We start from the raw sequence: 56,055 nt of genomic DNA on the forward strand, positions 1-56,055 counted from the left end.
GGATTATATTTATCACTATTTCTGATGCTATTTCCCTCTACAAAATATTTTTCGCATGGATTTGCAATTGTACGCGCCTGCATAGGGCCATATTTTTCAAGAATTTTTACATTCTTTACTTTTACGGTGTATCCATCCGGATTTACAATAATAAGAAAATCAAACTTGCAATTATTTTTCATTAGCCCAGAGCCGCTATCACAATCACCTTTCCAATCGTTACAGCTTCCCTTATAGACATTATCCATAAAAGATGACACTTTCAAATTAGGTTCTCTTTCTAACACAGCAACAATATCAGGATTAACAGCGGAAAATGTTTTTTCCCAAACTAATTGGCCGTTTTCAACTTTAAAATTACTTTGAGCTGTTCCTGCAAAGCTGGTTAGCAACACGAGTATAAATATCTTTTTCATGACTTTTGGTATTAGGGTTAATCATTTACACTATAAAATTACGTATTCATAAAGACAATTGTTTTCTCAAAAATCTACTTTAAATTATATTTAGCACTCATTCTTAATTGTTAGTTAAAGAGGGTTTCCTGTATTTTATAATCTCATTAAGAATACTTTATAAGATTATTGACGCTACGCAACAACTATGTTAAGTACTTTTATATCATTCTAACCCATTATAAAATTTAATATGGAAGCTAAAGCCACACTAACTGATAAAATGAACTTTTCTAAGTATGACCCATCAGGGACTGATCCTAACAGGTATGCATCTGTATCTAATAAAACAGAGGCTGATAATTATCTTCATAACAATAAAAAAAGCATCATACCGGGTCTCAGGGTAAATGTGAGCACTACCGAGAGAGTACTTATGGTTGCAGCCGGCGCCTACCTGCTTTACCGCGCACTAAAAAAGAACGACAATAAAAAGATGATGGAAGGCATTACAGGCGGTACGATGCTTTTTCGTGGTGTAACAGGATATTGCCCGGCTTACGATGCCATAGAGCGCTCTAAGATGCTTAAAGGCTCTAATGTAGTTATTACAACCGCTATGACGGTAGATAAACCTGTAAGTGAAGTTTATGATGCATGGAGAAATCTTGAAAACCTGCCGCTTTTTATGGGCCATCTGCACAGTGTAACCGAAATAGATCAGTATAAATCGCAATGGAAAGCAAAAGTACCGGGCGGACTGGGTACCATAAGCTGGGATGCCGAGATTTTAATGGATGAGCCTAACAAGTTGTTAAGCTGGCATTCATTACCAAGTGCCACTATACATAATTCAGGAAAAGTGAAATTTGTAGACAGGGGTACTGCTACAGATATTGAAGTGACCATTTCATACCATGCCCCGCTTGGTAAAGCAGGAGAGGCGGCAGCCAAATTATTTAATCCGGTTTTTGAAGGATTAGTAACTAAAGATATACAAAGTTTTAAAGAGTTTATAGAAGCGGGTACTGCGCCCGCACATTAATATAAAGGCTGCCGCTCGGGCAGCCTTTTATTTTTGTATTGTAGTTTGAATGGGTGCCAATTTATCTTTTGCTGTAACACCCTTACAAATAAAAAATTGCTTAATTTTGCACCTCTTAAACGGAGATATAAAATATGTTAGACAGGCTACAGTATATAAAGCAGCGTTTTGATGAAATTTCAGATTTAATTATCCAGCCGGATATTATATCCGACCAGAAACGCTATGTACAGCTAAACAAAGAATATAAAGATCTTAAGGCATTGGTAGAGAAGCGTGATGAATATGTAAAGCTTACCAATGACATTAAGGAAGCGAAGGAAATCATTTCGGATGGCAGTGATGCGGAAATGACTGAAATGGCCAAGATGCAGCTTGATGAAGCAAACGGCCGCCTTCCGCAGCTTGAAGAAGAGATAAAGTTCATGCTGATACCAAAAGACCCTGAAGACGCTAAAAACGTAATGGTGGAGATTCGTGCCGGTACAGGTGGCGACGAAGCCAGTATATTTGCGGGCGACCTTTTCAGGATGTACACCAAATACTGCGAAAGCAAGGGCTGGAGAACCAGCGTTGTAGATGTTAACGAAGGTACATCAGGCGGGTTTAAAGAAGTTATATTTGAGGTTACAGGTGAAGATGTTTACGGAACCCTGAAGTTTGAGGCGGGCGTACACCGCGTGCAGCGTGTACCACAAACCGAAACACAGGGGCGTATCCACACCTCGGCGGCTACGGTTATGGTGCTTCCGGAAGCAGAAGAATTTGATGTACAGATAGACATGAACGATGTGCGTATCGACTTGTTTTGTTCGTCAGGGCCGGGCGGGCAGTCGGTTAATACAACCAAATCAGCCGTTCGTATGACCCACATCCCAACAGGGCTTGTAGCACAGTGCCAGGACGAAAAGTCGCAGCACAAGAACAAAGACAAAGCACTACAGGTACTGCGTTCCCGTTTATATGAAATGGAGCTTGCCAAGAAACAGGAAGAAGATGCCGCCAAGCGTAACAGCCAGGTAAGCAGCGGAGACCGTTCGGCGAAGATACGTACCTACAACTACCCGCAGGGCCGCGTTACCGACCACCGTATTGGCCTTACCCTGTATGACCTTGACGGTATCATGAACGGCAGCATCCAAAAGATAATAGACGAACTACAGTTGGTTAACAATACCGAGAAGCTTAAAGAAAGTGAAGTTTTCTAAGAATATAAATTAAAAAATCCCGCCGATTGGCGGGATTTTTAATAATTGATAAACTCGTCGTTAAGCATTTTATCAACGTATACCCATTTATCGCCTTTTTTCTTCATGATAATGAGCACATCTTTGATACGGCCTGAAAGTATAACGTTACCACTTACCACCATTGAAAATATTGCATATCGGTTATTATCATAGTACATCACACCTGAAAAAACAAAAATCTTTTTGGGATTTCTAATGATTTCTTCTACCTCTTTTATATGTAGTTTTGTATTTTGATAGAATTCTTTTTGATATGCATTCGTAATCATCCTGTGGGGAATTTTAAAATCCGAAGTTACCCATTTACCATGTGTACTGTCTTTAGCAAACCTTTTAGTAAGGGCCTCCCAAGCCTCTTTTTTGTAATACTCCGACTCCAAAAAATTTACAGCATATTTCTCAAAGATCGGATCAGGCATAGTACCAGTTTCCATAGTACGTATAGCACGGGCATATGATAATCTATTTTCATGGATGTAGATAATAGAGTCTTTAGGAATCAACGTTTCAACATAATCTACTATTGGCTGGTTGTTATGTTGTATGTCAGGTTTGATATCAATGCTTTTGCATGATATTGTCGAAGTGAATATAAAGATGTATAAGACAAAATTTTTCATACAATTATTCAGTACAAGGTACACCCGCAGGGCTTTCAGTTTCAACAGTGTAATTTAGTATTTCTGCAGCATACCGATTGCTTATTCTTGTACGATCTTGTTGGGTTAGTTGATTTGTTGTCTGAAATATAGGCGCAGCACTTAAACTTCCCCAAGCTAAATCTTTATATAACTGATCAGGCTCTACATTTTCGGGCACTGGGATTCCAGTATTAAATTCTTGTAATGCCCGGGATAATATGTCAACATACTTATCAGCCATAATTTGATGATGGATATTTTGAGGTTGAGGACCGAAATTTTTCGCTACACTTAATTCAAATAATAAAGGAAAATCATTTAATGCATCAGGATTGGAATTGTTTGCATCGTCTAATAAACTAAAAAAGTACGCGTGTAGCATCTCGTGTAAAATGAGTGTGGCAAAACCAAGTTTATTTGTAGTAGGTGTGTATTCAGGATGTATCATAATTGTATAATGGTATTGTGATGGTGCTCCGGGGGTTCTGATAGTTCTTGCTGGAGATCCATTTTGCGTGTCGTATGCTTCAGTAGTTATATTTGTATGGTAAATCGATAACTCGTCATCAAGTTTACCAATTATTGAAGCCATAGTTGACTCACTTAATGATTTTAAGTCATTTAATACACTTTTTGGGCAAGGGGCTAATCCATCATCATTTATTAAGTTTACAATGACATAATTAGTTATGTTTATAGGGGTTAACACTCCAATTTCTTCACTTTCACCGCAAGGATTACTCGTGTCATTACTCGCGGGGACACTAAGATGATAGTTAAAATCGCGCGGACTGCGATGTATTATCTGTCCATCATCGTCACCACCGCCGTCACTGCCACCGCCGTTATTATTATTCGTAGGCGCCTTATAGGAACTGCTCATGTGTGCAATGGTAAATAATTGCCTTAAGAAAAATTCACTATGCGGATTTCCACCATCTTGATTTTCGCCGCTTCCCCCGCCTGAACTTGTACCTACACCACCAGTAAAGGGAATTCCGCCGCCGGGAGAATCATTACACGGAAAATCATCATCAGCATTTAAAACGTTTACATGTAATAAGCCATCAAAGTTTGAAAAATCAGTTTCACCAAAACTATATTTAGAAGAAAAGTCGTGTGTCATTTCATATTCGAATAGCATCAGTTTTTTAAATCCTCTCCACTCAGTAATAACAACATTAAAAAAAGTGGTTTCAGAATCGCGTGAATGGTTTACATGATAGGTGTAATTGATTTTTCCGTTTCTTTTATTTTCCACCACCATTACTTCAGCTTCGTCAAGTGTAAAGTCATCTCCTGACTTCAACATCATACCTTGATTCTTGAGTTTTGCTTTTCCAATCTGTTCATGGTACATGGCAATAGCCGCTTCGGCATCTTTACCTCTTAAGATTTTAGATGTTCGTAGTTGACCCTCCTTTTTGTTAGTTGGATTTGATAAGTTGTCATCATTTTGACAGCTTGACAACAGAATTAGAAGAGCTGTAATTGTAACAGCAATTTTTGGATGGATTTTATTCATATTGTAATTTTAAGTTGATGCCAGCAATATACGATTATTTCTTTTAAATTATATTAATAATTAATTATGTGTTTGTTACTGATATTAAAAGAGCATTTAGTTATAAATAGATTACTGTTTTTTACCTTTGCACCAAACAACTACTGCATGACAACACAACAACTACATGAACAAATAATACAAAAGCAATCCTTCCTGTGTGTGGGGCTTGATGTTGACCTCGACAAGATTCCGTCACATCTCCTGCAAACCGAAGACCCAATATTTGAGTTCAACAAAGCAATTATAGATGCCACACATGATTTAGCTGTAGGCTACAAACCCAACACGGCGTTCTATGAGGCGCACGGGCTTAAGGGCTGGCATTCGCTGGAAAAGACCATTACCTACCTTAACAATATGCACCCGGAGGTGTTTACCATTGCCGATGCCAAGCGTGGCGATATAGGCAATACCTCGGCTATGTATGCCAAGGCATTCCTGCAGGACATGGCGTTTGATTCGGTTACCGTGGCGCCCTATATGGGTAAGGATAGCGTGGAGCCGTTCCTTGCTGTTAAAGACAAGTTTACTATTTTACTGGCATTAACCTCTAACGAAGGCGCATTCGACTTCCAGACGCAAAAGACAGGCAGCGAAGAGTTGTATAAAACAGTTATAAAAACCTCGCAGACTTGGGAGGGCAGCGAAAACCTGATGTATGTAGTTGGTGCTACTAAAGCAGAATACTTTAAGGAAATCCGTAAAATAGCGCCGGACAACTTCCTGCTTGTTCCGGGAGTAGGGGCGCAGGGTGGCAGCCTTGAAGATGTTTGCCAATATGGATTAAACAAAAACGTAGGCCTCCTGGTAAATTCATCCCGTGGTATTATCTATGCTTCTAAAGGAGAAGATTTTGCCGAAAAAGCAAGAGAAGAAGCCCTGAAAATGCAAGAGCAGATGGCAGCAATATTGGCTAAAAGTTAGGGGTAATTAGTTAATAGTCATAAAAATTTTAAACCTTAAACGTTAAACAATTCCCCACTTTGAAACCTGAACCGAAAACATTCTCCGACCAACTTGGCAATACCATAACACTTGCTACGCCTCCGCAGCGTATTATATCGCTTGTGCCTTCGCAAACAGAGCTGTTATTTGATTTAGGACTGGAAGAAAGGATTGTGGGGATAACAAAATTTTGTGTACACCCGTACCATCTTAAGTCTACCAAGAAAATTATCGGCGGTACAAAAAAAGTACACCTCGAAAAAATAAAGCTGCTGAACCCCGATATCATCATAGCCAATAAAGAAGAAAATACAGAGGAAATTGTAGCTTCTTTACAGGAAATTGCCCCCGTGTGGGTTAGCGATATTGCCACAATAGAAGACAGCCTGCACATGATTACCGAATTTGGTAAATTGTTTGGCGTGCGCACACAGGCCCAACAATGGACAGATAAGATAAACTATGGGCTCGCCGACTTCAACAGGTTCATGGAGGGGAGGGAGCCGCTTAAAGCCGCTTATTTTATCTGGAAAGACCCGTATATGGCAGCAGGGGGCGGTACATTTATAAATGAAATGCTCAGTCTGAATAAGTTCGTGAATATTTATGAAGGCAGGGGGCGATACCCCGAAATCATAATCCAGAAAATGCGCATACAGGGCGACCCTGATGTAGTTTTCCTGTCTTCAGAACCCTATCCGTTTAAAGAGGAAGATGCTTTTGAGGTGGGGCGTTTTACACACCACGCCAAAACCGTTTTTGTTGATGGCGAAATGTTTTCCTGGTATGGCAGCAGGCTTGTAAAAGCTTTCGATTACTTTAAGCAACTGCACACTAGGCTAAGTTAAGGTTTCATATTCCGTAACAGGAAAAGGTACTCTTTAGCCGTGTCAAATTCTTCATAACCGGTGCGGCCTAAAACCCTTCCGTATTTATCCAGCAAAACAATATAAGGGAAAAAGCCGTTACGGTTATAGCGTTCGGTAAGCACTATGTTCATGGCGTTAACATCAACCGGTTCCGGCATACCGCCCTTCTGCGGGAAGTCAGCTTTCAGCAATACCCATTTTTCTTTAGCCTCAGCTTTAAACTCGGCTGTCTGCCATAATTTCTCTTCCAGTTCCTGGCAGCGCGGGCACCAGTCAGAGCCTGTAAATACCAATAGTATCTGTTTTTTTTCTGCCGTTGCCCGTCGCTTGGCGGCATCAAAATCAGTAAGCCATTCCTGAGAATGGCAGGCTGCGCCCAGCATTATGCATAATAAAAATATGCTCTTTTTCACGCCTGTTGTATTTTTCGCAAAATTAGGAAAGTAACCTGTGCCGGCAATTAATTTGGGAGTAATTTAATAGAGTTTAGGCAAACAAAAATGCCGATATTGTACAATACCGGCATTTTTCTAACTAACCCTAACCAAATGTGAGAAAACCATTTATTTTGAAATGCAAATTACTTAATAAATAAACTTTCTATTGTTAAGGCTATGTTATTTATATGTTATTGATAATTAAAGCGATATGCTATTTGTCCTGTAATGCAAAAACCCTTTTAAGCAGTACAGAGGTGCGTTCGTTTATATTATTGCGTATCTCTTTTTCCTCTACCGCTATCATGGTAAACACCCCATCAAGGGCTTTATTGGTTACATAGTCGGTAAGGTCGGGGTTTACTTTATCTACCAATGGCACCGAATTATATTTGGTAATAATGGTGTTCCATATTTTGTTGGCGCCCACTTTATCAAAAGAAGATTTAATAACCGGGTTAAACTTTGCATACAACTGCGTATTTGTGGTGCGCTCCAGATAACTGGTTGCTGCGGTATTGTTGCCCATTAATATATTTTTGGCATCGTTAAAGGTCATCTGCTTAACTGCCGAAACAAATATAGGTGTTGCTTCTTTTACGGCATCTTCGGCTGCACGGTTCATCAGTTTTACGCCTTCATCTGCAAGGCTTCCAAGGCCTATTTTACGAAGTGTAGCATCTACTTTTTGCAGTTCCTGCGGAATCAGTATCTTTACAAGCTGGTTTTTATAAAAGCCATCTGTTTGCGTAAGCTTGGTAACCTGCTGGTCTATACCTTTATCCAGTGCTTCTTTAAGTCCGGCGGCAATATCTGCATTACTAAGTACGCCTGCGTTGGGCAGTTGTGATGCTACCTGTTGCAGCTCGGCACAACCTGACAATAAAAAGGAAACAGCAAGTAAGAGTGCAAAAACCTTCTTCATAAATTAAAACGTTACAATTAATCCTGTAAAGCAAATACTTTTTTCAGTAAATCGGAAGAGCGCGACGATAAATTTGTCCTAATATTTTTCTCCTCTACCGCTATCATGGTAAACACCCCGTCAAGTGCTTTGTTTGTAACATAATCGGTAAGGTTAGGGTTTACTTTGCTAACCAGTGGCAGGCTGTTGTATTTATCAATGATTTTTGCCCACACCGCATTTGCACCTACTTTGTCGAGCGACTGGCTCACAACCGGGCTGAATTTAGAATACAAAGGGCTTGTGGTAGTACGTTGCAGGTATTGCGTAGCCGAATTATCAGTGCCCATCAATATATTTTTGGCATCAGTAAAGCTCATGTTCATAATGGCATTTGTAAATATGGGGGTAGCTTCTTTAACCGCATCTTCGGCTGCACGGTTAAGTACCTTAATACCTTCATCCGCAAGGTTAGCCATTCCCATTTTGCGGAGGGTTTTATCTACCTTTTGCAGTTCTTCAGGCAATAGTATTTTCACCGCCTCATTTTTATAAAACCCGTCAACTGCGGTTAATTTTTGTACTTGGTCATCAACGCCTTTTTTAAGCGCTTCCTTAAGTCCTGAGCCTATTTCTGCATTGCTTAGTGCAGAAGTTCCGGTTGTGGTATTCAGTTTTTCTTTTGCCTTGTTCAATACATTCTTAAACTGGGCATTTGCAGTTGCAGCAAACAATATTGTCAGGGCTAATACTAATGATCTTCTCATAAATTTTTATTTTTCTTAACAGAAACAAAAACTGTTCCAATAAGATTTATCAATGTATGTATAAGTACAAGTGATTAATAAGTTAATTATAGCATTGATGGGTACATTACATTTGCTGTAGAAATAAAGATGATCATAATATTGATTGAAGAATAATTTCATGTGTAAGTAAGGTTGGATTGTTTGGCTCCCGTATTAAAGCGGGGGCTTTTTTTATGCGTTATTTAACGGTTAAGATAAGTAAGCAGTAACATAAATAAACTACCTTAGTAATAGCCAATTACAAACAGGCCGCATGAAAATACTTGAACTTGAACTGCTGAGCGACAATCTTAATCAAACAGAAGCTTTCTACAAAAGGGTGCTGGGGCTGCAGCCTTACCTTAAGCAGGACAATCGCAGGCTGTATTATCAAATAGGTTTTACAAGGCTAATTTTTAGTAAATCAGAAGATGTTAAGCCTGTTTACCACTTTGCTATAGATGTTCCTAACAACGGGTTTACAGAAGCACTATTGGCAGTTAAGCCATTTGTGGACATATTACCGGTTCAGGGTAATGATGTGGCTGATTTTACCAATTGGGATGCCCGCTCTTTTTATTTTTACGATAATAACGGAAATATAATAGAGCTGATAACCCGCTATGCCAACCACAGTTATGATAATGCCGCTTTTAATGCTGCCTCTTATATCTCTATAAGCGAGATTGGGCTGGTAGCACCTAAAGTGACTGCATTTGCCGATATACTGAATCTTAAGTTTGGCATTCCTGATTTTCACCGGCAGCCACGCGGCGAAAAATTTACAGTTTTAGGCGATGATGACGGTTTGTTTATAGTAGCCGAGAGCGGCAGGGAATGGTTTCCGGTACATGATAAGGCTCATACATTCCGTACACGAGTAGTGTTTATGCAAGATGGTGCAGTGCATCATTTTGTTAAATAAGATTTGTTTGTTATGTTTGTTTCTGATGAAAATCTTTAAACTCATAGTAATATTTATAGTTATTGCTGCAGCACTAACTGCCGTGCTGTACTATGTTGCAGGTTTTGGTATAAGCGATGCTTTATTTATAGGTATATTCACCACACTGCTGTCTCAGGCAATACCCGATGTGCTAAAGCTGGCAAAGCAGAAGAGCAGGCAGCAGGATAGCTGATAAACACTTGCCATATATATTTTTATCTGCCGCATCTGCTTTGAAATTTTTAATAATTCCGTAAATTGCGTGCTTAAAATTGAATATTATTCATAATGGAACAAGCACAGCCCTATACTCCTAAAAATAAAGTAAGAATAGTAACAGCCGCATCATTGTTTGACGGGCACGATGCCGCCATAAACATAATGCGCCGTATTATACAGGCAACCGGTGTAGAGGTGATTCACCTTGGTCACGACCGCAGCGTGGAAGAAGTGGTGAATACTGCCATTCAGGAAGATGCCAATGCTATTGCCATGACATCTTACCAGGGCGGGCATAATGAGTACTTCAAGTATATGCATGACCTGCTTAAGGAAAAAGGGGCAGGGCATATAAAAATATTCGGCGGCGGCGGCGGTGTTATCCTGCCGGATGAGATTAAAGAACTTCATGATTACGGAATTACGCGCATATATTCGCCTGACGACGGGCGCGAGCTTGGGCTTCAGGGTATGATAAACGACCTTGTACAACAGGCTGACTACCCAGTTGGTGACAAACTTAACGGAGAAGTTAACCACCTTGAGGAAAAGAACCCAACTGCTATTGCAAGGGTTATTTCGGCTGCCGAGAACTTTCCGGAAGTGGCAAAAGAAACACTTGATACTATCCATAAAAAAAACGAAACCACACATATACCCGTTTTAGGGATAACCGGTACTGGTGGTGCGGGTAAATCATCTTTAGTAGATGAGCTTGTGCGCCGTTTTCTTATCGATTTTCCTGAAAAAACCATCGGGCTTATTTCGGTTGACCCATCAAAACGCAAAACAGGTGGGGCACTGCTTGGCGACCGTATCAGGATGAATGCCATAAATAACCCGAGGGTATATATGCGTTCGCTTGCTACAAGGCAAAGCAACCTTGCCCTTAGTAAGTATGTGGCAGAGGCAATACAGGTGCTTAAAGCGGCTAAATATGACTTAATTATATTAGAAACTTCGGGTATCGGGCAAAGCGATACCGAGATATTAGACCATAGTGATGTATCACTATATGTAATGACACCTGAGTTTGGTGCTGCTACACAGTTAGAAAAAATCGATATGCTTGATTTTGCCGACCTTGTGGCAATCAATAAGTTTGACAAGCGCGGCTCGCTTGATGCACTTCGCGATGTGAAGAAGCAATACCAGCGCAACCACAACTTGTGGGATGCCAACCCGGATGACCTGCCTGTGTTTGGTACTATTGCCTCGCAGTTTAACGACCCGGGCATGAACACGCTTTACAAGCGTATAATGGATAAAGTGGTAGAGAAAACAGGTGCAGACCTGAAATCTACTTTTGAAATTACACGCGAAATGAGCGAAAAGATATTTGTGATACCGCCAAACCGTACCCGTTACCTTAGCGAAATTGCAGAGAACAACCGCAAGTATGACGAGGTGGCTGCCACGCAGCAGGAAGTGGCCCAAAAGCTGTATGGTATTTACAAAACGATAGAAACCGTATCGGGTAAAAAACCGGAAATTAGCAAAGCAGGTATAGAGGAAGTTTCTGTTAGCCTTACCGCTTCTGAAGGGGCAGATGGCAGGCAGGAACTGTTGTCACTTTTACTGAAAGAGTTTGATCGTGTTAAAATGGATCTCGACCCTTATAACTGGGAAGTTATACTTACATGGAATGATAAGGTAAACAAGTACAAGAGTCCGGTGTATTCGTTTAAAGTACGTGATAAAGAAATAAAAATACAAACGCACACCGAGTCGCTATCGCATTCGCAGATACCAAAGGTGGCATTACCAAAATACCAGGCATGGGGCGATATACTGCGTTGGTGCCTTCAGGAAAATGTGCCGGGCGAGTTCCCATACACATCAGGGCTTTACCCTTTTAAAAGGGAAGGCGAAGACCCAACCCGTATGTTTGCCGGAGAAGGCGGCCCTGAGCGTACCAACAGGCGTTTCCACTATGTGAGTTTAGGAATGCCTGCAAAGCGTTTGTCTACCGCTTTTGACAGTGTGACCCTTTATGGTAACGACCCTGATTACAGGCCGGATATTTATGGTAAAATAGGCAACGCAGGTGTATCTATCTGCTGCCTTGACGATGCCAAGAAGCTGTATTCAGGTTTCAACCTGGCCCACCCGATGACCTCGGTAAGTATGACGATTAACGGGCCTGCACCTATGCTGTTAGGCTTCTTTATGAATGCCGCTATAGACCAGCAGTGTGAATTATACATCAAAGAAAACGGCCTTGAAAAAGAGGTTGAAGATAAAATAAATAAAATATATGCTGCTAAAGGCATGGAGCGACCTAAGTATAACGGGCCGCTGCCACAGGGTAACGACGGGCTGGGGCTTATGCTGCTTGGCGTAACCGGAGACCAGGTACTGCCTGCCGATGTATATAACGAAATAAAAGTCCGCACGCTTAGCCAGGTGCGAGGTACCGTTCAGGCGGATATACTTAAAGAAGATCAGGCACAAAATACCTGTATTTTCTCTACAGAGTTTGCCTTGAGGCTCATGGGCGACGTTCAGGAGTACTTCATACAAAAGAATGTAAGGAACTTCTATTCGGTTTCTATATCAGGATACCATATTGCCGAGGCGGGTGCCAACCCTATTACGCAACTTGCCTTTACACTGGCTAACGGCTTTACTTATGTAGAGTATTACCTTAGCCGAGGTATGAATATTAATGACTTTGGGCCAAACCTGTCATTCTTCTTCAGTAATGGCATAGACCCTGAATATGCAGTAATAGGGCGCGTGGCAAGGCGGATATGGGCTAAGGCGCTTAAAAACAAGTATGGCGCTAACGAGCGTGCACAAATGCTTAAGTACCACATACAAACATCAGGGCGCTCGCTGCATGCGCAGGAAATCGACTTTAATGACATACGTACTACACTACAGGCGCTATATGCAATATATGATAACTGTAATTCACTGCATACCAATGCTTATGATGAAGCCATTACTACCCCGACCGAAGAAAGCGTACGTAGGGCAATGGCAATACAGCTAATCATCAATAAAGAGCTTGGGCTTGCCAAGAATGAAAACCCGATACAGGGCTCGTTTATAATAGAAGAGCTTACCGATTTGGTAGAGGAAGCCGTGCTTACTGAATTTGACCGCCTTACAGAGCGTGGGGGCGTGCTGGGCGCTATGGAAACCATGTACCAGCGCAGTAAAATACAGGAAGAAAGCCTGTATTATGAAACGCTGAAACACACAGGTGAATTCCCGATTATAGGTGTAAATACATTCCTGAGCAGTAAAGGTTCGCCAACGGTTATCCCGGCAGAGGTTATACGTGCTACCGAAGAGGAAAAACAGTTCCAGATAAAAACGCTTGAAAACCTTCAAAAAGCATACGCAGATGCCGTTAAAAACCAACTCGCTAACATTCAGGATGCCGCCATACAAAACCAGAATATCTTTGAACAATTGATGGAGGCCACCAAAGTTTGCTCATTAGGGCAGATTACCTCGGCGCTGTTTGAGGTAGGGGGGCAGTACAGGAGGAATATGTAATACTGATTGAAGATTAAAGGATTTAAAGATTGTTCAACTATTACGGATATAACTAACTATGAATACTGAAAAAATTACTGTTACAGCCACCGTTGATGCTGATGCTGCCAAAGCGTGGCAGTGTTACACGCAGCCGGAGCATATTACACAATGGAATTTTGCTTCGGACGACTGGCAATGCCCGTGGGCGGAAAATGATATGAAACCGGGGGGCAAATATATTGCCCGTATGGAAGCCAAAGACGGCAGTATGGGTTTTGATTTTGAAGCGGTTTATGATGAGGTGAATCCGGGTGAGTCGTTTACCTACACCATGCCCGATGGCAGGAGGGTAGATGTAACCTTTACGGAAAACAAGAATGTTACTGATGTAACGGTAGTTTTTGATCCTGAAAATATACACCCCGTAGATTTCCAGAAAGCGGGTTGGCAGGCCATACTCGATAATTATAAAAAGTATACTGAGAATAATTAATCAAAAAGCCTTTCCAAATCAGGAAAGGCTTTTCTTTTAAAATACATACCCTAACAGGTAGTATAGTATTATAAAGGCTATAATGGTGCCAACACACCCCAGGCCAAGTTTGCGGGCGCCCCAGCCGGCAAGTAATGCTTTTAATAAACTTTTCATGGTAGGTTAGTTTTTTATTAAAAGTAGCAACAACCCGCCATAGTGCATACAACATTAACTTTTAATAAACAAAGCCTCCCGTTAAGAAGGCTTTGCTGTAAAATAATCTTGTCCGGTTATAAAAACTTGTAACCTAAGATAAGCCCGAACGACTCATATTCCGAAGCCCAGAACTGATACCGGTTTAAAAGCCCCCTGCTGAAATCGTAGCGTATCTCTGCGCTCAGGTTGCCTGTGGCATAGCCTGCGCCTGCGGCAAAGTGGCTTGTTTTTTCAATGTCCAGTTTGTTGAGGTTGTATTTAATTGCGGCATCGCCCACCACAAAATCAAAAGATATCATTGCATTTACAAATATCTTTGAATCGTTGGTTATGTAAAAGTAGTGGCGCGCACCAACGGGCAATGAAACGGAGTTATACTCGGCACTATAGCTGGTAGCACCATTATTACCGTCAGCCGAATAAGTACTGTAATACGGGTCTATAAACAATGACCATTTGTTATTGTTAAACGGCAGGATATATTCTACCTCGGCACCAATCCTGAATACTACCTTACTGTCAAAATCCATAGCATAATTATTTACAACATTTTCTGTAGTTAACATTGCAAGGCCTGCTCCGGCTTTTACCTTAAGATTTACACTGCCCTTGTTTTGCTTTGCAGTAAGGTTTTTGCTGTTGGCATCGCCGTTATATTCTACAAAAAGATCTACAAGCGGAGTTTTTTTATATTGCAGTCTCTCAAACGTATTGGTGGAAGTTATTTTATCTTTCATCAGGTTATAGAGTTGCTGTTTATAGGTACTGTTTTTCATTATTACACCATTTACAACATATTCTTTGTGCAGTAGTTGTTCGGCGGTTTCATGGTTCCCTGTGCTGAAGAAGTATTTAATCATGTTGCCATCTTCATACTTATACAAAGTTGCATTACCTTCAACCAACACGTTAAGGAAAATAGTTTCCTCTTTCCATTGTGCTTGCGCTTCGCGGTCCAGCTTGTTTACATCGCTTGCAGAGCGTTCCATCTTTGTTGTAAACCTCTTGAATTTGTATGCATTATCTACACTAAATTCTTTCACGGTCTTTATATCGGCAGTAACAGGCTGTTCATTCTCGCTCATCTTAAACTGAAATTCGATAGGCGAATTTTTCCAGGCAATATTCAGTATCAGGCAATCTATACGGTTACCGCTGTTGGTAATATAGTAGCCGGGCTGGTAAGTGTTTTGTGCAGTAGCAATAGCGGCAATGCTGACTGTAAACAGCAGCATGATGAGTTTTTTCATGGTTGGTTTTAATGGTTGGTCGGCTAAAGTAACCATTTTCTTTAAAATAACAGTTCATCCTTTTCATTTAACAGTTCGGTATTGTTTTTTATTAAAGCTGCATTTGCCTCTGCACATTTGCAGTATAAAACTAACCGGCACATGAAAACTCTATTTACAATTCTACTGGTATTAACCGCAGCATTAACGAGTGCGCAAACCGTAATCAGCGGTAGCGTGACAGATGAAAAAGGCAACCCTGTAAATGCAGCTAATATTTACCTGCAGGGCACTTATGATGGTGCCCTTACAGCAGAAGACGGTACTTTTTCGTTTGAAACTACGGTAACAGGAGAACAAATACTGGTTATATCTTTTCTTTCTTATGAAGAAATCCAACAGCCAATAACAGTAGAGCAGTACAAACCACAGGCTTATAAGCTGCGCGAAAATGTAAACACGCTCAATGCCGTGGTAATATCGGCTGGTACTTTTCAGGCCGGAGATAACACGAAAACAACCGTATTAAAACCACTTGATATTGTTACTACGGCAGGTAGTGCAGGCGATATAATTGCAGCGTTGCAAACCTTGCCCGGCACGCAGGCGGTAGGCGAAAGCGGAAGGCTTTTTGTACGTGGCGGCGAGGCCGACGAAACACAAACATTTGTTGATGGTATAAGGGTGGCACAGCCTTATGGCGCGGCGGCTGCAAATATCCCGACACGTGGCAGGTTTTCACCTTTTCTGTTTAAAGGGATGACGTTTTCTACAGGTGGCTATTCGGCAGAGTATGGCGAAGCGCTTTCGAGTGTTTTATTGGTGAATACAATAGATGAACCGGTACAGGAGCAAACCGACATTTCTTTAATGACCGTTGGCCTTGGCCTTGGCAATACCCAAAAATGGGAGAAAAGCTCACTTACCTTTAATACTGCCTACATCAACTTAGAGCCCTACCAATGGCTTGTGCCACAAGATGTAAGCTGGAATAAGCCTTACCAGTCGTTATCGGGTGAAACGGTTTACAGGTACCAGCTTAAAAACGGTTTGTTTAAAGCCTATGCTGCTTTTGACCACGCCGACTTCAGCATTAATCAGGAAAGTATAAATGCAACAGTACCTGTGCGTACAGGAATAGATAACAACAACCTTTATGTTAATACATCCTACAATGGCGTTTTACCAAATATGTGGACGATACACACGGGGCTTTCGTATGGTTACAGCAGTAATAAAATAGGTATAGATGTTAATGATATAAATAATGATGAACACAGCAGCCATATAAAGCTAAAGTTTAAAAAGACAGTAACCAACAGGTTTAAACTCTCGTTTGGCGCCGATTACTTCCTGACTGATTTTGACGAAAAATATATTGAACCTTCAGGTTTCAGCTTTAAAAGCGGTTATATCAATAACATAGCTGCTGCTTATGCCGAAACCGATATTTTCTTTACGAAAAAGTTTGCATTGAAAGCAGGCTTAAGAAGCTCATACTCGCAAATTCCTGATGAGGTATCAGTAGAGCCACGTGCGGCACTTGCTTATAAAACAGGTAAAAATGGGCAGTTTTCTTTGGCGTATGGCGATTTTTACCAAACTCCGCGTCAGGACTACCTAAAGTATGCCCAAAACCTGAATTATGAAAAGACAAAGCATTATATATTGAATTATATGTACAGTCCGGACGGTTATACACTGAGGGCAGAAGCATATTATAAAGATTACGGAAACCTTGTAAAGTTTGATACCAACGCACCACAGTATAATTCGGTATTTAGTAACAGTGGCGACGGGTATGCAAAGGGTATAGACTTGTTTTGGCGCGATAATAAGTCGGTTAAGAATTTAGAGTATTGGGTGTCGTACTCATATATAGACAGCGAGCGTGATTACAGAGATTATGAGTATTCTGTAACGCCATCTTATATTGCCAAGCATAATTTCTCTGTAGTAACAAAATACTGGATCAACAGTCTTCGCTCGCAATTGGGTGTTACCTATATGTATAACTCGGGCAGGCCTTATGATAATCCTAACGAAGAGGCTTTTATGAATGGTAAGACTACTGCCTATCATAACCTTAGCCTAAGTTGGGCATGGCTGTTAAGCCAGCAGAAAATTGTTTACTTTTCTGTTTCAAACCTTACAGGCAACCAGAATATATTTGGCTATGAATATGCTAATAACCCCGGCACTGACGGAACATTCGCAAGGCAGGCCATAACACAGCCCGCTGACAGGTTCTTTTTTGTTGGCTTCTTCTGGACAATAAGTGATAACAAGCAAACCAACCAGTTAGATAACCTGTGACTAATAAAAAAGCCCCCTGTCCAGGGGGCTTTTGACATTTTAATACTGCTTATATTAACTGTTATATTGCTTTAAAGCTTCTTTTAAAATAGTTATAGAGCGTATAAGGTCTTCTTTTTTAAGTACATAAGCAATGCGAATTTCGTCCATGCCAACGTTTGGAGAAGAGTAAAAACCGGCGGCAGGTGCAACCATAACTGTTTCGCCATCAAGATCAAAACTTTCAAGCAGCCATTGTGCAAATTTATCGGCATCATCAACAGGAAGTTTGGCAATACAGTAAAAAGCGCCTTTAGGAGTAGCCACTTTTACACCTTCAATTTCGGTAAGGCCTTTAACCAGCGTGTCGCGCCTGTCTTTATATTCTTTTATCACTTCATCAAAATAGTCCTGGGGGGTGTCAAGAGCCGCTTCACTTGCTATCTGGGCAAGTGTTGGCGGGCTAAGGCGTGCCTGTGCAAATTTCATGGCAGCAGCCATAACAGCCTTGTTTTTAGAAACAATACAGCCTATCCTGGCACCGCACATACTGTAGCGCTTAGAAACAGAGTCTATCATTATGGCGTGTTCTTCTATGCCCGGCACATTCATTACCGAGTAGTGCTGGTCGCCATCATATGTAAATTCGCGGTACACCTCGTCAGCAATCAGGAAAAGGTCATGCTTTTTAACCAGCTCAGCAAGTTGCTGTATTTCCTCTTCGGTATATAAATAACCCGTGGGGTTACCGGGATTGCAAATAAGTATCGCTTTTGTTTTGGCAGTTATCAGCTTTTCAAAATCAGCGATAGGTGGCAGGGCAAAGCCTTCTTCTATGGTAGATATTACCGGAACAACTTTTACACCCGAAGCTACCGAAAAGCCATTGTAATTGGCATAAAAAGGTTCAGGTATAATTATCTCATCGCCTGCATCCATTGTGCTGCCTAAAGCAAACAGTAATGCCTCAGAGCCGCCTGTGGTTATTATAATGTCGGCTTTATTAACCTGCACATTGCTTTTTTGATAGTAGGCTGCCAGTTTTTCCCTGTAGCTGTCAAACCCTGCCGAATGGCTGTACTCCAGTATTTCAGGAATATTATTCTCAACGGCTTCCAGTGCGGCATGGGGCGTTTTAATATCAGGCTGCCCTATGTTAAGGTGATATACTTTTACTCCTTTTTGCTTGGCTGCTTCAGAGAACGGAACCAATTTCCTTATAGGCGATTCAGGCATTTGCTGCCCTTTTAATGATACTTTAGGCATTGAAATAAATATTTACATATGTGTTGGGCAAATTTCTGATATTTTTTACATATTTTATAATTTTTAAAGCCTCAAATTCTGTAAAATATAATGTTTTGTTGTTATAAAAAATGCCCCTGCAAAGTAGGGGCATCATTATATATAAACCTGTACCGTATTACTGGTTAGGTATCGCTTTTTTCTTTTCAAGAATATTTACATTTTCCGGTGCAATAACTTCACCTTTAATTTTTACTGCTACCATACCGTTTTCTACATTTACCGCATTGGTCATTATGGTAATGGTTTTACGTATTGGCCCTGGGTTCATGTTATACTTTATTTCAATTTTATCACTTTTGCCGGGCATTATTGGTTCTGTTGGTTTAGATGGTACCGTACAGCCACAGGTAGATTTTACATCTTTAACGATAAGAGGTTCATTACCTGTATTGGTAAATTCAAACGTCCTGATGCCGCTGTCTTCGCCTTTATATACTGTACCAAAATCTACAGTATCAGACTTAAACTCGATTTTTGGCCCGTTTTGGGCATAGCCTGCCGCACTGATAAGTACTGCGGCTACCAAACCTAAAAATTTTTTCATTTTCTAATTTTTAATGTTCACTGTAAAAATAGCTAAGTTAATTTAAAGGGCAAATAATGCGCCCTGTTTTTTTTAAATTATACTTATATGGTTACTTTTGCATACAATTTTACAAAAATTAAACCAATTTTTGCAATACTTTATACACTAATAAATTATGACTATACCTTCTCAATTTGACGCCAAAGCGGCAGAGCAGAAATGGTACGGTTACTGGATGGAGAATAATTATTTCCATTCGGAACCCGACAGCAGGAAGCCTTATACAATAGTGATACCGCCGCCAAACGTTACGGGGGTACTGCACATGGGGCATATGCTTAACAACACCATTCAGGATGTGTTGATTAGGCGCGCGCGCCTTAAAGGCTTTAATGCCTGCTGGGTACCGGGTACCGACCATGCATCTATTGCTACTGAAGCCAAAGTGGTGGATAAACTGAAAAAAGAAGGTATAAATAAGAACCACCTTACCCGCGAAGAATTTTTAAAGCATGCCTGGGAGTGGACCGACAAATATGGCGGGGTAATACTCGAACAGCTTAAAAAGCTGGGAGCATCATGCGACTGGAACCGCACAAAGTTTACTATGGATGATGATATGACCGCTTCGGTTATAAAATCGTTTGTAGACCTTTATAACAAAGGGCTTATATACCGCGGCTACCGCATGGTTAACTGGGATCCTGAAGCTAAAACTACCCTTAGTGATGAGGAGGTTAACTATGAAGAACGCCAGGGTAAACTGTATCATATAAGGTATCAGGTTGAAGGCAGCGATGAGTATATAACCATTGCCACAACACGCCCTGAAACAATATTAGGCGATACTGCTATTTGTATTAACCCTAATGATGAGCGTTACACCCATTTAAAAGGCAAAAAAGCTATTGTACCGATAGCCAACCGAACCATACCCGTAATTTTTGATGACTACGTAGATATGGATTTTGGTACGGGCTGTTTAAAAGTTACACCGGCACACGATGTTAACGATAAAGAACTTGGCGACAGGCACAACCTTGAAATTATAGACATTTTTAATGAAGATGCCACGCTTAACAGCTTTGGACTTCATTATGAAGGTAAAGACCGTTTTGAGGTTCGTGATGCCATAGCCAATGAGCTTGAAGAAAAAGGCTTTCTTGTTAAGACAGAAGTACATGTAAATAAAGTAGGTACCAGCGAAAGGACAAAGGCGGTAATAGAGCCGAGGCTTAGTGACCAATGGTTCCTTAAAATGGAAGGACTGGCAAAGCCTGCCATAAAAGCAGTACTGGAGAGCGATGAGGTAAAGCTGTACCCAAGCCGTTTCAACAACACTTATCGCCACTGGATGGAAAACATCCGCGACTGGAACATATCGCGCCAGCTATGGTGGGGACAGCAAATACCGGCTTACTACTATGGTGATGGTAAAGAAGATTTTGTAGTTGCCGAAACAAAAGAACAGGCTCTTGAACTTGCAAAAGCTAAAACAGGAAATAAGACACTTACTGCCGATAGCCTTAAGCAAGATCCGGATGCGCTTGATACATGGTTTTCATCATGGTTATGGCCTATGGCTGTTTTTGGCGGTATACTTAATCCTGAAAATGAAGAATTTAAATATTATTACCCTACCAACGACCTTGTTACAGGCCCGGATATATTATTTTTCTGGGTGGCAAGGATGATTGTTGCCGGGTATGAATATACAGGCGAAAAGCCTTTCAGTAATGTATATCTTACCGGCCTTGTTCGCGACAAGCAGCGCAGGAAGATGTCGAAGTCCTTGGGCAATTCGCCTGACCCGCTTGACCTGATAGAAAAGTTTGGTGCCGATGGCGTTCGCGTTGGGCTTTTGCTTAGTGCATCTGCCGGCAACGATATCATGTTTGATGAAGAGCTTTGTAACCAGGGGCGTTCCTTTGCCAATAAAATCTGGAATGCCTTTAGGCTTATAAAAGGTTGGGAGGTAAGTGATGCCATACCGCAACCAGATCATAGCAAAAAAGCTATTGAGTGGTATGAGGCCAAATTACAGAAAACACTTGCAGAGATAGAAGACCATTTTGAAAAATACCGTATATCAGATGCTTTAATGGCTATTTACAAGCTGGTATGGGACGATTTCTGTTCGTGGTTCCTTGAAATGATTAAACCGGGCTACCAACAGCCTATTGACAGGAATACGTACGAAAAGGCAATTGAGATGCTGGAAAGTAACCTGAAGCTGTTGCATCCGTTTATGCCTTTCCTAACAGAAGAGATATGGCAATATATTGCGGAAAGGAGCACCAAAGAAGCATTGATTATTGCTGAATGGCCGGAGCTTAAAAGTTTTGATGAAAAACTCATTAATGAGTTCGAAACAGCTTCAGAAGTTATATCTAACATAAGGTCTGTTAGAAAAGATAAGAACATACCTTTTAAAGACACAATAGAGCTTAAGGTTGTTAATAATGAAAATACCCCTGAAACTTATAACAGCATTATAAGTAAGCTTGGTAACATCAGCAGCCTTGATTATGTTACAGAAGCTGTTGGCGGTGCGCTAACCTTTAGGGTAGGCAGCAACGAGTACTTTATACCTGTTGCCGGTGCCGTAAATGTTGAGGAAGAAATAGCCAAGCTAACAGCGGAACTTGAGTATAACAAAGGTTTCCTTAAATCAGTACAGGCTAAGCTAAGTAATGAAAAGTTTGTTAGTAGTGCACCTGAAAAAGTTGTAGCTATGGAAAGGCAGAAAGAGGCTGATGCCCTTGCCAAAATTGCCACTATAGAGCAAAGCCTGCTAAGCCTTAAATAAGTACTACTAAATCCATATAATAAAGGCTGCCTTATCAGAGGCAGCCTTTATTATATTTTGTAATGAACTCTTATTAATAATAGGTTATCTCCCTTTTCTCTATGAATTGAGGCTTCTCATTAATAAAAATTATTTTCTCTGTCCAGTTGCCTTTTTCATCATATTTAAAAACATATTTTCTGCTGTCAATAGGGTTGCCCGCACCATCGGTTATAATAGTTTCAGAGAGGCTGCCTTTCTCATCATAGTTATAGCTCATTTTTAGAGCAGGCTCGCCGTTTTTAATTACAGCAAAAGTCAGTTTGTTACCCTTATCATCATAGGTATATAGTTCTTCTGTTTCAGACTTATCAAAATTATCATAAGAAGTCTTTGTTAACAGATTCCCTTTTTTATCATAAACTGATTTCTCAGAGTATTCAACCTCACCATCTTTATTGGTTACCTCTTTAAGAGAAAGTTTGTCGCCGTCATATTCATAACGGGTGGTGTATAACACATTTCCGTCCTTATCATATCGCTTTTCTGCTTTCTTGCGGTTTTTATTGTCATACTGATAAGCATTTTTTATCTGTATATATTCTGTACCCAGGTAAAGGTTTTCAACCAGCAGGTTGCCTTTTTTGTCATATTCATAAGTAACCCTGTCTATAGGGTTATCCACCTGATTGTAAGACGTTTTTTCTGCAAGCAGTCCTTTTTCATAGCGCATTACCTTCCGGTCTATCTGGCTGTTATCAGGGTTTCGCCTTGCAATTTGGGTATTAAGTTTTCCTGTTTCATCCCAGGCAAGCTCTGTTTTAATGCCCGGAGCATTATTAACAAACTGAATGATTTCAGTTTTATGCTCGCGTCCGTTATATTTGGTTTGTTCAAAAGGCCCGCCTGCAGAGGTATTTTTTTTCTCTAAAATAAGCATACCCTCTTCATTAAAATGCATCTCTTTATTATGTTCTGCAGGGTTTTCATGCTTTGTTTCGCCGGGTTCCATCTTTACGTTAAGTACTTCGTTAGAGGTGTGCTTTACGGTTTTTACTTCACCTTTAAGTTCGTAAAAGTCCCGGTCGGTAGGTTTGTTTTCGGTTTTTGCTTTTTCCTCATCATTGCAGGATAGCAAAAGCAGTACAAGGGCCGCATATATAAATGAATACTTCATCTTAAATAATAGTTAAGTTACCAAAAGTCCGCAATTTTTTTCAAAAAGGCAACGGTATAAAAAAGAAAATCCGCCTTTTGCGAGGCGGATTGATTTTATTATTTATTACAAGTTGTTATTTGGCAACCGCGGCATCATATTTTTTGCTTACAGCATCCCAGTTTATAACATTATAAAAAGCTTCTATATAATCTGGCCTTTTATTCTGGTAGTTCAGATAGTAAGCATGTTCCCATACATCAAGCGCTAATATTGGTTTGCCTGATACTGCAGCGCCCGGCATAAGCGGATTATCCTGGTTTGGCGTGTTGGCAACCATGAGCTTACCGTCTTTGCCAACAACAAGCCATGCCCAACCCGAACCGAATTGTTTTGAAGCAGCATCAGAGAATTGTGTTTTAAATTCATTAAATGAGCCAAAATCTTTTTTAATAGCTTCTGCAAGAGCGCCTTTTGGCTCGCCGCCACCGTTAGGCCCCATAACTTCCCAAAAAAGAGTATGGTTATAATATCCACCGCCATTGTTCCTTACATCCTTGTTATTCATATCAAGGTTCATAAGTATTTCTTCTATGGTTTTTGTCTCCATATCAGTACCCTTAATGGCTGCATTGAGTTTGTTGGTATAGCCAAGATAATGTTTAGAGTAGTGTACCTCCATAGTTGCAGCATCAATGTTAGGCTCCAGCGCATCATAAGCATAAGGTAGCTTGGCAAGTTTAAATGCGCCCTCATCAGCCTTAACGTCGTCAGGATTCCCTACTTTAGGGGCTTCTTCTTCCTGAGGCTCCGGTACTGCCACAACCTCTTTTAGCTCTTCTCTGTCTTTGCATGACTGCAATGCCGAAAGCACCACAAGTGCAGAAAGGAATACTTTTACTTTTTTCATACTTGGATTTTTATTTGATTACTGAATTTATAGTTTCAATATACAACTTTTTTGCTTCATCCGGCGAAAGATGCCGTACCTGCATCCATGCATTCATTTTAAAACCGTCCCGAAGGTCTGCTGCCTGGTAATATCGCAGCTGTTCAGCATCCTGAGTAGCCTGCTTGTAATAGGCATATATGCGCAGCATAACATCAGGTGGCAATGCTTCTTTTACATTAGAGGCTTTTTCATAAGCCTCCTGAAAAAGGGTATCTAAATCCTTTTCAGGCATAGTGTTATGCTTTTGTTGCAATTATTGTTTTACCGCCAATGGCCTTATCATTTAGCTTTACATTAACTTCAGTGCCAAGCGGCAGGAAAATATCTACCCTCGAACCAAATTTAATAAAACCGGCATCTGTACCCTGTACCACCTGCATGCCTTCTTTTGCATAGTTAACAATGCGCCTTGCCAGTGCACCGGCAATTTGCCTGTATAGTATTTCGCCAAACAGTTTAGTTTCTATAACTATTGTTGTACGCTCGTTTTCTTCACTTGCTTTAGGGTGCCATGCAACCAGGTATTTACCGGGGTGGTACTTGCTGAATTTTATCAGCCCGCTTGCGGCATAACGCGTTACATGCACATTTATAGGCGACATAAATATTGATACCTGCAGCCTTTTTTCCTTAAAATATTCAGGTTCATAAACTTCTTCTATAACCACTACCTTACCATCAACAGGGGCTATAACATAATGGTCTGACACCTGCACTGCGCGTTTTGGGTTCCTGAAGAACTGTAATACCAATACAATAAATATAAGGGCGAAAACCTGAATACCCTTAACTATCCAGTAGTTATCTAAAAATTTATCTGCCAGTATTACTACTGCCAGGCATAATGCCATGGATATAAGGATTATCCTGCCGCCTTCTTTATGAAACATAGTTTATAATTTGATAATACAAAAATAAGAAAGGTATTGCAAATATTATACTATCCAGCCTGTCAAGTATGCCGCCGTGTCCGGGCATAATGCTCCCACTGTCTTTAACACCCGCCAAACGCTTGAATCTGGACTCTACCAAATCGCCTAAAGTACCAAAAATAACTACTATAATACCAGTGGCTATCCAGTGGGGCAGGCCAAATATTTTCAGATAGATACTTAATACTACTGCGCCTGCAATGGTAAAAACCATACCCCCTGCAAAACCTTCTACGGTCTTTTTAGGAGAAATACGCTCAAAGAGCTTGTGCTTCCCGAATGTTTTACCGGTTATATAAGCAAAGGTATCGTTTATCCAGATAAGGATAAAGATACTTATAATAAAATCGGGAACAAAAATAAAGCCTCCCGCACATTTGGTAAGGTAGGGAAGACGCATTATGAGCAGGAAGGGTAAAATGATATAACCAATAAGCTTTACGAGTTTAAGGGTACGTGTAAGTGCGCGTGGCGGCCTTTTATTAAATAACTGGTACAGCAATATGCTGTTTACAATTACAGAAACTACAACAAATATATTTGTTAAATGCACCCTGTAATCTTCGGCATAAATAAAAACTGCCAGTAATACTGCCGCGATAATGTATGGGGTAATGGGTTTGTAATTTATAAGGCGGCAAAATTCGGTAATGGCAATCAGCATAAAAAAAGCAAAAAGCAACACGAAGGTTACCTCAGAAAAAAAAGTAGCGCTAACAAGCACTAAAATATATACGATGCCCGAAAGCGCCCTTACGATGCTTTCTTTCATATTAAAGATCTTCTAAAAGCAGCAGGTAAAGGTTTTTAGGTGCACTGCCATATTGCAGGAAATCTTCTTCTTTTGCTTTTTCGAAATATTTTATAGTGGTAATATTGGTAGGGTATTCTTTGTCGTATTTCTTTTTTATAACCCTAAGCCCGTCACTTTTGTTAGATACAATCTGGCTTGTAGTAGCAAAAATAACAATGTTAGCAGGCAGGTCATTCGGCTTGTTTTGTTTTATCTGGTTAGATGATAACAGTACAGAGCCTTCATCTGCCACAAGGTTTTCGCATCCGGCAAGTAAAAATTTAGGATTTGATGGTTTATCATGCATTAGCCTGTTCTCATCCAGCAGGCTGTAAAGCTTAGGCTCAAAGCAAAGTGCCTCGCACTCAAACCAGTCATTTTCTTCAAGTATATTTAAAAACTGATCATGAACTTCGGGCAGGTTTTCGCAATAAAGGAATTTACCACCGTTTTTCCTGAAATTCTGGGTAAACAGTTCATCGGCAGGCAATTGCTCATCCGGAAGAAAAGGGCTTGTTTCCTGGTTCTTCTCCTCATTGTTTACATCACTTGCGCCACCAAAGATTTTTTTAAAAAGACTCATATAAAATTAATTCCCTTAGTTTATCCAGAAGTAACCCAAAGATAAAAAAATCTTAATTCAATTGTGGAACTGAATTAAGATTTTTATGAAATTTTATGAAGGTGTAACCCTTATGCTTCCGTAATTACCTCTGCCTCATGTGTGTCAAAAGGACGTTTGCCAAATATAACTTCAAGGTCATCTTTAAAAATAACTTCTTTTTCTATCAGTATATCGGCAAGCTTTAGCAGTTTGTCTTTATTCTCATTAAGAATTTTAATTGCCCTTTGGTATTGAGACTCTATGAGTAATGATATTTCTTCGTCTATCATTTTTGCAGTTTCCTCAGAATATGGCTTAGAGAAATTGTATTCCGTCTGCCCTGTAGAATCATAATAGGTTATATTACCAAGCTTATCATTAAGTCCGTAAATGGTAATCATGGCACGTGCCTGTTTGGTTACCTTTTCAAGATCGCTAAGCGCACCTGTAGATATTTTATCAAATATTACCTTTTCTGCGGCGCGGCCGCCCATTGTGGCGCACATTTCGTCCAGCATCTGGTCTGGCCTTACAATAAGGCGCTCTTCCGGCAGGTACCATGCTGCACCCAGGCTTTGCCCGCGTGGTACAATAGTTACCTTTACCAGAGGGTGAGCATGTTCCAGCATCCAGCTTATTGTAGCGTGCCCAGCCTCATGAATGGCAATAGCTTTTTTCTCTTCTTTAGATATTATCTTATTTTTCTTTTCAAGTCCGCCCACAATACGGTCAACGGCATCTAAAAAGTCCTGCTTATCCACAGCTTTTTTATCTTTTCTTGCAGCTATAAGCGCAGCTTCATTACACACGTTAGCAATATCAGCGCCTGAGAAGCCAGGTGTTTGCTTAGCAAGAAAATCAGTATCAAGGTCTTCCGACTTTTTAAGCGGTTTAAGGTGTACTTCGAAGATTTCTTTACGCTCCCTGATGTCCGGCAGGTCTACATATATCTGCCTGTCAAAACGTCCTGCACGCATTAAAGCCTTATCAAGAACGTCGGCGCGGTTAGTTGCAGCAAGCACAATAACATTAGTATTAGTGCCAAAACCGTCCATCTCTGTCAGTAGCTGGTTAAGTGTGTTTTCACGCTCGTCGTTAGAGCCGGAGAAGTTATTTTTGCCACGGGCACGGCCCACGGCATCTATCTCATCAATAAATATAATTGCAGGAGATTTCTCTTTTGCCTGCTTGAACAGGTCGCGCACCCTTGAGGCACCCACACCCACAAACATTTCAACAAAATCTGAACCTGAAAGCGAGAAGAAAGGAACCTTTGCCTCTCCCGCAACTGCCTTTGCAAGCAGGGTTTTACCTGTACCCGGAGGCCCTACAAGCAATGCACCCTTAGGTATCTTACCACCTATGTTAGTATATTTTTCAGGATTTCTCAGGAACTCTACAATTTCCTGTATTTCTTCTTTTGCGCCTTCTAAGCCTGCAACGTCCTTAAAGGTTACCTTAATATCGTTTTTCTCGTCAAACAGTTTAGCTTTAGATTTTCCGATATTAAAAATCTGCCCGCCACCGCCTGCGGCTCCACCGCCTGCCATTCGGCGCATCATAAAAATCCATAATGCAACCAGTACTATAATTGGCAGCAGGGTTAAGAACAGGTCTCCCCACATGCTTTCTGCTTCAGGGTCATAGCTGTTCAGTTTGCCTGCGGCAAGTGCATCGTCAAGTTTTTTCTGGAAAAGTTCGCCATTACCTATTTCTAAAGAATAGTGAGGCCCTGAGTTTTCATTATTAAGCAGGTCTTTTTTAGGTACTTTTTCGTGCTCCGGCTTTGCAAGGGCTTCTTTTTTAAGATAAACTTTTGCAGTAGATTTATTGAAAACAACCTTATCTACCTCGCCGCTGTCCAGGTATTTATAAAAGTTGGAAAGCGAAGTAGATTTCAGGTCCTGCCATGCAGAGCCGCCTGCAACCAACTGAATTGCAAGAAATATTAGCAGTATACCACCATATATAAGCCAGGGGCTTATTTTTGTTTTATTTGGTTTATTATCTTTTGACATTATTAGCTTTTCTCCTTTCTTAAGAAACTTAAATTAGTAGTTAGTGCTTATAGATGTAATCCTTGCATCACCCCAAAGGCTTTCTATGTTGTAGTACTCGCGGATGTGTTTCTGGAAAACATGAACAACAATGTTTACATAATCCATAAGTACCCACTCGCCGTTTTCTGTACCTTCTACATGCCACGGCTTGTCTTTTATAGCTCTCGAAACTGTTTTTTGTATGGAGTGAACAATGGCATTCACCTGAGTATTGGAGTTACCGTTGCATATTACAAAATAATCGCACACGGTATTGTCGATTTCCCTTAAATCCAGAATATCTATATCATTTCCTTTAACTTCTTCAATCCCTTTGATGATATTCGCTAAAAGCTCATCGTTTCCTGTGTTTTTTTTCGCCATTTAAAAATTTATATATATCGCAAAGTTATCATTTTTTGTATTTACTTTTGAACCTTAACACAAGATTAAAAAGATTATACTTTATTTTTTAAATGAATATTATCAAACTCAGTGCCATTAACTCTACCAATGATTACTTAAAAGAGTTATCTGCTACGCAATATGTTGATAATTTTACAATAGTTGCTGCCGGCCATCAAACCCGTGGCAGGGGGCAAATGGGTACCCAATGGGATACTGAGCCAGGTAAAAACCTAACGTTTAGTATATTAATCAAGGATTTGTTGACAGAAGTTGCATCTATTTTTTACCTTAATGCCGCGGTAGCCGTTAGTATTGCAGATGCGCTTGCAGTATTTAAAATACCGCAGATAAGCATTAAATGGCCTAACGACATTTTGGCAGGCAATAAAAAACTGGGGGGCATACTCATAGAAAATAACATACGCAGTAGCGGCGAAATTTTTTCTATTGCCGGTATTGGGCTTAATGTTAACCAACAAAGTTTTCCGGGGCTGCCAAAGGCTACCTCTATGGCTGTTGCGGCAGGGCGGGAGTTTGATATTGATGCTGTAATGCTGTTAATAGCCGAGAAGCTGAAACACAATGTGCAGCGGCTGCTGCACCATGACGAAACCTATATCTGGAACAGCTATTTACAGCAACTATACAAAAAAAATGTACCCATGACCTTCCAAAAAAATGATCAGAAGTTCATGGGTATTATAAAAGGTGTTTCTTTTAACGGTAACCTGCAGGTGCAGCTTGATGATGAAACCATTGCAGAGTATTCGCTAAAAGAAGTGCAACTGTTGTATTAATCCTCCTCTTCAATATCAAGGTCGTCATCATACTCCAGCCCGTCTTCGTTGTCATATTCGTTTATCAGGAAATCGATAACAAGCTCAATGGTATTGCCTTCCTCATCAAGCCCCCAGTAAGCGGGGTAGTAGCCGTCGCCCCAGCCTGATGCAAACATGATAACGTTGTTATCCGATTCTTTATCAGGACGGTGGTCATTCCAGTCGCCAAGCTCACGTGAAAAATTATTTTTACCGGAATATTCCCTGAATTCTTCGGCAAGCACTTCATCATAATAATTGGCTTCAGGATCCCTTTCCTGTAATGCATCCATTTTGGCTATCAACTGCCCGTTAGTTTCCGCATCCAGAAAACAGGCCAAACCGCTTTCAACAGGGAAGCCATAAAATTCTTCATCTCCTAAATCGTTAAGCTCTTCTTCGGTTAAATCATCAGTAAGGGCGAGAATCCATTTTGTAGCCTCTTCGGGCCTGAACTTTATTTTTGCATAAGCTATGCGGTGGTGCAGCCTGTCAATTTCAGACACATATATAAACACAGGGTACTTATCGGGCTCCACAGTACGCGAAAAGGCGATTTGCTCATGAGTAAAGAACGGGTCGGCAGCAATAATCTTGCCTGTTGGCAGGTTAACATCGCCAACGTGTATTTCAACCAGTTCCTGCGCATTCATTTCATCGTCAAGGTCGTACTGGATGTGGTAATCATTAATGTCTTTCATGGCTGGTGTTTTTATGTGATGAATTTACAAAAAGCTTTTATTGCATTACCTGTTTTATAAAATCTTTAACCTGTTATTGCTTTTCCTCTTTAGGCTCAAAGCCCGGTTCAAGGCCACCCGGCAGTTGCAGTTTAGGGCTAAGGGTGGGTATAATTTTCCGCATGGTGTTAATGTCCTGGTCTCCCGGGTCTATAAAAAACCACGACTTTCCGTTATCCATAGATACCGCTATAAGTATAGAGCTGCTGGTAACAGTGCCGCTTTCTACTTTCATTTCAATCATCTGGGGCAGGGTGCACTGCAACTGGCCTTCATATAATAACGCTTCAGATGGCGCACCATAGCTAATATCTGTAAAAGATACTCCTTCCGATTTCAGTTGCTCAAAAGTCCTCTTTATTTCAGATACAAGCCTCTCTTTACTACCTACCATAATTTCGATAGTTGGGTGCGTGTATTGTGCAAAATCTTCATACCGGCCCTCTATAAATGCTTTACCCATTGCATTGGCTTGTGATAGTACCGCAGCATCAAGCTCTGCTTTGGCAGGCTGGGCGTAGCTTAAGCCTGTGAGCAGCACTATCATTATAATCAGGATTTTTTTCATAATAGTTTTTTCGAATTTTTATAAAAGTAAATAAAAAAAGCCTTTTAGGCTAACTAAAAGGCTTTTTATGATATTTGCGTTATGCTTTTACAACTTGTGCATATTGCCTGCAAGGGTTTCTATAAACTTGCTGATAGGCCCTTTAACCATCATGGCCATCATAGCATTGAACTCGCCTTGAAAATCAAGTTGAACTTCACATGAATCATCTGATACGGCAGTTATATTACCTGTAAGGCTAAAGGGCAGCTTATCGCTTGCAGCGCCTAAAACTAGTTTTGTGTAAGGTACTTTTTCTTTTATCCTCAGCTTAATTTCGGGCATGCCTTTAAGAGCGAATATAAACGACTCTTCGCCTGTAATTTCAAATTTTGAAATATTTTCCGGCATCAGCTTTTCAAAATTCTTTACATCCGATAGCGAATCAAATATGTATTGAGCCGATTTTTCAACTTTTACTTTTTGGCTTTGTAACTGCATATTGTTTTGTAGTGTGGTTTATTGATTTATATGAATTATACACCCCAGGTTGAAGGGTCTTTGCGCCATGCTGACAGTGTTTCCTGTTCCTGCTCTGTTATGTATTGCTTGGCAACCGCAAGTTCCAACAGGGTGTCATAATTACCCAGTGTGTTAAGCTGTATGTTCGCTTTTTTAAAGTTTTCGGCTGAGACATCAAAACCATAGGTAAATATAGCAACCATGCCTTTAACGTTTGCACCGGCTGCTTTAAGTGCCTCAACCGCCTGAAGGCTGCTGTTGCCCGTACTGATAAGGTCTTCTACCACCACAACGGTTTGCCCTTTCTGCAAAAAGCCTTCTACCTGGTTTTGGCGGCCGTGTTTTTTAGGCTCAGGGCGCACATATACAAAGGGTAGTCCCATATATTCTGCCACAAGCATGCCAATGCCAATTGCCCCTGTTGCAACACCGGCAATAACATCTGGTTTTCCGTAGAGTTTTTCTATATTGCGGGCAAATTCCTCCCGTATAAAATTCCTTATCGGTGGAAATGAAAGGGTTATGCGGTTGTCGCAGTAAATAGGAGATTTCCATCCTGAAGCCCATGTAAAAGGGCTTTTGGGATTTAATTTAATTGCGTTTATTTGTAAAAGCAATTCAGCAGTTTTTTTGGCTGTGTCGGTATTAAAAATCATACTGCAAATGTATAAAGTTTTTGTAAACGATAAACCGCTTTTTTTAACTAACAGGGTTGAAAAGGAAACCGATTTCCAGATGTTTTTACTGGAAAGCGTAGATATAGAGCAACTGATTATTAAGATGTTTAATAATCAGGTTAATAAGGCATTTTTATATTATCCTGACGAAAAAGCCATCCTGAAAAAAATGAAGGAAAAGATACCTGTTGTTAAGGCAGGCGGCGGACTGGTGTATAATGACAGGGGAGAGGTGCTGTTTATTTTCAGGAACGGTAAATGGGATTTACCAAAAGGCGGAACTGAAAAAGGCGAAGATATGGAGCAGACTGCCATGCGTGAGGTAGAGGAGGAGACCGGCGTTAAAAACCTGAAGATTGTAAAGAAACTTCAAAAGACTTACCACATTTTTAAGCGTAATGGGCAGTATAAACTGAAAGTTACCTATTGGTATGAAATGAAAACGAGCTATACAGGCAAACTACTGGGGCAGGCCGATGAAGGAATAGAAAAGGTAGTATGGCTTAAACCCGATGACATTAAAGAAGTGCTTACCAATTCTTATGAAAATATAAAGCTGCTCTTTGAAAAAGAAAAAGCAATTTTATAAAAAGTACTGTATAAAACAACAAAAGCGGCCTAAGCCGCTTTTGTTGTTTTATACGTTATTGTTATTTCGCATTTACAATAGCAAGGAAATCATCTGCTTTTAAAGCTGCACCGCCAATAAGCCCACCGTCAACATCCGGTTTAGAGAATATTTCGGTAGCATTGTCAGGCTTAACGCTGCCACCATATAATATTGAAGTATTTTCAGCAACATTGCTGCTTATGTTGTCTCTTAATAGCGAACGGATAAAGGCATGCATTTCCTGTGCCTGCTCTGGGCTTGCTGTTTCGCCTGTACCTATAGCCCAAACAGGCTCATACGCCAGTACCACGTTGCCCCATTGTTCTTGTGTAATATGGAAAAGGCCTTCCCTTAGCTGTGTTTCCACTACATTAAAGTGGTTACCTGACTGCCTGTCGGCAAGCTCCTCGCCGAAGCAAAATATTATAGTAACATTATTTTTTAAGGCTGTTTTTACTTTTTCTGCCAGTATGCTGTTGGTTTCGCCAAAGTAAGCACGCCTTTCGGAGTGTCCCAGGATAACGGTGTTTACATTAATGCTTTTAAGCATACCCACAGAAATCTCGCCTGTATAGGCGCCGCTTTCGGCCTGGTGCATGTTTTGTGCCGCTACAATAATGTTGCTGCCCGCTGCCTGCTCTACTGCCTGTTGCAGGTTTACAAACGTAGGGGCAATTACAATTTTAGTATTTGTTTTTTGCGGCCTTTTAGCCAGCAGTTCATCCAGCAGGGCTTTTGTCTGCTTGCTGTCGTTGTTCATTTTCCAGTTACCTGCAACAATCTGTTTTCTCATTATTTAATAGTATTTAAGGTAGCAATAAGTTTTTCATCGTCAGCTTCTATTGCTCTGAACAGCGCTATCTTACCTTCGCTGTCAACAACCATATAGCGAGGTATCCAGTCAAGGTTTATGGCTTCGCTGAAAGCACCGCCTTTCCATTCTGAGCCTATAAGGTAATGCTCTCCCTTTACTACATATTTGTCAATGCCTTCCCTCCAGGATTCAGGAGTTTTGTCATACGAAAGGAAAAGATACACCACATCAGGGAATTGTTCCTGCAATGCCTGTAGTTTCGGCATGCCCTTAATACAGTCAGGACACCACGAAGCCCATACATCTATCACTATTGGCTTGGTTTTATACTGTTCCAGCACATCTTTAAAACTCATTTCAGTCCCGTCAAATGCGGTCATTTTATCCTGAAGTGCCGCTTCGCTGAAGGTTTCAGGATTCTCTTCTTTTTTGCACGCTGCAAAAGCTAAAAGTATAATTGGGAGTAATAATAGTTTTTTCATATCAGAGAATTTATAATCTTACAAATTTAAATATAAAGCCATACCAATTGTTATTGTAACATGAATTATTCGAGCCTTATTTTCGGGTCGAGCCATGCATAAATAACATCTACAAGTATGTTTATAATTACAAAGGTTGTGGCAATAACAAGCACAGCGCCCATAATAACAGGCAAATCTAAAGTGTTTAGTGCTTCAACAACTTCTTTGCCCAGGCCGTTCCACCCGAAAATATATTCTACAAATACAGCGCCTGCCAGCATAGAGGCAAACCACCCCGATATGGCTGTTACAACAGGGTTAAGCGCGTTTTTAAGTGCATGTTTACAGATAATCTGCATCTCACTTAAGCCCTTTGCCCTTGCGGTGCGGATGTAGTCCTGCCCCATAACTTCTAGCAGCGAATTGCGCATTAGCTGTATTACCACACCAAGAGGTCGTATGCCCAACACTATAGCGGGCAGGATAAGGTTTTTCCATTGTATATAGGTGCCTTCGCCAAAATCATCAACCTCATAAAGGCTGCCTGTCATATTAAGGTTGGTATAGCGGTGCAGCAGGAAACCGAATACCCACGCAAAAAGTATGGCAGCAAAAAAAGAGGGCAGGCTCATGCCCAGGGTGCTTACCAGTGCAATAGTCCTGTCGGTGCCTGTGTCTTTTTTAAGCGCGGAAACAACGCCCAGTGCAACACCTGTTACAATGGCTATAAATATGGCGCTAAAGGCAAGCACTATAGTGTTAGACAGGGTATCGCCAATAACCTGTGTTACTTTTTTGCCACTTTTCTGGAAGCTCTCACGTAGGTAAGGTGTTTTTATAACCATGGTTGTTGTACCTATTGTAAAAAGTGGTAATGCAGTATATTTATCTTGAGAAAGATAAGTATAATCATCAGCATTGGTACTGTGGAATGATACCGGCGATAAATCGTTAAGGTAGTACAGGTACTGCGTGGCTACGGGTTTATCAAATCCATATTTTTTACGGATTATCTCCAGTTGCTCGCTGTTCTCGTTCTGGTCGAGCATCATCCTTGCAGGGTCGCCGGGCAAAACGGTAAACAGAAAGAAAATAACAGTTACCACGCCAAAAAGCGTGAGCAGTGCATAACCTGATTTATATAGTAGGTACCTTATCAACCGCTGTTATTTTGTGTAAGGTTTTTTGTACGCCTTTTCAAGTTCCGAAGCTATAAATTGCTTTTCGTTAATACCGTTCCAGTCTTTCATAATATTACCGTTCCAAAGGTAAACAATGCCCGGTGTGTCTTTATCGTTACCCAAAACTTTCCAGAAGGTAATGATGTCAAGTACTTTATACGGATATTTAGCCCCGGCATACTTAAAGAAATCAGGTATCAGGTTGGCTTCTTCATCCATAAAGATAATTTGCAGTTCGGGGAAATCTTTGTTTTTTGCTTTTAGCGCAGTAAGCTCTTTGGCAGCATCGCGGCAATGCTCGCAACCCGGTGCAAAGAGGGCAATTATTTTTTTGCCTTTATCTGCATTAGGGAAATATTGTGAGTAAACCGATTTTACCTTAGCCGGCTCATTTACCGTTACAGGGGCAGGTGTTGCGGCAGTTGCTGCTTCCTGTGGTTGGGTAGTAGCAGCCGGAGTATCTTGTGGTATTGTTGCCGTAATTGCTGTATCAGCAGGTATAATATTGGTATCGTCTTCAAAAACCGTATCAGTTTCAGCACTTGGTATCCCAGAAAGATCAGGTTGTTCGGCCTGTACTGGCTGTATCGGTGCTGCCATAAATACACCCAGTATGCAGGCGAATAGAACTGTTGTAAGCACCCAAATGTTTCTGTTTTTATAATCTGCAGGCAATAGCCTGTACAGCCATATCAGCAATACTACCGATATAACATTTTTTATGATGGCTTCAACAGGCGTCATAGGCAATAACTCGCCAAAGCAGCCGCAGCTACCGGAGTTGCCGTTACTAATGGTATCTATGGTAAGGTGTGCTATAAATACCACTAGCATGGCTATCGTGGCAGGTATAACCAAACGTTTAAGATAGTGTGGTTGCAGTAATAACAGCCCCAGCGCAAACTCTATACCTATCAGTGTCCTTGAAAAATAAGGAGCAAAAGCTTCAGAAAAGCCCATGGTATATAATTGCTTAACCTCGAAGGTTGAAATAGCAAAATATGGCGACGGGTATAGTTTTGCTACTGCTGAAAGCAGGAACAAAAAGGCAATAAGAATGCGTATTACTATGGCAATGGTTCTTTTGTTGTTTTCCATCTGTTACTGTTTTTCTTCAAAAATAAGGCTAAAATTAACCCGATTTGTTAATGACTTGTTATTGATTAAAACCTATGTGTATTAAAGCAAACACAGCATAGTTTATCATGTCCTGGTAATTGGCATCTATCCCTTCAGATACTATGGTTTTACCTTTATTATCTTCTATCTGCTTTACGCGGAGCAGCTTTTGCAGTATCAGGTCGGTAAGCGAGCTTACCCTCATATCGCGCCATGCCTCGCCATAATCATGGTTTTTGGCTTCCATCAGGGCTTTGGTTTGGGCTGTTTTTTCATCATACAGCCTTGCTGCCTCATCGGCAGAAAGGTCAGGCTGCGAGGCAATGCCCTTTTCAAGCTGTATAAGCGCCATTACCGAGTAGTTGATTATCCCTATAAACTCGCCGGTTTCATCTTCATCTACCCTGCGCACTTCATTTTCCTGAAGGCTGCGTATGCGCTGTGCCTTTATAAAAATCTGGTCGGTTAAAGAAGGCAGCCTTAATATGCGCCAGGCACAACCGTAATCTTTCATTTTGTTGATATACAGCTCTCTGCACTTTGCAATCACGCTGTCATATTCGGCTGAGGTATTACTCATTTAAGTAGTATCTTTGTGTGAAGATTCAAATGTAGTAAAAAACGCCCCAATACAAAAGGGGTACAGCCAAATCAGACTATGCTTATTAACTGCAGGGGCACATTAACCGACCTTTCATCGCCAAAAATAATGGGTATTTTAAACTGTACCCCCGACTCTTTTTATGATGGCGGAAAATATAAAGATGAGGCAGGACTGCTGCGCCAGGCCGAAAAAATGCTTAACGACGGTGCTGATTTTATTGATGTAGGTGCTTACAGCAGTAAGCCTAACGCTGACCATGTAACGAATGAAGAAGAGTTAAAACGCGCCGTGTCGGTGGTGGAGCTGCTGCAAAAGAACTTTCCCGACGCACTGGTATCTATCGATACTTTCAGGGCTGATGTGGCCGAAGCCTGTGTACATGCGGGGGCTGCGATAGTAAATGACATTTCTGCCGGAAGGCTTGACGATGCCATGATGGAAACCGTAGGCAGGCTGAAGGTGCCTTACATCATGATGCATATGCGGGGTACACCGCAAACTATGGTTAAGCTTACCGATTATGAGGATATTGTAAAGGAAATGCTGTTTTATTTTTCTGAACGTATTGAGGAAGCTCGAAAGCATGGTATAAACGATATTATTATAGATCCCGGCTTTGGATTTGCAAAAACATTGCCGCAAAACTATGAGGTGCTGCAAAAGCTGGAATTGTTTAAAATGACAGGACTCCCAATTTTAGCAGGAGTGTCGCGCAAATCTATGATTTATAAATTACTGGGCACAACGCCTCAGGAAGCTCTTAACGGTACTACCGTACTTAATACCATAGCACTTGCCAAAGGCGCTAATATATTGCGTGTGCACGATGTAAAGGAAGCTGCTGAGGCGGTGAAGATTTTTAAACAATTTGAAAATTAGCCAATTTGAAAATTTGAAGATTCTTCTCAGAGAACTAATTCTTCAATTTTTAATATTAAAATCTTCGATCATAAATCTTCAATCATAAATCTTCAATCACCTATGATGATACGGCTCATTACGAAGTATGGTAAATGCCCGGTACACCTGCTCGATAAAGAATAATCGCACCATTTGGTGAGAGAACGTCATGGCTGATAACGAAATCTTGCCCTGTGCTTTGCTATACACAGAATCCGAAAAGCCGTAAGGCCCGCCGATTACAAACACAAGTGTTTTAATCCCTGAGTTCATTTTCTTTTGCAGCTCATCGGCAAAGCCCTCACTACTAAAACTTTTTCCATTCTCGTCGAGCAATATTAACTGGTCGGTAGGGGTAAGTTTAGAGAGTATCAGTTCGCCTTCTTTTTCCTTTTGCTGTGCCTCGCTAAGGTTTTTTACGTTCTTGATGTCAGGTATTACCTCAAGGTCAAATTTGATATAGAAAGACAGTCGCTTCAGGTAATCGTCCATCAGCGTTTGTAGTGCCTTGTTATCCGTTTTGCCTATAGCGAGTAGTTTGATATTCATTTTTTAAAGCTGATTAGCTATTGTATTGAATCCTGACAAGGTGTAATATTCAGTTTCTCAATTCCCCTGCGGAAGCGTTCAGCAACATATACCTTACCTGCTTGCTTTCCTCTGGAAGAACTTCCTGAAATATTAATATGATTCTTAAACAAAACAGCTTTAAGGCTGTCTATATTTGTTGTACAAATTATGATGTCATTGGTGTATTCTAATATTATACTGCTTTTGCTGTCATAATATTCAATTTCATTTCGTATTTGCTGAAGATACTCCTTATTCCTTTCCGACAACCACTCAAGCTTTAATGCATCATTCATACGTTGAAGGGCTTTTTGCTGGTAGCCTGCACCAGCCTCTAACATTGCATAACCTGTTAAAGGCATTAGATCTGATTCATTATTTAAATCATTGATCTCTATAGGTTCCCAAACTTCATAAGCTTTCTGGATGTTTTGCTTGGCAGACTTCATATCACCTATAAGCTGGTAAACGCCCGCTTTTAGTTGAAAATAGACAGGGCTATCGGTATAGTCTGCAGAATATTTTTCAAGTAATTGAAGTGACTTTTCATACTCGCCTTCCTGATTATAGTTATCGATAGCATGCATTAAATAGTCAAAATTGTCAGTATTTGTTTTATAAGCCTCTTCAAATTTTAAAGCTGCTTCTTCGAACTTCCCATCATTCATTAGAATCTTTGCTTCATCAGCTTTTTTTATAGCTCTGGCAACATCAGCTTCTGTGACGCTATTACTACCGCCTTTACAGCCTAATACCATAATGAATGTGAATAAAATCAGAAAGTATTTCATATTGTTTTAGTAATTGATTATGATTATGTGAATTAATGCTTTTTTCTACCTAATCATCTCAATAAACTCATCTTCACTGATAATCTTCACGCCCAGCTTTTGCGCTTTTTCCAGCTTGGCAGGGCCCATATTATCGCCTGCGACCACATAGTTAGTTTTAGATGAAATGGAGCTGCCCACTTTGCCGCCGTTATCTTCAATAGCTTTTTTAAGCTCATCGCGTGAGAATTTGGCAAACACACCCGATACTACAAAAGTATTACCTGCAAGCTTGTTGCTTACAGTAGTGCTTGCTACATCTTTAACCTCAAGCTGAACGCCATAGCCTTTAAGCCGTTCAATAAGTGTCCTGTTCTGTTCATTCTCAAAAAAGTCAACTACACTTTGTGCAATGCGTTCGCCTATTTCATCTACCAAAATCAAATCCATCAAAGAGGCAGTGGCAAGATTATCTATAGTTTTATAATGCTTAGCGAGTTTTTTGGCAACTGTTTCGCCCACATAACGAATACCCAGCGCATACAACACCCGCTCAAAAGGTATTTCTTTCGACTTCTCAATGCCGTTGATAAGGTTTTCCGCCGATTTATCCGCCATACGCTCCAGTGGTACAATCTGCTCTTTTTTAAGCTCATATAAGTCGGCATAGTTTTCTATAAGCCCTGAGTTATACAACAAAGCCACCGTTTCGCCGCCCAGCCCTTCAATATCCATTGCCTTGCGGGATATATAGTGCTGCACGCGCCCTATTATCTGTGGCGGGCAGCCGTAAAAGTTAGGGCAGTAATGCTGTGCCTCGCCTTCTTTTCTAACCAGCTCGGTTAAACATTCAGGGCATTTGTGTATGTATTCGGTAGGCATAAGGTCTTCTGGCCTTTTGGTAAAATCTACAGCTATAATTTTAGGTATTATTTCGCCGCCTTTTTCTACAAATACTGTGTCACCTACTCTTACATCCAGTTTTTCAATCTGGTCTGCATTGTGCAAAGATGCACGTTTTACAATAGTGCCTGCCAGTTGTACCGGCTCCAGGTTGGCAACAGGGGTAATAGCGCCTGTGCGCCCCACCTGGTAAGATATGGAGTTGAATTTTGTAGAAGCCTGTTCTGCCTTAAATTTATAGGCAATAGCCCAGCGTGGCGACTTGGCGGTGTAACCCAGTTCTTCCTGTTGGTGTATGTCGTTGACTTTTATAACCACTCCATCCGTTTCATAGGGCAGGTCGTGGCGGTGGGTGTCCCAGTAATCTATAAAAGCCAGTAATCCCTCCATATTTTGGGCAAGCTTCGCTTCTTTTGGTACTTTAAAGCCCCAATTACGGGCTTTTTCAAGGCCTTCATATTGTGTGGCAATGGGCAGGTTATTTCCTATAATAGAGTAGAGCAGGCAATCCAGCGGGCGTTTTGCTACCAGTGCGCTGTCCTGTAATTTAAGGCTGCCGGAAGCTGTATTTCTTGGATTGGAGTAAGGTGTTTCGCCAAGCTCGATAAGCTCCTGGTTCATTTTGGCAAACCCTTCAAGCGGAAGGATGATTTCTCCGCGTATATCAAATTTTTCAGGATAATCACCCTTTAATTTTAAAGGGACTGATTTTATAGTGCGAACATTTGTGGTAACATCATCTCCCTGAAAGCCATCGCCCCGGGTAACTGCTTTTGCCAGCTTGCCATTTTCATAAGTTATACTTATTGATGCGCCGTCATATTTCAGCTCGCAGGTAAATTGCACAGGTGCATTACCAAGGCCGCGTTGCACACGGGCTTCCCAGTCGGCAAGCTCTTCCTTAGAGTAAGCATTATCTAATGAATACATGCGGTGCTCGTGCACAACAGTAGTAAAGTTTTTGGTAATGCCGCCCCCCACGCGCTGGGTAGGGGAGTCTTCATCAAAAAATTCCGGGTGTTTTGCTTCCAGTTCCTGAAGTTCTTTCATTTTCATATCAAACTCCAGGTCGGTAATTACCGGTACATCCAGTACATAGTAATTATAATTGTGCTGTTGCAGCTCTTCGCGCAATGCGGTTATTTTTTGAAGAATATCCATTTACCCAATTTATTGATGCGCTAATTTAGCCAAACTTTTGCGAGTATAAAACAAAAACCTATCTGCTTAAAACATATCTTCAAGCTGGCGGTACAGCGTTCCGTCGCTTAAAATAGCGCCCTGCTCTATCAATGCAAAAACCTCTGCATTGCGGTCTTCACCAAAAGCCTTTTTACCGCGTGTTACCTTTACCTCTTCAGAAAATATATTTTCGTTAAGCCATTGCAGCCCACCTGCGCTCATAAAATCAATGTGGGTAGCATGGGCGTGTATTACTATGCTTTCCATTTCTTCCCTGCCAAGCTTAAATACAAAAATGTGGTTCTTGCTGTAATGTTCCAGCCACTCGGCTTTGTCAACCACGGCATCCCATATCAGGTCGCTGAAAACATCCAGTTCCTGCTCGGCTACTTCCGGTTTTTCGGCTTTAATGGTATCCCATTCATTTTTATCTATTTGTTGTGAAGCAAGAAAGCGTATAAATTCGGGATGAAGTTCTTCAAGCTGTTCTTTTGTCAGGCGGGTATATTTCATCTGTAAAGTTTCAGGTTTAAAGTTTAAAGTTATTTGTTTCGTCAGTTTAACCATTAACCAATTCCATGATTAACAATCCGTAAAGTGCGTAAATAAAAAAGCCTCCCGGGTTAGCGGAAGGCTTTTTTTATAATCGTATAGATTAGTTTTGCTGATCAGCAACAATCTCGTAAGGAAGCTCAACGATAACATAGCGGTGTAGCCTTACGTTAGCAGTATATTTACCGGTACGCTTAACGATACCACTGTTTATATACTTCTTCTCTATGCTGTGTCCGTTTTTCTCAAGAGCTTCGGCAATATCAGCATTGGTTACAGAACCAAATAGTTTTTCGCCGCCTGCTTTTGCAGAAATTTTTATTTCAAGGCCTTTAATCGCTTCAGCAATTTTGTTAGCATCGTCTACAAGCTTTTGCTCTTTAAATGCCCTTTGCTTAAGGTTTTCTGCCAATACTTTTTTTGCAGTTGGGGTTGCTACTGTAGCAAGTCCCTGAGGAATTAAATAGTTACGGCCATATCCGGGCTTTACTGTAACGATATCATCTTTAAATCCTAAATTCTGTACGTCCTGTTTTAGTATAAGTTCCATAATATTGCCTCTTTTTTATTTTAGTAAATCAGCCACATATGGCATTAATGCAAGGTGACGTGCCCTTTTAATAGCTACAGATACTTTTCTCTGGTATTTAAGAGATGTACCGGTAAGGCGGCGCGGAAGTATTTTTCCCTGCTCGTTAACAAATTTCAGTAGGAAATCAGGATCTTTATAATCTACATATTTAATACCTGATTTCTTGAAACGGCAATACTTTTTAGTCTTGTTCGTCTCTATGTTTAAAGGCGTAAGATACCTGATATCTCCGTCTTTTTTCCCTTTAGCTGACTGTTCTATACTTGACATAATTAGTTTGCTTTAGATTTTAGTTTTTCTCTCCTTCTTTCTGCCCATGATAAAGCGTGTTTGTCAAGGCTTACGGTTAAGAAACGCATAATCCTTTCATCGCGCCTGAATTCAGTTTCAAAGCCAAGCATAACTTCGCCTGATGCTTTAAACTGGAAAAGGTGGTAAAATCCGCTTTTCTTGTGCTGGATTTCATAGGCCAGTTTTTTAAGGCCCCAGTCTTCTTTTGCTACAATCTCGGCACCCTTAGAAGTAAGATAATCTTCAAATTTACTTACTGTTTCCTTTACCTGGGTTTCAGATAAAACGGGATTCAAGATGAAAACAGTTTCATAGTTGTTCATAATGATAAATTTTAATGTAAAAATTGGGTGCAAAAATAGTAATTTTTATTTATTGCGCAAGGTTTAAAAATGCTTTTTTCTATTAACAAAAATGGTAATTTTCTTTATATTTGTAATCACGCCCAACAAAAAAAGCTTATATTACCATAAACCTTACTAATAAGACCTGAAATGAAACTTAACTGTGTAGTTGTTGATGACAGCACCATACATAGGATAACTATAGCTAAACTGGTTAACGAACATCCGGACCTTAATCTTATTGGTGATTTTTCGAATGCTTCCGAAACCCGCGCCTGCATTTTGCACAAGGATGTAGATTTGCTTTTCCTTGATATAGAAATGCCGGTACAAACGGGATTTGACCTGCTTGACGGGCTAAAGGCAAGGCCCCAGATTATTTTTGTTTCGGCAAAATCTGATTACGCCTTAAAGGCTTTTGACTATGCCGCAATAGATTACCTGCACAAGCCCGTTACCAAAGACCGTTTTAACAAAGCGGTGCAAAAGGCGATAGAACTTCACCAGATGCGAAAGGAAGTGCCTGAAGAGGAGGGAGAGTTTATTTTTGTAAAGAGTAACCTTAAGAACCTTAAGATTTACATTTCGCGAATTAAATGGATTGAGGCCTTTGGTGATTATATTAAGATTATTACAGACGAAGGCTCTCACTTGGTACTAAGCACCATGAAATCTTTTGAAGCCGAACTGCCATCCGATACGTTTTTAAGGGTACACAAATCATACATCATCAATATTGAAAGGGTAGAGCGCTTTAACAGCAAGTTTGCCGAAATAGGTACTACACAAATACCACTTAGCCGTAATAAAAAGGAAGACCTTGCAAAAGCAATTAGTAATCTTCAATAAGGATCTGCATTAACAGACACCCTTACCGACCTATACTGGGGTATAGCCTCAAAACTTGATAATGCCCTTTCTATAACAGCTTTTGTACCCGCCAGCGCACTGCCCTGCGGTATTTTTATCATTATTGTACGGATGTATTCATTCCTTATCCTGCTTATGGCAGGTTCCTCCGGGCCAAGTACAGGCGTATTGAGATTATTGCTCAGCACATTATACAGCCACATGGCCCCGTCTTTTAGCTTTTCAAAATCTTTGTGTTTAAGCGTTAGCTTTACAAGCCTGTAAAATGGGGGGTACTTAAAATTATTCCGCTCATAAAGCTGTTCTTTATACATAGCCTCATAATCATTATCCGTAACCTGCTGGATGATATTGTGCAGCGGGTTGTAGGTTTGTATATATACCTTGCCGCGTTCATCTTTGCGCCCTGCACGGCCCGCCACCTGTACCATCATCTGGTAAGCACGCTCAAAAGCCCTGAAATCTGGCTGGTACAGCATATTATCGGCATTGAGTATCCCCACAAGCCCCACATTATCAAAATGTAATCCTTTGGCAAGCATCTGCGTGCCAACCAGTATATCTATTTCCTGATTTTTAAACGCATCAATAATTTTTTCATAGCCATATTTTCCCCTTGTGGTATCCTGGTCCATTCGCCATGAATTTTTATCAGGAAAAAGCTCTTTAAGTTCCAGTTCTATCTGCTCAGTACCAAACCCTTTTGTAGAAAGGTCTGCCGAGTGGCACTGGTGGCAATGGGTAGGGTTGGCTATATGGTAGCCGCAATAATGGCAGCGTAGCTGGTTTTTATACTTATAGTAGGTAAGGCTCACATCGCATTGGGGGCATTGCGGCACGTGCCCGCAGGTCATGCACTCTACCCACGGCGAAAACCCCCTGCGGTTCTGGAAGAGTATTGCCTGTTTACCATTAGAGAGTGTTTCGGCAATCGCTTCGGTAAGCGTGTCGCTAAAGTGCCCAGTCATGCGTTTGCGTTTGTACTTGTCTTTAAGGTCAACCAGTACAATTTCAGGAGGCACTACTTTGCCATAGCGTTCTTTAATTTCGGCATAGCCATATTTACCGTGTGTGGCGTTATAGTAGCTTTCTATGCTTGGTGTGGCAGAGCCTAATAAAACCTTTGCATTAAAATAGCCGGCCAGCACTATTGCCGCATCACGGGCGTTGTAGCGAGGGGCAGGGTCCTGCTGCTTAAAACTTTGCTCGTGTTCTTCATCTATTACCACCAGCCCGAGGTTTTGGAACGGCAAAAACAGAGCCGACCTTGCCCCAATAATAACCTGTGCCTTTTCTGAACCCTGCAAAACCTGTTGCCAGGTTTCTATGCGCTCGTTATTGGTGTATTTAGAATGATACACTGCCACCTTATTGCCAAAATGCGCCGTAAGCCTTCTTACCAGTTGGGTGGTAAGCGCAATTTCCGGCAGGAGGTATAAAACCTGTTGGCCGGATGCTATATATTCCTCAATAAGTTTTATGTATATTTCGGTCTTGCCGCTCGATGTTATTCCGTGCAGCAAGGTTACAGGGTGTTTTGCAAAAGCTGCCTTTATATCCTGTAAAGCCACTTGCTGTTTTTCGCTAAGGTTAAAGCCTGTATCATCAGCCTGTTTAAACTGTATGCGGTCTTCTTCAAGATGATATTCTTCAAAAATGCCTTTGTCTGCAAGTGCTTTAATAACTGCAACAGAAACCCCTCCGGCTTCTGTGAGTGTTTTAGCCTTAACAGGTTTTTTGGAAGTGGCCTGTAACTGAAAGTACTGCAATACTGCCTCACGTTGCTTTTTAGCGCCGGAGAGCATATCGAGCAATTCGCTTAGTTTATCCTGTTGCAGAAACTCATCCTGCAGGCGTATGTATTTTATGGTTTTTGGCTTATACTTTTCGCTTATTTCTTCTTTAAGCGAAACTATATTTTTTGCGATAAGGCGGTTAATGACCGGCAGCACAGTTTTTTTATTAAGTATGCCGGTTATTTCCTGAATTTTAAGAGAGGTTTGTTTTTGCAGTGCCTCATAGATGAGGTATTCTTCATCTGTAAGGCTATCCTGCTCAAAATTGTCCTGTTTTTGCGGTATTATAATGGTTTCGCTTTCCAGCAGATAGCCCGACGGCATAGCCGAACGATATACATCGCCTATAGTACACATATAATAGGAAGCTATCCAGTGCCAGTGCTCTAACTGTGCAGGAGTAACAACCGGAGCATCATCCAGTATTTGGTGAATGTCTTTAGCCTCGTAAAGCTGCGGCGGATTTTGGTGCAGGTCTTTAACCAATGCCGTGTAAATTTTACCGCGCCCAAAGGGTACCGCTACACGCATGCCCGGCTGTAAAAAAGCATATTCTGCTTCGTTTACGGCATAAGTAAAGGTTTTAGGCAGTGCCAGGGGTAAAATTACTTCGGTGAAAAACGGCATAGGCAGTATTTGATACAAATATAACCTTATGCGGGCATAAAAAAAAACACTCCGCACAGGGAGTGTTTAGGGAAACTATTATTCCAATGTATTTTATACTCTTGTCCAGGTCTGGCTCCTGCCCAATAAAGAGAAGCCAAGATATCCTCTTACATTCAGTTTGTCTTTACCTTCCAGTTTAATGGTGCAACTGTACAATTTGCCCTTGTTAGGGTCAAGTATGTCGCCATCGGTATATTCATCACCATCTTTTTCAAGCCCGCGGATAATTACCAGCCCAAGTATCGGCTTGTCTTTATCAGAGCCTTCACATTTAGTGCATTTGGCATTTTTCTTGGCAGGGTTTAAAATTTCTACCACCTTGCCGTAAATTTTACCATTTTGCTCATAAATTTCTACAATGGATTTAGCCTCACCGGTTTCGTCGTCTATTGTTTTCCATTTACCGATAACTCCCTGTGCAGCAGCCGAGAAAATACCCGCAACTGCAACCATAACGAATGTTAGAAAGTATTTTTTCATAATAACCTTATTAGTTTTTTGTTAAATATATAAATTTTTTCGTTTCAATTTATGAATTAACGCATTTAATTCGAAACCCAGCAGCAAAATAAAGCAGTTAATCCATATATACAACATTAATACAAGTAGCGTGCCAATAGAACCATATAGTTCATTATACTGTGCAAAACGAGTAACGTAAATACTGAAAAGGTATGATGTTATTATAAAAAGTATGGTTGTAAATACTGAGCCATAGCTGAAGAAAGCAGCCTTTTTTGTTTCTTTTGCAGCGAATTTAAACAGAACAGATGTAGTAGTTAAAATCATAAGTACCAAAAAAGCATAGCGTCCTATTTCCAGCAAATAAACATCATCTGTAAGGAAACCGTTGCTTTTAAGTATGTGGATTATAACCTCGAGTGTTATAATGGCGGCAACCGTAATAATAAGTAATACCGAAAGAATAAGCGAAAGTCCTATGGCAAGCGCATACTGCCTTAAAAACGTACGCTTTATGGTAATGTGCATGGAAGACTGAAAACCGCTTAATATGGCATTCATGCCGTTACTCATAAGTAATATTGCCAGTAATATACCTGTAGAAAGCAGGCTGCCGTAACTGGTTCCGGTAATGTCTTCTATAATTCCGTGAATGGCCTCATAGGTGTTGGGCGGTACATTTTCTTCTACAAACTGTAGAAAGTCATCCTGGAAATTTTCTACCGGTATGTGCGGTATAAGGTTAAGTATAAAAAGCGCAAAGGGGAACAACGACATAAAGAAACTAAACGCAATGGCACCCGCCCTGTAAGAGAGATCGCCTTTAACGATGCCTGTAATATAAAGCTCGCTCAGGTGGTAAAGCGTCAATCCTTCCGACCAGGGGAGCTTAATGCTTTTACCAAAGCGTACAACCTGCTTAATTACAGGTATGCGTTCCAGCTTATGTTCCAGTTCCGCCGACATTAAAATGCTTTTAGGCTCAGGTCCATATTATAAACCGAATGGGTTATAGCGCCTGACGAAATGTAATCTACCCCGCATTTGGCATATTCGCGCATGTTGCTCTCATTGATGCCTCCGGAAGATTCTGTCTGGCAGAAATCGCCTATCAGGGCTACTGCTTCGCGGGTCTGCTCATAATCAAAATTATCCAGCAATATGCGGTGCACGCCCGGGTTTTCCATAATTTCGCGCACTTCGTCGAGATTGCGGGCCTCTACAATTATTTTAAGGTCCAGTCCCTTCGCTTTAAGATAGCCCAGTGTTTTTTGTATGGCGGGGGTAATGCCTCCTGCAAAATCAATGTGGTTGTCTTTCAGCATTATCATGTCATAAAGCCCGAAGCGGTGATTTTTGCCTCCTCCTATGGTTACTGCCCATTTTTCGAGGGCGCGTATGCCGGGCGTTGTCTTGCGGGTATCGAGTATTTTTGTAGTGGTACCTTTAAGTAATTCGGTATATTTATTTGTTTTGGTAGCTATGGCACTCATGCGCTGCATGGCATTAAGCACCAGCCTTTCGGACTTTAGTATGCTTTGCGAGCTGCCGCTGATATGAAAAACCACATCGCCGTGCTGCACAGGCGAACCATCTGTTATAAATGTTTCCATTTTAAGGGCAGGGTCAACATAGGCAAAAACCTGTTTGGCAAAATCTACCCCGGCAAGTATGCCGTTATCCTTAACCAGCAGCTTTGCCTTGCCAGTAACATCGGCAGGAATACAAGCCAGCGAGCTGTGGTCGCCATCGCCCACATCTTCGCGAATGGCGTTTGCAATAATTATATCAAGTTCTTTTTGAAACTGTTTGTCTGAAATCATGCTTTTGTATGGCTTTTCTAATTGTATAGCTAAAATAGCGGTTTTTTTTGAGAATGATGTGTAAGGTTGTGCAGAGTTTACAGGACTATAGAATAATATTTTTTAATGCAGTTTATTTATGAATGATGTAAATATTTACTTTAGCGGAATTAACTGACTAATAATTATAAACATGAAAACAATTAAGTATTTTGGTTTTTTGCTGGCATTCGCGTTACTGTCTTTTCAGGGTATAAGTAATGTTCAGGAGGTTTCAACGGCAACTGTTGTTACGGCTGAAGGCGGTTACTTTGATGTGTATTTAAAGAACAACTGCTCTAAAGAAGTAAAAGTAACTGTAAAAGCCGACGGATCATCTTCAACATCAACCTACAAATCAGGCGATAAAACTAAAGTTCCTGTAAAAGCGGGTTATGAAGTTTCGGTTGACGGGAAATTGCTTATCAAATTAGCTGAATCTGACAGCGGTAAAGAAATAAATCTTTGCAAGTAATTTGGTTAAAATATTAATAGGGCTGTTTTAAAAGTAATTTTGAAACAGCTTTTTTCTATAATTTATTTTGAAGTGTTCCCTTCTCTTCTCCCAAAAGTTTAGTAAGGTATTCAATGCCTTTGTTATTTACATCTTTTAAAGTCTCAGTATCAGGCTCATTATTAAGATTTCGAAAACTAATTTTGATATCATTTTGATCGATTAAAATTATACTATCAATTTTCGAAAGTGGTATTTTATATTGGAGTCCAAAGTCTCTCCTTGTGTAATTAAAGAGTAGAAACAGACCAGCACCAATTATTAAGACGGGAAGAATTATTGATTTGAAGTCGTTATTATAAAAGAAAAAGCCTGTAAGGATAATCCCAATTGCTACTAAGAAATCCTGCTTGTTAGCAATACGACTAAAGTTGTCTCTTTTAGAGACTGTACTTTTTTCAATAATATCTTTTGTTTCAGACCAATTACCGGTAGTGGTTAAATAAAGATTTTCATTATCTATATTTATATAGCCGTTGTGGTATTTAAAGAAATGCTTCATTTGTTAGTTTCAAGTTTTGTAAAAATAGTAATAATTCTAATTTTTTAATTCTGAAATCTAACCTCTGAATTTAGATTATCCCACATTAATCGTCTTGCCCTTAAAGCTTTTCCTGCCTTTTTCAAAGTAAAAATCGATTTGGCCCAGGTTAATGCCATAGCAGCCCACCTGGTTTACCAATACTTCCTTGCCTTCCAGGTTCTCTGCAACATACGGTTTGCTTAAAAAGGTGTGGGTGTGCCCGCCAATAATAAGGTCTATGTTTTTGGTGGTGCGTGCCAACACAAGGTCGCTTACCTTTTCTTTGTCTTTATCATAAATAAAGCCCAGGTGCGAAAGGCATATCACAAGGTCGCACTGCTCATCGTTTTTAAGGATGCGGCTCATATCCTGCGCTACATCTATGGGGTTAAGGTAAACCGTTTCTTTGTAGAGCTTTTTATCTACAAGCCCGTCAAGCTGTATGCCCAACCCGAATATGCCGACTTTAATCCCGTCTACCGTAAAAATTTTGTAGGGCTTTACAATGCCATCAAGCACTGTATTTTTAAAATCGTAATTAGCCGAGACAAAATCAAAATTGGCGTGGGGAAGTTGCTTATAAAAACCGTCTATACCATTATCAAAGTCGTGGTTGCCCAGTGTGGCAAGGTCATACTTCATCATGCTCATTACCTTAAACTCCAGCTCCCCGCCATAGTAATTAAAATAAGGCGTACCCTGAAATATATCGCCGGCATCCAGCAGCAGGGTGTTGGGGTTCTCGGCCCTTAGTTGTTCTACAAGTGTAGCCCTTCGCGCTGCCCCACCCATGTTGGGGTGCTTGGGGTCGTCTGCGGCAAGCGGGTCTATATGGCTGTGGGTGTCGTTAGTATGCAGTATGGTAATACGTTTGGCACTTTCGGTTTCGGGTGTGTTGGCAAAACTGCTTAATGACAGCCCGCCAAATACCATTGCCGATCCTGCTGCTGATTTTTGTATAAAATCTCTTCTTTTCATTTTTACTACTCAATAATTATACGTTCAGAGGCATTAACCGGCAAAGTGTCAACTTCCGTAAAATAATCAATATAAAGGTTCCTCAGCTTGTAGTCCATATCATAAGATGCGGTTGCCTTTTTAAAGAAATCCATGTGGTCGCCGCCGTTGCTCAGGTAGTCAGATGTGGCAACATAATAAATCCTGCTATTATCCACCGGTTGCCCCTGAACGGTAACCCGCTTAACCGAATTGTCTTTATCCATCACAATCTGCATCCCTGCAAGCGGGTGGGGTTTGCGCTCGTTGGCAATATAGGCTGCAATTTCCCATATCTGTTGTCCTTTCAGGGCCATGATAATTAGGCTGTTCTCAAAAGGCATAATCTCATAAGCGGTACGGGCGGTTACAAAGCCATGTGGTATTGTTGCGCGTATGCCGCCGTGGTTAAGCAGGCATATATCAACGTGTTTTTTTTCGCGGATGTAAAATATCTTATCGGCTTTTTCAAAAGTTACATCGGTCATAAGGTTGCCAATGTTGGTTTGCCATTTGCCTTTGCTTTTATCAAAAGTTACGGGCGACCATGCTAAAACACTGTCAAGGTCGTTATCAATGTGCTCACGGTAGGGCGCTATAAAATTTTCAATTTGGCTCTGGGGGGCATATTGTTCCGTTACAGGAATTTTTTTGCCGTCAACCCTGTTGCTGTAAAATTTTTTTGGCCCGCAGGAAGTAAAGGCAATGAGCGTTAAAAATAACACAAACATATAGTATGCAGCGTTATTCTTTTTTAGGTTTATCATTTGTGATGACACTTATTTGAAGTAATTTTGCATTCAATCAGTAAAGGTAAGATGTTTTTGAAGTTTATTAAAAACTTTGGCTTAAAAAAAACCATTAAGAAATTATTAGCCAAATATCAACCAGGCCCTATGCCCGATGCCGTTAACACATTAGGTGTAGTTGTAGATGAACGGTATTTTAACGACAGGAATGCCATTGTAAAAGAGCTTGTTAAGCATGGCATAGCCGAAAAAAACATTGAACTGCTGAGCTACAGGGAGCGGCTAAATGCAAAAGAAACGGTAGACTGCTGCTACTATACCTATAAAGATATAGATGCCGAGGGAACCTTTAAAAAGGATGATGTTGCAGCATTTATAAACAAGCCATTTGATATGCTGGTAAGCTATTATGATACCGACAGTTATCCGCTTATGCTGGCAACGCTTAAGAGCAATGCAAAGTTTAAAGCAGGCTTTTCGGCTACTGACAGCCGTCTTCATCATTTTATGGTAAATACCACAGCCGAAAAGCACAAAGAGTTCCTTGCAGAGCTTTTTAAATATTTAAAAATCTTAAACAAAATATAACTATGCAGGCATTAACAGGTACAGGCGTAGCACTGGTAACCCCTTTTAAAAAAGATTTTTCAGTAGATGTTGAGGCGCTGAAAAGAATTGTAAACTTTCAGGCAGATAACGGTATAAATTACCTTGTGGTACTGGGTACCACAGCAGAGTCTGCAACGCTGAGCAAAGAAGAAAAACAGCTTGTTATAGATACGGTTACAGAAGCAAATGCAGGCCGCCTGCCACTTGTTTTAGGGGTAGGGGGAAATAATACTTCTGAAGTTTGTGAAGAGCTTAAATCACGCAACCTTGAGGCTTTCACCGCTATACTGTCGGTATCGCCATATTACAATAAGCCAACGCAGGAAGGCATATACCAGCATTTTAAAGCAGTTGCCCAGGCATCTCCGTTGCCAGTAATCCTTTATAACGTTCCGGGCAGGACAGCCAGCAACATGCTGCCTGCAACGGTAATGCGCCTTGCAAATGACTTTAACAACATAATCGGTATAAAGGAAGCCGCCGGAGATATCGTTCAGGCTATGAAGCTTATACAACATGCACCAAAAGGCTTTTTAGTAATATCGGGGGATGATATGATAACGCTGCCGATGGTGCTTGCAGGCGGGGCCGGGGTAATATCGGTAATTGCCGAAGGTTTCCCAAGGCAGTTTTCGGACATGGTGCGCCTGGGTCTTGAAAGTAAGGCAGATGAAGCTTATAAACTGCACTACCTGCTTGCCGATGCTATAGATATGATCTTTGAGCAGGGCAACCCTGCGGGTATAAAAGCTGTATTTAAATCGCTTGGGCTTTGCGAAGATGTTTTAAGGCTGCCGCTTGTAAATGTGAATGAAGACCTTGCCAACCGTATTGATGCTTTTGTAAAGAAAATAGGATAGGTTCCGGTTTTTTATGCAATAAAACCTTTATATATGAGTTTAAGGAGATGCCGAAAGGCATCTTTTTTATGCTGTTAAGGTTACAAAAAAAAGATTTTGTAGTGTGTAATTATTAACTAAATTTGCAGTTGCTTTAAAATCCGGCGGCGGCTGTGGCTAAAACTTAATCAGACAAATGGCGAAATACCTCTATATATTATTAATTGCCGTATTATTTACATCTTGCAGCGAATACCAGAAAGCACTTAAATCAGAAGATTTAAAGCTGAAGTATGAAGTTGCCGACAAGATGTATGAGAAGGAAAAATATACTAAAGCCATACGCCTTGTAGAGCAGATATCGCCTTCTTATAAAGGTAAAAGACAGGCAGAAAAGCTGTTTTACATGTACCCGATGGCATTGTATAAAACCAAGCAATACTTTACTGCCGGTTACCAGTTTGAGTATTTTACATCTACCTACCCGACGAGTGAAAAGCTGGAGGAAGCTTCTTTTCTGGGGGCCAAGAGCTATTATATGCTTTCGCCTAAATATTCACTTGACCAGGAAAGTACCTATAAGGCGCTTGACAAATTGCAGCAATTTATAAACCGTTTCCCTAACAGCCAGTATATGCCCGAGGCAAACCAACTGGTTAAGGAGCTTAATGAAAAACTTGAAAAGAAAGCATTTGAAATTGCAAAGCAGTACCACACTACTGCTGAATACTTTGGCGACTTTAACGCTGCAATAAAATCGCTTGATAATTTTATATTAGACCACCCGGGTACCATTTTTAAAGAAGATGCCCTGTATTATAAATTTGATGCCGCTTATACGCTGGCTATAAACAGTGTGCAGTCTAAAAAACTGGAAAGGCTGGAGGCTGCAAAGGGCCACTATGCCGCACTGATAAAGTTTGCCCCCGAAACAAAATACCGCAAAGAGGCAGACGAAAAACTGGAAAAGCTGAATGCTGAATTACAACAAATATCTAAATAATAACGAGTCATTTATGGATTTAAAGAAAACCCATGCTCCCGTAAACACTGTTACCTACAACAAGAGCAAGATTGAGGAACCGACCGGTAACGTATACGAAGCTATAACCATTATAGCTAAAAGGGCTAACCAGATCAATACCGAAATTAAAAAGGAACTGATCGAGAAGCTTGAGGAGTTTGCTACTTATAATGACAGCCTTGAAGAAATTTTCGAAAACAAAGAGCAGATAGAAGTTTCTAAGTTTTACGAAAAGTTGCCAAAGCCTCATGCACTTGCTGTAGAAGAGTGGCTTGATAATAAAATATCATACAGGGAACCAAACAAGTAACAGCATGTCAGTTTTAAGCGGTAAAAAAATAATACTGGGTATATCCGGTGGCATTGCCGCATATAAAACAGCATCGCTGGTAAGGCTTTTTATAAAGGCAGGTGCACAGGTACGCGTTATCATGACACCTGCCGCTAAAGATTTTGTTACCCCCCTCACATTATCCACACTATCTAAAAATCCCGTAAACTCTTCTTTTTATAATGAAGAAGATGAAAATGCGGTGTGGAACAATCATGTAGAACTGGCACTCTGGGCTGATTTATTCCTTATTGCCCCTGCAACAGCCAACACACTTTCTAAAATGGTATCGGGTAGTGCCGATAACCTGCTTATAGCTACCTATCTTTCTGCTAAATGCCCTGTTTATTTTGCTCCTGCAATGGATCTTGATATGTACAGGCACCCGTCAACACTTACGGCTTTCGAGAAACTTACCGCATACGGTAATATCATGATACCTGCCGAATCTGGTGAACTGGCAAGCGGGCTTTCGGGTGAGGGACGTATGGCAGAACCTGAAAATATTATTGCTTTTATAGAAAAGCATATAGAAGATGCATTACCGCTTCGCGGAAAAAAAATACTGGTTACCGCAGGCCCCACATACGAAGCTATAGACCCCGTGCGTTTTATAGGAAACCATTCATCAGGTAAAATGGGATATGACATTGCCCTTGCCGCCGCAAATGAAGGTGCCGAAGTAATACTGGTTAGCGGGCCAACCCACCTGCAACTGAAGCATGATAGTGTTACGCTTTTACGCGTTACCTCGGCAGAAGAAATGTATAATGCCTGCCATGAGTATTTTGCGGGGGTTGATGTTGCCGTAGCTGCCGCAGCAGTAGCGGATTACAGGCCTAAAACAGTGGCTGTACAAAAAATAAAAAAAGCAGATGCTGAGTTTACCATAGCATTAGAGAAAACCAAAGATATCCTGGCCTCTTTGGGTGAGGTAAAGCAACAGCAGTTTTTAATAGGTTTTGCGTTAGAGACAGAAAATGAAACTGAGAATGCAAAGCTGAAGATTAAAAGAAAAAACTTAGATTTGATAGTTTTAAACTCGCTTAATGATGAAGGTGCCGGTTTCGGCAAACCCACCAATAAAGTTACCTTTATAGATAAAGATTTTAATGAAGAAGAAAAAGAGCTGAAAGCCAAAGAAGAGGTAGCAAAAGATATAATTAACAAGATAAAATCACACTATAATGTATAGATGGTTAACAATAGCAGCGGTACTATTTGCTTTTACGGCCCATGCACAGGAACTTAACTGTACTGTTACCGTGAATTCTGACAGGATTACCGATGCGAACACGCAGATTTTCAGGACGCTGGAAACCTCATTAAATGAGTTCATGAACAGTACCCGCTGGACATCGCGCAACTTTAGCAGGAACGAGCGTATAGACTGTTCTATCTACATCAACGTTT

61 protein-coding genes (1 of these 61 only partly in view) are annotated in these 56,055 nt (G+C 40.7%); 21 read left to right on the forward strand and 40 right to left on the reverse strand.

The genetic code is table 11. From position 1 onward, the window contains the following. The coding region (locus Q0K96_RS05310) for a hypothetical protein (protein WP_297332969.1) at positions 1 to 416 on the reverse strand (416 nt) is incomplete at its 3' end. Positions 417 to 648: 232 nt separating this feature from the next. Here Q0K96_RS05310 and Q0K96_RS05315 point away from each other — a divergent pair. Both Q0K96_RS05315 and prfA read left to right on the forward strand, forming a co-directional pair. Further along, positions 649 to 1,440 carry an SRPBCC family protein gene (locus tag Q0K96_RS05315; protein WP_297332970.1) on the forward strand — a complete coding sequence of 264 codons (792 nt, stop codon included), beginning with the start codon at positions 649 to 651 and terminating at the stop codon, positions 1,438 to 1,440. A 134-nt stretch (positions 1,441 to 1,574) separates the two neighbouring features. Next, entirely contained in the window at positions 1,575 to 2,648 is a 1,074-nt protein-coding gene (gene prfA / locus Q0K96_RS05320) for a peptide chain release factor 1 (RefSeq protein ID WP_297332971.1), read from the forward strand. A 38-nt stretch (positions 2,649 to 2,686) separates the two neighbouring features. Here the strand turns inward: prfA and Q0K96_RS05325 are convergent, their stop codons facing one another. Together Q0K96_RS05325 and Q0K96_RS05330 are read right to left on the reverse strand one after the other, a co-directional pair. After that, positions 2,687 to 3,109 (reverse strand): hypothetical protein, encoded by a 423-nt coding sequence (locus Q0K96_RS05325; protein WP_297332972.1) that lies wholly within the window; start codon positions 3,107 to 3,109, stop codon positions 2,687 to 2,689. A gap of 205 nt (positions 3,110 to 3,314) precedes the next feature. Next, positions 3,315 to 4,856 (reverse strand): hypothetical protein, encoded by a 1,542-nt coding sequence (locus Q0K96_RS05330; RefSeq protein ID WP_297332973.1) that lies wholly within the window; start codon positions 4,854 to 4,856, stop codon positions 3,315 to 3,317. 147 nt (positions 4,857 to 5,003) lie between these two features. Here Q0K96_RS05330 and pyrF point away from each other — a divergent pair, with 147 nt between their 5' ends. Next, positions 5,004 to 5,822, forward strand: a complete 819-nt coding sequence (gene pyrF, locus Q0K96_RS05335) for an orotidine-5'-phosphate decarboxylase (RefSeq protein ID WP_297332974.1) — start codon at positions 5,004 to 5,006, stop codon at positions 5,820 to 5,822. A 104-nt stretch (positions 5,823 to 5,926) separates the two neighbouring features. Next, complete coding sequence (locus Q0K96_RS05340) at positions 5,927 to 6,691, forward strand: helical backbone metal receptor (RefSeq protein ID WP_297333027.1); 765 nt, start codon at positions 5,927 to 5,929, stop codon at positions 6,689 to 6,691. Here the strand turns inward: Q0K96_RS05340 and Q0K96_RS05345 are convergent. From Q0K96_RS05345 to Q0K96_RS05355, 3 genes are all read right to left on the reverse strand, one after another. Continuing rightward, positions 6,688 to 7,125, reverse strand: a complete 438-nt coding sequence (locus tag Q0K96_RS05345; RefSeq protein ID WP_297332975.1) for a thioredoxin family protein — start codon at positions 7,123 to 7,125, stop codon at positions 6,688 to 6,690. The genes Q0K96_RS05340 and Q0K96_RS05345 overlap by 4 nt on opposite strands. Before the next feature lie 238 nt (positions 7,126 to 7,363). Next, positions 7,364 to 8,074 carry a DUF4197 domain-containing protein gene (locus Q0K96_RS05350; protein WP_297332976.1) on the reverse strand — a complete coding sequence of 237 codons (711 nt, stop codon included), beginning with the start codon at positions 8,072 to 8,074 and terminating at the stop codon, positions 7,364 to 7,366. A gap of 17 nt (positions 8,075 to 8,091) precedes the next feature. Further along, on the reverse strand, positions 8,092 to 8,820 hold the full coding sequence (locus Q0K96_RS05355; protein ID WP_297332977.1) for a DUF4197 domain-containing protein: 729 nt from the start codon (positions 8,818 to 8,820) through the stop codon (positions 8,092 to 8,094). 295 nt (positions 8,821 to 9,115) lie between these two features. Here Q0K96_RS05355 and Q0K96_RS05360 point away from each other — a divergent pair, with 295 nt between their 5' ends. From Q0K96_RS05360 to Q0K96_RS05375, 4 genes are all read left to right on the forward strand, one after another. Next, the gene (locus Q0K96_RS05360; protein WP_297332978.1) at positions 9,116 to 9,766 is read left to right on the forward strand and encodes a hypothetical protein; all 651 of its coding nucleotides are present in this window, start codon (positions 9,116 to 9,118) and stop codon (positions 9,764 to 9,766) included. 25 nt (positions 9,767 to 9,791) lie between these two features. Continuing rightward, the gene (locus Q0K96_RS05365; RefSeq protein WP_297332979.1) at positions 9,792 to 9,980 is read left to right on the forward strand and encodes a hypothetical protein; all 189 of its coding nucleotides are present in this window, start codon (positions 9,792 to 9,794) and stop codon (positions 9,978 to 9,980) included. 95 nt (positions 9,981 to 10,075) lie between these two features. Next, the gene (locus tag Q0K96_RS05370) at positions 10,076 to 13,516 is read left to right on the forward strand and encodes a methylmalonyl-CoA mutase family protein (RefSeq protein WP_297332980.1); all 3,441 of its coding nucleotides are present in this window, start codon (positions 10,076 to 10,078) and stop codon (positions 13,514 to 13,516) included. Positions 13,517 to 13,574: 58 nt separating this feature from the next. Continuing rightward, positions 13,575 to 13,991 (forward strand): SRPBCC family protein, encoded by a 417-nt coding sequence (locus Q0K96_RS05375; protein WP_297332981.1) that lies wholly within the window; start codon positions 13,575 to 13,577, stop codon positions 13,989 to 13,991. Between the two features lie 272 nt (positions 13,992 to 14,263). On the opposite strand, the gene Q0K96_RS05380 is transcribed toward Q0K96_RS05375, so the two are convergent. Beyond that, positions 14,264 to 15,439 carry a hypothetical protein gene (locus Q0K96_RS05380; RefSeq protein WP_297332982.1) on the reverse strand — a complete coding sequence of 392 codons (1,176 nt, stop codon included), beginning with the start codon at positions 15,437 to 15,439 and terminating at the stop codon, positions 14,264 to 14,266. A 141-nt stretch (positions 15,440 to 15,580) separates the two neighbouring features. Here Q0K96_RS05380 and Q0K96_RS05385 point away from each other — a divergent pair, with 141 nt between their 5' ends. Next, positions 15,581 to 17,734 (forward strand): TonB-dependent receptor, encoded by a 2,154-nt coding sequence (locus tag Q0K96_RS05385; RefSeq protein ID WP_297332983.1) that lies wholly within the window; start codon positions 15,581 to 15,583, stop codon positions 17,732 to 17,734. A 54-nt stretch (positions 17,735 to 17,788) separates the two neighbouring features. On the opposite strand, the gene Q0K96_RS05390 is transcribed toward Q0K96_RS05385, so the two are convergent. Both Q0K96_RS05390 and Q0K96_RS05395 read right to left on the reverse strand, forming a co-directional pair. Next, the gene (locus tag Q0K96_RS05390; RefSeq protein ID WP_297332984.1) at positions 17,789 to 18,979 is read right to left on the reverse strand and encodes a pyridoxal phosphate-dependent aminotransferase; all 1,191 of its coding nucleotides are present in this window, start codon (positions 18,977 to 18,979) and stop codon (positions 17,789 to 17,791) included. 157 nt (positions 18,980 to 19,136) lie between these two features. Further along, a complete protein-coding gene (locus tag Q0K96_RS05395; RefSeq protein ID WP_223051859.1) occupies positions 19,137 to 19,565 on the reverse strand; it encodes a DUF1573 domain-containing protein in 429 nt (142 codons plus the stop codon). Positions 19,566 to 19,722: 157 nt separating this feature from the next. On the opposite strand from Q0K96_RS05395, the gene Q0K96_RS05400 reads away from it, so the two are divergent. Continuing rightward, positions 19,723 to 22,356, forward strand: coding sequence for a valine--tRNA ligase (locus Q0K96_RS05400; protein ID WP_297332985.1), 2,634 nt, complete (start codon positions 19,723 to 19,725; stop codon positions 22,354 to 22,356). A 73-nt stretch (positions 22,357 to 22,429) separates the two neighbouring features. Here the strand turns inward: Q0K96_RS05400 and Q0K96_RS05405 are convergent, their stop codons facing one another. The 8 genes from Q0K96_RS05405 to rsfS form a co-directional block, all read right to left on the reverse strand. Then, positions 22,430 to 23,512, reverse strand: coding sequence for a hypothetical protein (locus Q0K96_RS05405; RefSeq protein WP_297332986.1), 1,083 nt, complete (start codon positions 23,510 to 23,512; stop codon positions 22,430 to 22,432). A gap of 115 nt (positions 23,513 to 23,627) precedes the next feature. Further along, positions 23,628 to 24,401, reverse strand: a complete 774-nt coding sequence (locus Q0K96_RS05410) for a superoxide dismutase (protein ID WP_297332987.1) — start codon at positions 24,399 to 24,401, stop codon at positions 23,628 to 23,630. Between the two features lie 10 nt (positions 24,402 to 24,411). After that, complete coding sequence (locus Q0K96_RS05415) at positions 24,412 to 24,675, reverse strand: acyl-CoA-binding protein (protein ID WP_297332988.1); 264 nt, start codon at positions 24,673 to 24,675, stop codon at positions 24,412 to 24,414. Positions 24,676 to 24,679: 4 nt separating this feature from the next. Continuing rightward, positions 24,680 to 25,333, reverse strand: coding sequence for a phosphatidylserine decarboxylase family protein (locus Q0K96_RS05420; protein ID WP_297332989.1), 654 nt, complete (start codon positions 25,331 to 25,333; stop codon positions 24,680 to 24,682). Next, on the reverse strand, positions 25,323 to 26,147 hold the full coding sequence (locus Q0K96_RS05425) for a phosphatidate cytidylyltransferase (RefSeq protein WP_297332990.1): 825 nt from the start codon (positions 26,145 to 26,147) through the stop codon (positions 25,323 to 25,325). The genes Q0K96_RS05420 and Q0K96_RS05425 overlap by 11 nt, the downstream gene beginning before the upstream one ends. A 1-nt stretch (position 26,148) precedes the next feature. Next, on the reverse strand, positions 26,149 to 26,751 hold the full coding sequence (locus Q0K96_RS05430; protein WP_297332991.1) for an LUD domain-containing protein: 603 nt from the start codon (positions 26,749 to 26,751) through the stop codon (positions 26,149 to 26,151). Between the two features lie 110 nt (positions 26,752 to 26,861). Continuing rightward, on the reverse strand, positions 26,862 to 28,790 hold the full coding sequence (gene ftsH, locus Q0K96_RS05435) for an ATP-dependent zinc metalloprotease FtsH (protein WP_297332992.1): 1,929 nt from the start codon (positions 28,788 to 28,790) through the stop codon (positions 26,862 to 26,864). 33 nt (positions 28,791 to 28,823) lie between these two features. After that, positions 28,824 to 29,195 carry a ribosome silencing factor gene (gene rsfS / locus Q0K96_RS05440; RefSeq protein ID WP_297332993.1) on the reverse strand — a complete coding sequence of 124 codons (372 nt, stop codon included), beginning with the start codon at positions 29,193 to 29,195 and terminating at the stop codon, positions 28,824 to 28,826. Between the two features lie 92 nt (positions 29,196 to 29,287). Between rsfS and Q0K96_RS05445 the strand changes: the two genes are divergently transcribed. Next, complete coding sequence (locus tag Q0K96_RS05445) at positions 29,288 to 30,016, forward strand: biotin--[acetyl-CoA-carboxylase] ligase (protein WP_297332994.1); 729 nt, start codon at positions 29,288 to 29,290, stop codon at positions 30,014 to 30,016. Here Q0K96_RS05445 and Q0K96_RS05450 read toward each other — a convergent pair. The 4 genes from Q0K96_RS05450 to pyrE form a co-directional block, all read right to left on the reverse strand. After that, positions 30,013 to 30,738: a DUF4241 domain-containing protein gene (locus tag Q0K96_RS05450; protein WP_297332995.1), complete on the reverse strand. Its 726-nt coding sequence runs from the start codon at positions 30,736 to 30,738 to the stop codon at positions 30,013 to 30,015. The genes Q0K96_RS05445 and Q0K96_RS05450 overlap by 4 nt on opposite strands. A 73-nt stretch (positions 30,739 to 30,811) precedes the next feature. Then, positions 30,812 to 31,345 carry a hypothetical protein gene (locus Q0K96_RS05455; RefSeq protein WP_297332996.1) on the reverse strand — a complete coding sequence of 178 codons (534 nt, stop codon included), beginning with the start codon at positions 31,343 to 31,345 and terminating at the stop codon, positions 30,812 to 30,814. Positions 31,346 to 31,432: 87 nt separating this feature from the next. Beyond that, positions 31,433 to 31,825 (reverse strand): SRPBCC family protein, encoded by a 393-nt coding sequence (locus tag Q0K96_RS05460; protein WP_297332997.1) that lies wholly within the window; start codon positions 31,823 to 31,825, stop codon positions 31,433 to 31,435. A 35-nt stretch (positions 31,826 to 31,860) separates the two neighbouring features. After that, positions 31,861 to 32,502 carry an orotate phosphoribosyltransferase gene (pyrE, locus tag Q0K96_RS05465; protein ID WP_297332998.1) on the reverse strand — a complete coding sequence of 214 codons (642 nt, stop codon included), beginning with the start codon at positions 32,500 to 32,502 and terminating at the stop codon, positions 31,861 to 31,863. 7 nt (positions 32,503 to 32,509) lie between these two features. Here pyrE and Q0K96_RS05470 point away from each other — a divergent pair, with 7 nt between their 5' ends. After that, a complete protein-coding gene (locus Q0K96_RS05470; RefSeq protein WP_297332999.1) occupies positions 32,510 to 33,112 on the forward strand; it encodes an NUDIX domain-containing protein in 603 nt (200 codons plus the stop codon). 61 nt (positions 33,113 to 33,173) lie between these two features. On the opposite strand, the gene tpiA is transcribed toward Q0K96_RS05470, so the two are convergent. From tpiA to Q0K96_RS05495, 5 genes are all read right to left on the reverse strand, one after another. Continuing rightward, positions 33,174 to 33,926 carry a triose-phosphate isomerase gene (gene tpiA, locus Q0K96_RS05475; RefSeq protein WP_297333000.1) on the reverse strand — a complete coding sequence of 251 codons (753 nt, stop codon included), beginning with the start codon at positions 33,924 to 33,926 and terminating at the stop codon, positions 33,174 to 33,176. Beyond that, the gene (locus Q0K96_RS05480) at positions 33,926 to 34,429 is read right to left on the reverse strand and encodes a TlpA disulfide reductase family protein (RefSeq protein WP_297333001.1); all 504 of its coding nucleotides are present in this window, start codon (positions 34,427 to 34,429) and stop codon (positions 33,926 to 33,928) included. The genes tpiA and Q0K96_RS05480 overlap by 1 nt, the downstream gene beginning before the upstream one ends. A 65-nt stretch (positions 34,430 to 34,494) precedes the next feature. After that, positions 34,495 to 35,571, reverse strand: coding sequence for an ABC transporter permease (locus Q0K96_RS05485; RefSeq protein WP_297333002.1), 1,077 nt, complete (start codon positions 35,569 to 35,571; stop codon positions 34,495 to 34,497). A gap of 6 nt (positions 35,572 to 35,577) precedes the next feature. Continuing rightward, a complete protein-coding gene (locus tag Q0K96_RS05490; RefSeq protein WP_297333003.1) occupies positions 35,578 to 36,690 on the reverse strand; it encodes a MauE/DoxX family redox-associated membrane protein in 1,113 nt (370 codons plus the stop codon). A 58-nt stretch (positions 36,691 to 36,748) separates the two neighbouring features. Beyond that, positions 36,749 to 37,291: a DUF1599 domain-containing protein gene (locus Q0K96_RS05495; RefSeq protein WP_297333004.1), complete on the reverse strand. Its 543-nt coding sequence runs from the start codon at positions 37,289 to 37,291 to the stop codon at positions 36,749 to 36,751. Positions 37,292 to 37,369: 78 nt separating this feature from the next. Here Q0K96_RS05495 and folP point away from each other — a divergent pair, with 78 nt between their 5' ends. After that, the gene (gene folP, locus Q0K96_RS05500) at positions 37,370 to 38,194 is read left to right on the forward strand and encodes a dihydropteroate synthase (RefSeq protein ID WP_297333005.1); all 825 of its coding nucleotides are present in this window, start codon (positions 37,370 to 37,372) and stop codon (positions 38,192 to 38,194) included. 96 nt (positions 38,195 to 38,290) lie between these two features. Here folP and rlmH read toward each other — a convergent pair whose 3' ends face one another. The 7 genes from rlmH to rpsF form a co-directional block, all read right to left on the reverse strand. After that, a complete protein-coding gene (gene rlmH / locus Q0K96_RS05505; RefSeq protein WP_297333006.1) occupies positions 38,291 to 38,764 on the reverse strand; it encodes a 23S rRNA (pseudouridine(1915)-N(3))-methyltransferase RlmH in 474 nt (157 codons plus the stop codon). Between the two features lie 17 nt (positions 38,765 to 38,781). Beyond that, entirely contained in the window at positions 38,782 to 39,576 is a 795-nt protein-coding gene (locus Q0K96_RS05510; protein ID WP_297333007.1) for a tetratricopeptide repeat protein, read from the reverse strand. Positions 39,577 to 39,621: 45 nt separating this feature from the next. Next, a complete protein-coding gene (ligA, locus tag Q0K96_RS05515; RefSeq protein ID WP_297333008.1) occupies positions 39,622 to 41,619 on the reverse strand; it encodes an NAD-dependent DNA ligase LigA in 1,998 nt (665 codons plus the stop codon). A 66-nt stretch (positions 41,620 to 41,685) separates the two neighbouring features. Then, positions 41,686 to 42,153, reverse strand: coding sequence for a DUF6495 family protein (locus Q0K96_RS05520; RefSeq protein WP_297333009.1), 468 nt, complete (start codon positions 42,151 to 42,153; stop codon positions 41,686 to 41,688). 142 nt (positions 42,154 to 42,295) lie between these two features. Beyond that, complete coding sequence (gene rplI / locus Q0K96_RS05525; protein ID WP_297333010.1) at positions 42,296 to 42,742, reverse strand: 50S ribosomal protein L9; 447 nt, start codon at positions 42,740 to 42,742, stop codon at positions 42,296 to 42,298. A gap of 15 nt (positions 42,743 to 42,757) precedes the next feature. Next, positions 42,758 to 43,054 carry a 30S ribosomal protein S18 gene (gene rpsR, locus Q0K96_RS05530; RefSeq protein WP_297333011.1) on the reverse strand — a complete coding sequence of 99 codons (297 nt, stop codon included), beginning with the start codon at positions 43,052 to 43,054 and terminating at the stop codon, positions 42,758 to 42,760. 2 nt (positions 43,055 to 43,056) lie between these two features. Continuing rightward, entirely contained in the window at positions 43,057 to 43,398 is a 342-nt protein-coding gene (rpsF, locus tag Q0K96_RS05535) for a 30S ribosomal protein S6 (RefSeq protein ID WP_223051887.1), read from the reverse strand. A gap of 171 nt (positions 43,399 to 43,569) precedes the next feature. On the opposite strand from rpsF, the gene Q0K96_RS05540 reads away from it, so the two are divergent. Beyond that, positions 43,570 to 44,268, forward strand: a complete 699-nt coding sequence (locus Q0K96_RS05540; protein ID WP_297333012.1) for a LytTR family DNA-binding domain-containing protein — start codon at positions 43,570 to 43,572, stop codon at positions 44,266 to 44,268. Here the strand turns inward: Q0K96_RS05540 and priA are convergent. The 4 genes from priA to nadC all read right to left on the reverse strand — a co-directional run bounded on the left by priA (position 44,262) and on the right by nadC (position 49,039). Next, positions 44,262 to 46,712, reverse strand: coding sequence for a primosomal protein N' (gene priA / locus Q0K96_RS05545; protein ID WP_297333013.1), 2,451 nt, complete (start codon positions 46,710 to 46,712; stop codon positions 44,262 to 44,264). The two genes, Q0K96_RS05540 and priA, sit on opposite strands and share 7 nt — an antisense overlap. 93 nt (positions 46,713 to 46,805) lie before the next feature. Then, a complete protein-coding gene (locus Q0K96_RS05550; protein ID WP_223051890.1) occupies positions 46,806 to 47,234 on the reverse strand; it encodes a DUF2147 domain-containing protein in 429 nt (142 codons plus the stop codon). Positions 47,235 to 47,255: 21 nt separating this feature from the next. After that, a complete protein-coding gene (locus tag Q0K96_RS05555; protein ID WP_297333014.1) occupies positions 47,256 to 48,182 on the reverse strand; it encodes a YihY/virulence factor BrkB family protein in 927 nt (308 codons plus the stop codon). After that, positions 48,182 to 49,039 carry a carboxylating nicotinate-nucleotide diphosphorylase gene (nadC, locus tag Q0K96_RS05560; RefSeq protein ID WP_297333015.1) on the reverse strand — a complete coding sequence of 286 codons (858 nt, stop codon included), beginning with the start codon at positions 49,037 to 49,039 and terminating at the stop codon, positions 48,182 to 48,184. The genes Q0K96_RS05555 and nadC overlap by 1 nt, the downstream gene beginning before the upstream one ends. Before the next feature lie 172 nt (positions 49,040 to 49,211). Between nadC and Q0K96_RS05565 the strand changes: the two genes are divergently transcribed. Then, positions 49,212 to 49,532, forward strand: a complete 321-nt coding sequence (locus Q0K96_RS05565) for a hypothetical protein (RefSeq protein WP_297333016.1) — start codon at positions 49,212 to 49,214, stop codon at positions 49,530 to 49,532. Between the two features lie 55 nt (positions 49,533 to 49,587). Here the strand turns inward: Q0K96_RS05565 and Q0K96_RS05570 are convergent, their stop codons facing one another. The 3 genes from Q0K96_RS05570 to Q0K96_RS05580 all read right to left on the reverse strand — a co-directional run bounded on the left by Q0K96_RS05570 (position 49,588) and on the right by Q0K96_RS05580 (position 51,857). Continuing rightward, complete coding sequence (locus tag Q0K96_RS05570) at positions 49,588 to 50,073, reverse strand: hypothetical protein (RefSeq protein ID WP_297333017.1); 486 nt, start codon at positions 50,071 to 50,073, stop codon at positions 49,588 to 49,590. A 75-nt stretch (positions 50,074 to 50,148) separates the two neighbouring features. Next, positions 50,149 to 51,072 (reverse strand): metallophosphatase, encoded by a 924-nt coding sequence (locus Q0K96_RS05575; protein ID WP_297333018.1) that lies wholly within the window; start codon positions 51,070 to 51,072, stop codon positions 50,149 to 50,151. A gap of 5 nt (positions 51,073 to 51,077) precedes the next feature. Next, positions 51,078 to 51,857 carry a 5'-nucleotidase gene (locus Q0K96_RS05580; RefSeq protein ID WP_297333019.1) on the reverse strand — a complete coding sequence of 260 codons (780 nt, stop codon included), beginning with the start codon at positions 51,855 to 51,857 and terminating at the stop codon, positions 51,078 to 51,080. Between the two features lie 57 nt (positions 51,858 to 51,914). On the opposite strand from Q0K96_RS05580, the gene Q0K96_RS05585 reads away from it, so the two are divergent. From Q0K96_RS05585 to Q0K96_RS05610, 6 genes are all read left to right on the forward strand, one after another. Next, a complete protein-coding gene (locus Q0K96_RS05585; RefSeq protein ID WP_297333020.1) occupies positions 51,915 to 52,427 on the forward strand; it encodes a hypothetical protein in 513 nt (170 codons plus the stop codon). 2 nt (positions 52,428 to 52,429) lie between these two features. Next, on the forward strand, positions 52,430 to 53,308 hold the full coding sequence (gene dapA, locus Q0K96_RS05590) for a 4-hydroxy-tetrahydrodipicolinate synthase (protein WP_297333021.1): 879 nt from the start codon (positions 52,430 to 52,432) through the stop codon (positions 53,306 to 53,308). Positions 53,309 to 53,483: 175 nt separating this feature from the next. After that, on the forward strand, positions 53,484 to 54,290 hold the full coding sequence (bamD, locus tag Q0K96_RS05595) for an outer membrane protein assembly factor BamD (RefSeq protein WP_297333022.1): 807 nt from the start codon (positions 53,484 to 53,486) through the stop codon (positions 54,288 to 54,290). 13 nt (positions 54,291 to 54,303) lie between these two features. Further along, the gene (locus Q0K96_RS05600; RefSeq protein ID WP_223051900.1) at positions 54,304 to 54,621 is read left to right on the forward strand and encodes a DNA-directed RNA polymerase subunit omega; all 318 of its coding nucleotides are present in this window, start codon (positions 54,304 to 54,306) and stop codon (positions 54,619 to 54,621) included. 4 nt (positions 54,622 to 54,625) lie between these two features. After that, on the forward strand, positions 54,626 to 55,837 hold the full coding sequence (gene coaBC, locus Q0K96_RS05605; protein ID WP_297333023.1) for a bifunctional phosphopantothenoylcysteine decarboxylase/phosphopantothenate--cysteine ligase CoaBC: 1,212 nt from the start codon (positions 54,626 to 54,628) through the stop codon (positions 55,835 to 55,837). Further along, positions 55,830 to 56,055, forward strand: partial view of a DUF4835 family protein gene (locus Q0K96_RS05610; protein WP_297333024.1) — the start only. The gene runs 659 nt beyond the window's last position; the window shows 226 of its 885 coding nt (coding positions 1–226); it begins with the start codon at positions 55,830 to 55,832; its stop codon lies off the right edge, out of view. Before coaBC ends, Q0K96_RS05610 begins: the two co-directional genes overlap by 8 nt.

The organism is Flavobacterium sp., assembly GCF_024305175.1.
GTDB lineage: Bacteria > Bacteroidota > Bacteroidia > Flavobacteriales > Flavobacteriaceae > Flavobacterium.

Excerpts from the sequence above, each read along its gene's own strand:
- Q0K96_RS05315 (WP_297332970.1), top strand. The coding sequence starts at position 649 with ATGGAAGCTAAAGCCACACTAACTGATAAAATGAACTTTTCTAAGTAT.
- prfA (WP_297332971.1), top strand. The coding sequence starts at position 1,575 with ATGTTAGACAGGCTACAGTATATAAAGCAGCGTTTTGATGAAATTTCA.
- Q0K96_RS05325 (WP_297332972.1), bottom strand. The coding sequence starts at position 3,109 with ATGCCTGATCCGATCTTTGAGAAATATGCTGTAAATTTTTTGGAGTCG.
- Q0K96_RS05330 (WP_297332973.1), bottom strand. The coding sequence starts at position 4,856 with ATGAATAAAATCCATCCAAAAATTGCTGTTACAATTACAGCTCTTCTA.
- pyrF (WP_297332974.1), top strand. The coding sequence starts at position 5,004 with ATGACAACACAACAACTACATGAACAAATAATACAAAAGCAATCCTTC.
- Q0K96_RS05350 (WP_297332976.1), bottom strand. The coding sequence starts at position 8,074 with ATGAAGAAGGTTTTTGCACTCTTACTTGCTGTTTCCTTTTTATTGTCA.
- Q0K96_RS05355 (WP_297332977.1), bottom strand. The coding sequence starts at position 8,820 with ATGAGAAGATCATTAGTATTAGCCCTGACAATATTGTTTGCTGCAACT.
- Q0K96_RS05360 (WP_297332978.1), top strand. The coding sequence starts at position 9,116 with ATGAAAATACTTGAACTTGAACTGCTGAGCGACAATCTTAATCAAACA.
- Q0K96_RS05365 (WP_297332979.1), top strand. The coding sequence starts at position 9,792 with ATGAAAATCTTTAAACTCATAGTAATATTTATAGTTATTGCTGCAGCA.
- Q0K96_RS05370 (WP_297332980.1), top strand. The coding sequence starts at position 10,076 with ATGGAACAAGCACAGCCCTATACTCCTAAAAATAAAGTAAGAATAGTA.
- Q0K96_RS05375 (WP_297332981.1), top strand. The coding sequence starts at position 13,575 with ATGAATACTGAAAAAATTACTGTTACAGCCACCGTTGATGCTGATGCT.
- Q0K96_RS05380 (WP_297332982.1), bottom strand. The coding sequence starts at position 15,439 with ATGAAAAAACTCATCATGCTGCTGTTTACAGTCAGCATTGCCGCTATT.
- Q0K96_RS05385 (WP_297332983.1), top strand. The coding sequence starts at position 15,581 with ATGAAAACTCTATTTACAATTCTACTGGTATTAACCGCAGCATTAACG.
- Q0K96_RS05390 (WP_297332984.1), bottom strand. The coding sequence starts at position 18,979 with ATGCCTAAAGTATCATTAAAAGGGCAGCAAATGCCTGAATCGCCTATA.
- Q0K96_RS05395 (WP_223051859.1), bottom strand. The coding sequence starts at position 19,565 with ATGAAAAAATTTTTAGGTTTGGTAGCCGCAGTACTTATCAGTGCGGCA.
- Q0K96_RS05400 (WP_297332985.1), top strand. The coding sequence starts at position 19,723 with ATGACTATACCTTCTCAATTTGACGCCAAAGCGGCAGAGCAGAAATGG.
- Q0K96_RS05405 (WP_297332986.1), bottom strand. The coding sequence starts at position 23,512 with ATGAAGTATTCATTTATATATGCGGCCCTTGTACTGCTTTTGCTATCC.
- Q0K96_RS05410 (WP_297332987.1), bottom strand. The coding sequence starts at position 24,401 with ATGAAAAAAGTAAAAGTATTCCTTTCTGCACTTGTGGTGCTTTCGGCA.
- Q0K96_RS05415 (WP_297332988.1), bottom strand. The coding sequence starts at position 24,675 with ATGCCTGAAAAGGATTTAGATACCCTTTTTCAGGAGGCTTATGAAAAA.
- Q0K96_RS05420 (WP_297332989.1), bottom strand. The coding sequence starts at position 25,333 with ATGTTTCATAAAGAAGGCGGCAGGATAATCCTTATATCCATGGCATTA.
- Q0K96_RS05425 (WP_297332990.1), bottom strand. The coding sequence starts at position 26,147 with ATGAAAGAAAGCATCGTAAGGGCGCTTTCGGGCATCGTATATATTTTA.
- Q0K96_RS05430 (WP_297332991.1), bottom strand. The coding sequence starts at position 26,751 with ATGAGTCTTTTTAAAAAAATCTTTGGTGGCGCAAGTGATGTAAACAAT.
- ftsH (WP_297332992.1), bottom strand. The coding sequence starts at position 28,790 with ATGTCAAAAGATAATAAACCAAATAAAACAAAAATAAGCCCCTGGCTT.
- rsfS (WP_297332993.1), bottom strand. The coding sequence starts at position 29,195 with ATGGCGAAAAAAAACACAGGAAACGATGAGCTTTTAGCGAATATCATC.
- Q0K96_RS05445 (WP_297332994.1), top strand. The coding sequence starts at position 29,288 with ATGAATATTATCAAACTCAGTGCCATTAACTCTACCAATGATTACTTA.
- Q0K96_RS05450 (WP_297332995.1), bottom strand. The coding sequence starts at position 30,738 with ATGAAAGACATTAATGATTACCACATCCAGTACGACCTTGACGATGAA.
- Q0K96_RS05455 (WP_297332996.1), bottom strand. The coding sequence starts at position 31,345 with ATGAAAAAAATCCTGATTATAATGATAGTGCTGCTCACAGGCTTAAGC.
- Q0K96_RS05460 (WP_297332997.1), bottom strand. The coding sequence starts at position 31,825 with ATGCAGTTACAAAGCCAAAAAGTAAAAGTTGAAAAATCGGCTCAATAC.
- pyrE (WP_297332998.1), bottom strand. The coding sequence starts at position 32,502 with ATGATTTTTAATACCGACACAGCCAAAAAAACTGCTGAATTGCTTTTA.
- Q0K96_RS05470 (WP_297332999.1), top strand. The coding sequence starts at position 32,510 with ATGTATAAAGTTTTTGTAAACGATAAACCGCTTTTTTTAACTAACAGG.
- tpiA (WP_297333000.1), bottom strand. The coding sequence starts at position 33,926 with ATGAGAAAACAGATTGTTGCAGGTAACTGGAAAATGAACAACGACAGC.
- Q0K96_RS05480 (WP_297333001.1), bottom strand. The coding sequence starts at position 34,429 with ATGAAAAAACTATTATTACTCCCAATTATACTTTTAGCTTTTGCAGCG.
- Q0K96_RS05490 (WP_297333003.1), bottom strand. The coding sequence starts at position 36,690 with ATGGAAAACAACAAAAGAACCATTGCCATAGTAATACGCATTCTTATT.
- Q0K96_RS05495 (WP_297333004.1), bottom strand. The coding sequence starts at position 37,291 with ATGAGTAATACCTCAGCCGAATATGACAGCGTGATTGCAAAGTGCAGA.
- folP (WP_297333005.1), top strand. The coding sequence starts at position 37,370 with ATGCTTATTAACTGCAGGGGCACATTAACCGACCTTTCATCGCCAAAA.
- rlmH (WP_297333006.1), bottom strand. The coding sequence starts at position 38,764 with ATGAATATCAAACTACTCGCTATAGGCAAAACGGATAACAAGGCACTA.
- Q0K96_RS05510 (WP_297333007.1), bottom strand. The coding sequence starts at position 39,576 with ATGAAATACTTTCTGATTTTATTCACATTCATTATGGTATTAGGCTGT.
- ligA (WP_297333008.1), bottom strand. The coding sequence starts at position 41,619 with ATGGATATTCTTCAAAAAATAACCGCATTGCGCGAAGAGCTGCAACAG.
- Q0K96_RS05520 (WP_297333009.1), bottom strand. The coding sequence starts at position 42,153 with ATGAAATATACCCGCCTGACAAAAGAACAGCTTGAAGAACTTCATCCC.
- rplI (WP_297333010.1), bottom strand. The coding sequence starts at position 42,742 with ATGGAACTTATACTAAAACAGGACGTACAGAATTTAGGATTTAAAGAT.
- rpsR (WP_297333011.1), bottom strand. The coding sequence starts at position 43,054 with ATGTCAAGTATAGAACAGTCAGCTAAAGGGAAAAAAGACGGAGATATC.
- rpsF (WP_223051887.1), bottom strand. The coding sequence starts at position 43,398 with ATGAACAACTATGAAACTGTTTTCATCTTGAATCCCGTTTTATCTGAA.
- Q0K96_RS05540 (WP_297333012.1), top strand. The coding sequence starts at position 43,570 with ATGAAACTTAACTGTGTAGTTGTTGATGACAGCACCATACATAGGATA.
- priA (WP_297333013.1), bottom strand. The coding sequence starts at position 46,712 with ATGCCGTTTTTCACCGAAGTAATTTTACCCCTGGCACTGCCTAAAACC.
- Q0K96_RS05550 (WP_223051890.1), bottom strand. The coding sequence starts at position 47,234 with ATGAAAAAATACTTTCTAACATTCGTTATGGTTGCAGTTGCGGGTATT.
- Q0K96_RS05555 (WP_297333014.1), bottom strand. The coding sequence starts at position 48,182 with ATGTCGGCGGAACTGGAACATAAGCTGGAACGCATACCTGTAATTAAG.
- nadC (WP_297333015.1), bottom strand. The coding sequence starts at position 49,039 with ATGATTTCAGACAAACAGTTTCAAAAAGAACTTGATATAATTATTGCA.
- Q0K96_RS05565 (WP_297333016.1), top strand. The coding sequence starts at position 49,212 with ATGAAAACAATTAAGTATTTTGGTTTTTTGCTGGCATTCGCGTTACTG.
- Q0K96_RS05570 (WP_297333017.1), bottom strand. The coding sequence starts at position 50,073 with ATGAAGCATTTCTTTAAATACCACAACGGCTATATAAATATAGATAAT.
- Q0K96_RS05575 (WP_297333018.1), bottom strand. The coding sequence starts at position 51,072 with ATGAAAAGAAGAGATTTTATACAAAAATCAGCAGCAGGATCGGCAATG.
- Q0K96_RS05580 (WP_297333019.1), bottom strand. The coding sequence starts at position 51,857 with ATGATAAACCTAAAAAAGAATAACGCTGCATACTATATGTTTGTGTTA.
- dapA (WP_297333021.1), top strand. The coding sequence starts at position 52,430 with ATGCAGGCATTAACAGGTACAGGCGTAGCACTGGTAACCCCTTTTAAA.
- bamD (WP_297333022.1), top strand. The coding sequence starts at position 53,484 with ATGGCGAAATACCTCTATATATTATTAATTGCCGTATTATTTACATCT.
- Q0K96_RS05600 (WP_223051900.1), top strand. The coding sequence starts at position 54,304 with ATGGATTTAAAGAAAACCCATGCTCCCGTAAACACTGTTACCTACAAC.
- coaBC (WP_297333023.1), top strand. The coding sequence starts at position 54,626 with ATGTCAGTTTTAAGCGGTAAAAAAATAATACTGGGTATATCCGGTGGC.